Origin of the sequence: Paracerasibacillus soli (assembly GCF_042432965.1) — a bacterium.
Lineage (GTDB): Bacteria > Bacillota > Bacilli > Bacillales > Amphibacillaceae > Paracerasibacillus > Paracerasibacillus soli.
In genome coordinates this window covers 1-45,037 of record NZ_JBHLWL010000012.1, presented here as the reverse complement: position 1 = coordinate 45,037, position 45,037 = coordinate 1, and the positions used below count along the sequence as shown (strand labels likewise).

Sequence of the window (45,037 nt, the reverse complement as noted above, 5' to 3'; positions counted from 1 at the left end):
GTAAGTGGGGGATCAACAGCCAGTAAAAGCCCGATTCTGTTTAACTAACATTCAGTGGGGGAGATAGGGAAACCCCCACTGAATGAAGTTTCACTTTATATGTTCAACTTAAATTTAAGTTTATTATTGGCGGCACTTTAAGTGCCTGTTCATCCTCTTCGTTTGATTTGTTTATATCAGTTATAAAAGTTAGCCATGGGAAACATTTACTTATACTCTATTCAAATATAACCCAATGGTTCTTCTTTTTATTTGATTTATGTATAGATACATTACATAGACATCGCCTATATGTAAACAGTTGCATTGACTCAAGTTTTATTGTACCCAACAAACTATTCGATGTCAACAACTATTTTTACCTAATGCAACTTTTGGTTTGGGTAATGCTATTTTTCACATATTTTACACGATTCTAGTTACTGATATTCCCTAATAACCACACAAAAAAACACCAGGCAACAAAAAGTTCACCTCGTGTTTTTGCGATATCTTTATTTTCTCTTTTTAGTCTTTTTTGGTTTGTTTACACGTACTAATTCAAAATCTACAACCCGTTCATCCGTATTCACACTTATAACCCGAACTTTTACTTCGTCTCCAATTCGATGAATTTGACCAGTTCTTTCACCAATCAATGCATAGTTTCGTTCATCAAAGTGATAATAATCATCTGTCAAATAGCTAACATGAACGAGTCCTTCTACTGTATTTTCTAATTCGACAAACATTCCAAAGCTTGTGACAGAGCTAATAACACCGACATATTCTTCGCCAATCTTATCTGCCATGTATTCTGCTTTTTTCAAATCATCTGTTTCACGCTCCGCATCAACTGCTCGCCTTTCCATTTCTGACGCGTGCTTTGTGAGATTAGGAAGAACATGTTCCCAGCTTGATAGAACTTTTTTGTTCATTTGCTTTTTAATCAAATACGTACGTATTAAACGATGAACAATTAAATCTGGATACCGACGAATTGGTGATGTAAAATGCGTATAAAATTTTGTCGCTAAACCAAAATGTCCAATGCTTTCTGGATCGTATTTTGCCTGTTTCATAGAACGTAACATAAGTTTTGAAACAATCATTTCTTCAGGTTTTTCTCTTACATCTTCTATAATCTTTTGTAAGGCTTGAGGATGGACTTCATTTGCTGTCCCTTTTACGACATGTCCAAGTCCTGCTAAAAATTCAAAGAAATGATGTAATTTAGCCTCGTCAGGATCCTCATGAATTCGATAAACAAATGGTACATTTAACCAATGAAAATGCTCGGCCACGGTTTCATTAGCAGCCAACATAAATTCCTCTATAAGCTTTTCTGCTACTGAACGTTCTCGAATCACGACATCCGTTGCTTTTCCTTCTTCATCAACTAAAACTTGGGCCTCTTTAAAATCAAAATCAATTGCACCACGACTCATTCGCTTTCTACGTAAAATTGCAGCGAGTTCCTCCATCTTTTCGAACATTGGAACGAGTGCATCATATTTTTGACGTAACGTTTCGTCTTTATCGACTAATATTTTATTTACATCAGAATATGTCATTCTTTCTGTCGTTCGAATTACACTTTGAAAAATATCATGGTTCACAACTTTACCATTTCGGTCAATTTCCATTTCACAACTCAATGTTAATCTGTCAACTTGTGGGTTTAATGAGCAAATACCATTTGACAATCGATGTGGGATCATCGGGATAACCCGATCTACAAGATAAACGCTTGTCCCACGTTCTAATGCCTCTTTATCGATTGGAGAACCCTCTGTAACGTAATAACTTACATCTGCAATATGTACACCTAACTTATAATTATCGTTTTCTAACTTTTCTACTGTCACCGCGTCATCTAAGTCTTTTGCGTCCGCACCATCAATTGTAACAATGACTTCTTCACGCAAATCTTTTCTATCCTGTAAGTCTTCCTCACTAATTTGTTCGGGTACATTTGTAGCATGTTCGATTACTTCATCTGGGAAATCAATCGTAATACCATGTTTATATATAATAGACAAGATATCTATTCCAGGGTCATTTTTATGCCCTAAAATTTTAGTGATTTCACCTTCTGCACTTTTACGGTCTTCAGGGTATTTTGTAATTTTTGCAATTACTTTATGGCCTGTAACAGCCCCATTCATTTTACTTTTTGGAATAAAAATATCGTTAGGAATTCGTTTGTCATCAACAATTACAAAACCAAATGCTCTATTATCTTCAAAAGTTCCGACTACCTCATCAACTGCACGTTCTAATATTCGGATGACTGTTCCTTCCGGTCGATTTCCTGCTTCATCCATTTTTTCAATTCGAACGAGTACTTTATCCTTATTCATTGCGGACGCTAGATCTGAGTGATGAATATATACATCAGACTGTTCCTCGTCATCAGGAATTAAAAATGCAAAACCTTTTGCATGCATTTGAATTGTTCCTCGGATTAGGTTCATTCTTTCAGGTAGACCAAAGCGATTTTTTCGTGTTCGAACAAGTTCACCAGCATGCTCTAATTCATTTAATGCAATAACTAATTCTTTAAAATCAGTTGCATCTTCAATTTTCAATAATTCCTCAAGTTCTTTTACGGCAAAAGGCTTTTTATTATTTTCCTTAAAAAAAGCTCGTACACGTTCTTTTAAATTCTCATCCATTTCGAACACCTTCTTTCTCTTGCCATCTTCTATTATATTATTTCCCCTAATTTTGTAATATTAATCACTTTTCCCAGTCTAGAGATTCTAAAAACTGATAAATATCTTCATGAAGTTGATCTTTTTGTTTATCGAGCGTAATGACATGACCTGATTGTTCATACCAACGAATTTCCTTTACATCTGATTCTATTTGATTATAAATGTAAGTTGCGCTATCGGTATTAATCATTTCATCATTCCGTGCTTGAACGACCATCACTGGCGTATAAATCGTATCAACGTTTTCCTTTACATCGTTAATAAGATTACCAATTTGCGTAAATAAAGGTTTTGATTCCCCCATTAACTTATCCAGTTCTTTTTCAATTATTTGGTCATCTTTTCTTTCTAATTGTTTATATCCCTTAGAAAAATGTTTAAATCCTGCTGTTAATTGCTGTTCATTATCAAAAAACATTGGTGCACACATTGGGATCATTGCTTTCAAGTTTTCAGAATAACTCAATTTTAAACCGAGTACGCCACCTAGAGATAAGCCTGCAACAGCAATTTCTTGATAACCTAGATTTTTTAAATGTGTAAAGGCTTGTTGGACGTCTTCCCACCATTCAGATGGATTAGATTCAATTAACTTTTCAGGTGGTAATCCATGTCCTCGAAATATTGGCGCATGACTCGTATATCCTTTCTTTTCAAGGAATCGACCAAGCATGCGGACATCTGCAGAATGACCTGTAAAACCATGAAGTAATAATACCGCACGTGGTCCTGCTTCAAATGTAAACGGTTCTGGTTGTTTTATTTTCATCATTAATGATCCTTTCATTATGTTTATTATACCTTATGATGGTAGTTTCATGTGTTTATACATGGAATAATAACGTCCTATATGCTAATTTTAGCAATAAAAAATCCTTACCATATTACATGATAAGGAAGAAATTACTATTATACAATATAAACACTTACAAATGCTAAGACAAAAAATAAAACACCCGTGATGACCGTACCCCGATGTAAAACGAGATCAATTCCGCGAGCTTTTTGCTTACCGAATAATTGTTCTGCTCCGCCCGAAATTGCACCTGATAATCCTTCACTTTTACCACTTTGCAATAAAACAAAAACAATCATGATAATTGAATCAATGACAAGTAATACATTCACTACAGTTTCCATTACTGAGACCCCCTGCATTTCACGTCCTGTATTTATTTCGTAATATTTATTTACACGATTTTAAACATACTAATACTTTAGCATACCTGCGATTCAGATAGCAAGTCATTTTTAATAGGTAAAGTCATGATCTTATCACGATATAGACAAATTACAAATGGAACGGTTGGGAATATCAGAAAAAAGTGAGTCAGTCTCACGTTGTTGAATCTTGCTTGTGAATCTGGGCGCAAATATGAACACATATTTGTTTCCTTATAATAGGAAATAAGACGCGTCAAAAATGAAGTAATTTGCTTTCTCGTGGTAGTATGAATAAGAGGTGATCATATGACAGAAACATTCTGGTTACAATCTACAACTGACAATATAGACATTTATGTATCGGCTTGGAATCATGCAGCAAAACCTAAAGCTATTATCCAATTAGCACACGGTATGGTTGAGCATATTGCACGCTATGAAGAATTTGCAAATTTTCTTACCGAAAATAACTTTGCTGTTTTTGGACATGATCATCGTGGTCATGGTCAAACAGGTTTAAAACAGGGACAATTAGGATATTTATCCTCTACAGATGGTTTTGATAAAATGGTAGACGATCTATATACTGTTACAACATATATTAAAAGCTTGTACGCTGATATTCCTATCATTCTTTTTGGTCATAGTATGGGGTCCTTTGTAGTCCGAAGATACATACAAACATATTCCGATGATATCGATGGCGTAATACTATCTGGAACTGGATATTTTCCAGCAACGGTATCTAGGATTGGTAAGCATTTTGCAAATCTATTTGCACCACAAAAAGAAGCGAAACTATTTAATTTACTTGCTTTTGGTTCGTATAATAAACGTATCAAAAAGTCAAATACGGCATTTGATTGGCTAACACGTGATGACATTGCAGTTGAAAAGTATATGGATGATCCATTATGTGGCTTTACACCTTCAGGTAGATTCTTTTATGATTTAATGTCAGGTTTATACACCATTCATCAGGAGAGCGCAAACCAAGCGATTAATCCTACTTTTCCAATACTATTTATTAGTGGCGATCATGACCCTGTCGGAAGTTATGGCAAAGGAGTATGGAAAGTAGCCAAACTTTATTGTGATATTGGTTTTAATAAAGTAACTGTTCAATTATTCCCAGATGCAAGGCATGAAGTACTGCACGAACTTAATAAACATGATGTGTATGAGCAAATATATCGTTGGATAGAGAACGAAGTAACATTCAGTCGATTGTGATTATTTCACATATTAATAAATGAAGTTAGTTTACTTGAATGTAAAGCTAAAAAAAGCCTAAAATAGATACTGTATAGTAGAAAGGTGGTATATTATGTCGAAAGTAACGGGAATTGCTGCATCTACAGGGATTGCAATTGCAAAAGCGTATCAACTTAAAGCTCCCGATTTATCCTATGAAGCAAAAGAAGTTGATAATCCTACCCAAGAGATTGAACGATTAGAAGCGGCACTCAATATATCCAAACAGGAATTAGAAAAAATTAGAAACCATACGAAAAAAACACTTGGAGATGAACATGCTGAAATCTTTTCTGCTCACCTTCTTGTGTTAAATGATCCTGAATTAATTAACCCAATGAAAGATAAAATTAAGAATGAAAATAAGATGGCAGAATCAGCATTAGATGAAACGGCAAATATGTTTATTGACATGTTTAAAAATATGGATAATGAATATATGCGCGAACGTGCTGCAGATATAAAAGATGTGACAGAACGTGTCATGGCTCACTTACTTGGAGTCGATATTCCTGATCCTGCGTTAATTGATGAAGAAGTTATCGTCATTGCAAATGACTTAACACCATCAGATACGGCACAACTTGATCGAAACTTTGTAAAAGGATTTACAACCGATATTGGAGGTCGTACATCACATTCCGCAATTATGGCTCGATCATTAGAGATTCCCGCAGTCGTTGGAACAAAAGATATTACTTCCTTAGTTTCTCAAAACGATACTGTCATAGTTGACGGCTTAGAAGGTAAAGTAATTATTAATCCATCCGAAGATGAATTACTTGCATACAAAGAAAAACAAGCTAATTTTGAAAAACAAAAAGAAGAGTGGGCTAAATTAAAAGATGAACCTACTGTTACAAAAGACGGACACCATATTGAGTTAGTTGGAAATATTGGAAATCCAGAAGATGCAGATAGTGTATTACAACATGGTGGAGAAGGTGTTGGTCTGTATCGTACTGAGTTTTTATACATGGGTAAAAGTGAGATGCCTTCTGAAGATGAACAATTTGAGGCTTATAAATCTGTTCTTGAAAAAATGAATGGAAAACCTGTCGTTGTTCGCACATTAGATGTTGGCGGAGATAAACATATTCCATATTTGGACATGCCTGAAGAAATGAATCCATTCCTTGGATTTAGAGCAATTCGCTACTGTTTGGACCATGAAGAAGTCTTCCGTCCACAATTACGTGCACTACTTCGAGCAAGTGCTTATGGTAACTTGAAGATTATGTTCCCTATGATTGCACAAGTAGAGGAATTCCGTGCAGCTAAGGCACTTTTGTTGGAGGAAAAAGAAAACTTACGCAAGGAAGGTCATGAAGTTTCCGATGATATTGAAGTTGGTATCATGGTAGAAATTCCTGCAACTGCTGTCTTAGCAAAACAATTTGCAAAAGAAGTTGATTTCTTCAGCGTCGGAACAAATGACTTAATTCAATATACAATGGCAGCTGACCGGATGAATGAACGTGTATCCTACTTGTATCAACCATATCATCCAGCAATACTAAATCTTTTAAATAATGTTATTGAAGCTGCACATAGTGAAGGTAAGTGGGCTGGTATGTGTGGTGAGATGGCTGGAGATCCACTCGCAATTCCAATCTTGCTTGGACTTGGATTAGACGAATTTAGTATGAGTGCAACATCTATCTTGCCTGCTAGAACACAAATGCGTAATTTATCAAAAGCAGATCTTGCATCTTATAAAGATGAATTACTAGCAATGAGCACAGCGGAAGAAGTACTAGCCTTTATTAAAGAAAAAACAGAGTAATTCTAATTTAAAATGAGACACTTAAGCGAAAACCTCTACATGAGAGGTTTTCTTTTTTTCGTGGTATAGGACATATAGAAACGTCCCGAATCTGGAAGGCAGTAGTCACCGAAGAAGTATTTGCGACACCTTAATTTAAAAAAACTTATAGTATTGCCTTTAAAGCACATAGACTGATTAAGCTACGCAGCTATATAACAGATCCTTAAAATAATTAGTCTTTACCTATTTGTACGCTAACAATTATTAATCAGATATAATTTCTAGTTTTTTATCTATTGGCATACGACCTTTATTTGGAGGAATACTTTCGGGATACCCGATTTGCATGACAGCAGCAATTTTATGTTTGGTTGGCTCTAAATCAATTGCTTTAATAAAATCTTTATCATGCATATAAGGTGTAATTGTCCATAACATCCCTACTCCATATTTCCAAGCAACTAACTGAGCATTTTGGATAAACGCACATATTGATGCATATTCTTCCTCAAAGCGAATGGGATCATCTAGCTTTTCGAAATAAATAAGTGCATGATGTGGTATTTTCATTAAGAACTCTGTCATTGATAGAATCATTTTTTTAGATTTTTCATCTAATGGACTAGCTACCAATCCAATCCGTTGATAACTTAACATGATTTCATCTATAAATGATTCTTTTCCCTTATCTTGATAAAGTTTTATCTGCCAAGACTCTGTCATATAGTGACTTGGTGCATAAGAGGCATAAGTAAAGATTTCCTTTAATATATCTTCTGCGACATTGATACGTTTAAAATTTCGGATAGAACGGCGATTTTCGATTGCGTCTACGATATCCATGACATCTAGCTCTCCCTTAAAACACTTTTCTTATAACTTCAGTAAAAACTCCAATCAGTAGGAGCGATCACACCTCCTACTGATTATGAATGGAACAAATTTTATTTTAGGTGCGGCTATTGGCTATTCCTAGTTTCTTAACTTCGAAACAATATTTCCACTGGACAACTCTCGCTTTAACAAGCTAATAATCATATAACGTACAAAAACTTTGTTTAACATGACCAAGACAATGAGAGTTCCTATGATAATTAACATCCATTTCACCAACGTTGGAAAAATAACTTTAAAAGAAAGTAATCCTCCAATAATGAAGACAAATATAAAGGATAAAAAATAAATAATTCGATTGGACTTTTCAATCGTTGTATAGAACTGACTAATGATTTGCTTACTAGACATACCATTTAAATACAATGAAATCAAATCGCGATTTAGCACTTTGATAAAAGATGCCAAACTCCCACGATAAATGATTAAAATGACAATGAATAATATAATCTCAAATATAATAAGTAACAGTAATGAAGTTTTAGAATCAGATATTAATTCCTCAAGTCCTTCTGCTTGATAGTATACATAAACATCTTCTTCATCAAACATATCATGGAATGTCGTCACGAAATCAAAGATATGTTCCATCTTTTCTAGGTGGACAATGAGGTTTTTTACACCCGAAAAATTTTCCTCCATATCTATTTTATCTGTTAAATTTGAGTGTATATCTGGTGTCACATAACAATAGTCTTTAAGGAAAAAATGTCCATTCCCCTCATAATAGTATTCATTCACTTTTAACACTGTATGATCCATATCATAAAAGGTTATTGTTTTTCCTTTAAAGTTTTCTGGCAAAATAATTGCAGGTTCTTCAACCTTTTCGTAAAAGTTAATCGCTTCCTGTGTAGTTGGGTTTAACGATAAGCAGCTTATGAAATCGGATTTCCCGTCTACTTCCAGTAATACCGTTGTATCATATTCATAAACTACATCCTTTACATTAGGCATACGTTCAATTCGTTCTATATTATAGTTATACTCGCCATCTTCCGAATATCCATTAATCAACACCATCGATAATTTCTCGTTGTTTAATATATTACTATTAATATTGCCAACAGATAGCATCACAGTAAATGCAGAACTAATTAGAAGTGCTAATAGCAAAAAATTCAATACAATTAGTTTTCGAAGGTTTTTCTTATATTTTTTCTTAATGTAGTCAAATACAAGTCTTCTATTTTTCATTTTTTCCTATTCCTTTATTGAGTTCAGAAAGTAGATATACTTGATTAGCATTCTTTGCGATTAAATCAGAATGCGTGACAACCAATACCATTCTGTCCTTTTTTATTTCATTTAATAATTCTATTATCGTAGAAATATTATCACGGTCTAAATTATTCGTTGGTTCATCCAATAATATCAATGGATAATCAAACACAAGAACTTTTAATAAGGATGCTCTCTGTCTTTCTCCACCAGATAAGTGATTAACAGGGATGTCCAACTTTTCATAGATTCTAATCGACTTACTGTATATTGTTACATATTCTTCAGATAACGGTTGACCATTTATTAAAGAAATAACATCTAAATTTTCTCTAATTGTTAATGACTCAATTAAATTTAGATCTTGAAAAAAATAAGCAATCTTGTTTCGTAATTGTTGAATTTGAGTTTCATTCTTAAAGTCTACTCTTTCATTAAATATCGTAATTTCACCAGCTAACGGTTTTTGAATTAAAGATAAAATATTTATTAACGTTGTTTTTCCACTACCACTTTCTCCAAACAACGTATAAAGGCCGGGCCCGTCTATACTTAAAGATACATCCTTTAAAATCGGTAAATTATTGTAATTAAAGCTTATGTTATTTACTTCTAGATGTAACTTAACGGAATCCCTCTGCATTCTTATCCCCCTTTAACAAGTTTAAAATGTTATTAAAATATAAACTCATTTCAAAATCATAGTTCCCTATTTCTGTGCAGTAGCCAATTTCACATTCGAAGGAAGATATTTTATCAATAAAGTCATTTTCGTTAAATTCTATATCATAGGAAATTAGTAAGTTCAGATAGGTGTTTAAGATTACATAAAAATTTTCCTCAGTGGAGGACAATACTTCATTATATAATCCGAGAATTTCTTGTTTATTTGCATCATTTCTTTCTAGCATATCATACAAGGTCACTTTTTCGAGTAGATCATCATGATTTATTTTAATTTGATTTCCTGAATGCAAATTAAAAAGTTTTAGACAGTAATATTCTTCAATTAACGGAGATACATTGTCACACGCACCATCTCCAACAATCAAATAATCCTCAATCCCCTTATAGCCTACATTTAAACTAGCTTGTTGTAAAAAGTAAGATTGTTGATAGGATTGCTTAATTTCATTACCATTTTCCTCCAAAATTGAGCCTAGTCGGTGTTGTATTAAACCAATATAAACTTCATAGTCTTTTAGGTCTTGACTCGGCAAAATATTTGACAATAAGTATAAATTTCGCAAACTATCTAATGAATAATAGTACGTTTGATACACTGGTTGATTACTTATAATCTCCATTACCAACTTCTCATCAAGCTGTTTGTTCATTTCACTTACGACTTCCAAATGGACATAGAATGTGATTTCATCTCGTAGTAAAACCGAAGTCTGGTTTATGTGATCACTATATATTTCTTTCACTAAACTTAGGTCCACGTTCAATTCATACAATCTACTAAGAACTAACGCGGCATGCAATATAATAGGCTCATCATAGTCAATAATGTAACTACTACGATAATCTTCTATTATCGAAATTACTTCATCTTCCACATCATCATGTATTTTGTCGTTTATAATAAAATCCATAATTACATAATAGTAGTATTCTATTGTATTATTCTTTGTCGGTACAGGATTTTCCTGAACAGAGTCTAATAATGTACTCAAATCTTCCATTGCTCCATTTTCTTCAAGTGCAACATACATAAAATAGGTATCAAAATACGAAGAAGATTGTAATTCATCCCTTTCAAAAACAGATTGATTTAATAACCTTGTCAAGAGAACTTTACAATAAAGCAAATTAGATTCTTGTTGTTTACAACTTGACTCGCCATAATTTAAGGAGTCAACTTCCGGAACATGTAACTTAACTGCGTTGACCATTATATTCGATTGCTCTTCAAATTGGCTATTGATTTCAATTACGCTACTGTCACTATCGCTAAATAGATAAGATTCAATTGTATTTATAAAATTTTCATTATGGACTGCACGATTAATAAATTCTGGACTATTATTACACGCTGTGATAATTATAGTTATAAAACAAAATATGAGCATTCTCTTCATCATTAGTATCCCTGCCACTCCGTTTATATGTACTGTAAATGGTGGATTGGTTATTTCTCTAAAACATTAAGATATGAGATTATATCTTAGCAGTTGCTGTATAAGTTCTATTTGAATAGTCCACCTCTGTAGTCGTAAACATACCTAGGTATAACCAAAGCCCACTACCGCAAACGTTCCCAGAGCTATAATATGATTTACCTGTTGTTGACTTTGTATATCCTGGACTGGAACCGCTACCGCTTACACCAGCTCCTTTAAAGGAAACACTGCCCCCAATTGTGTAAAAACTTACATTGTGGTAGAGCTTTTTGAATCCAGTTCTAGTAGTAGAACTATGGGCTTTGTAATTACCACATCCACCACTTGCTGTTCTTGGTAAATCTGCCTTTGATGTAACTTTGTTAACCGTCTTCACTGCCCGATAAGCATCTGTAGGCGTTGCAAATACCAACATTATTGAAAGTGTCATGACCATCGCAAAACCTAAGCATGAAATTTTTTTAATCAATTTTTCCCCTCCCAAATTTCCCCATAATTTTCAAATATAATCCACCATTTACATAATTCTAAGTATATAACAAGATTATTCAAAAGCAAGCATAATTTGCAAATAAACATAAAATAATCAAAAAATAATGATAAATCATTGTCTTATAATAGTATAAATAGACTATTCATTAATATAACTACTTCTTTGGGAGTAGGAAAGATGAGCAAGTGAATATGAATACGCTTAATAAATTCATATAAATACCGAATTCTACTAAAACAAGACATCCCAAATTTGAAAATGAGCCTTGGAAGTGGTTTGAAAAGTAGACACTGGAAATCCAAGGCTGAACAAGGAATAAGTATGAAGGAACAGAAAAAGTCGGTAATGTTCAAAGAGACGCTCTCAAAAGGTCATAAGAAAGTTGGAATAATGTAAAATGAATTTTTAAAACCAAGCTGTGCTGATAATGGGGCGTAAATAGATGCAATTTGGAATTAACCTTCAAATACACAATACTAGCGTTGCACAACATCCTAAAACTCTTCAGAAGCACGTACTATATAAAGCAGAAACTGAAAATCAAGATGAAGAATTATCTGTATTAAATATCAAGATTTTTAAAGATAAATATAATAGGAAAATTATATTATCGTCTATATCGTAGGCCGTGAAAGAGTCGTGGGTACGTTCGACACACCTTATCAACTGGATATACAACAAATTATCTCACACAGCGCTGGGATGGGGTTGAAAATTAACTGATAGACCAAGCATTAAAAAGTTTAGTAAAGATACATTTCTAAGTACTAAGGAACTCCTTATGACAAACTCCTACTACTGAGACAACACTTTTCTTATAACTTCAGTAAAAACTCCAATCAGTAGGAACGATCACACCTCCTACTGATTATGAATGGAACAAATCAGGACTTTATCTATCTTGTTATTGATTAATGGTTTTATCTTTACATATGACTCTTATTTGTAGGAATTTGAGATAATGGCCTCGTCATTGTTGTCATAAAATGTGTGTAAAAACTTTCATAATCTAATTGAAAGGCAATCCGAAATTTCCTGTCTTCATCCGTATCTTTCGTAACATACGAGCGAATATCGGCAATTGTTTGACCTCTCGTACTGCCAGTTAATGACTGTGGGATATAAACTGGCAAATAATAATATGTAAACATATCATCGTATAAGACTGCCATTAATGTCAAAACGTCATGCATTGGGCTACCCTGAATTCGAGGATCACGCGCTTTATAATAATTGAAATAAAAATCGACCATTGGCTTAATGATATCTATTTGGCCAACTTTATCTATATAATTAATCATTTCAGGTGTGGCTACTGCCTGTTGCGTTACATTTAGAGGAATGATGGTTAAGTCTTCTGCATATTTCAATACGACATTTGCGGCAAATGGATCACCATAAATATTCGCTTCCGATACGGATGTTACATTACCAGGAACCCAAAAAGCTCCGCCCATAATATAATATTTAGATACTTTACCCATTAGTTCACGATATAAAATAAACATTGTTGCCAATGATGTGAGTCTTCCAATATTTACTATAATGAGTTCATTCTCATATTTATTTATTATGGAAACAATATCAAAAAAGTTTTCACTTACACCTTCACCATTTATTTGTGGTGGGGTAATGGGACCTAACCCAAACTCGCCATGTATTTCCGGAAAATATGTCGGTTCTTCACCTGTCATCGGAGTTTCTGCCCCTACAATGATTGGAAACTCAGTTGTAATATTTAAGAGTTGTCGGATATAATTTACACTAGCCAATGCATTTTTCCGTGATATATTTCCATAGTCTGCAACAACCCCAATAATATCGATATCTTGATTTAATGCCCCATATAATAAAGCCATTATATCATCAATCCCAATATCCCCAAAAATTAACACCTTTTTTCCCACCCAATATCCCTCCGCCAGATTTTATAATAGACATATTTTACTATATTATATCAATGGCTTATTTTAGAACCGGGAAAATATTACTATTATTTTCATAAAAAAAAAAGAAGTTGTCCACTTTACTAAGGACAACTTCTTATAAAACAACATTATTTAAACAACATTATTTATTCAAATTATAAAATGAATCTAAGCCACCATATACGCCCATACCTTGTAGTTCATCTTCAATACGTAATAACTGATTATATTTTGCTACGCGGTCTGTACGAGATGGTGCACCAGTTTTAATTTGACCTGCATTTGTTGCAACAGCAATGTCAGCAATTGTTGCGTCTTCTGTTTCACCAGAACGGTGAGAGATGACTGCTGTGTATCCAGCACGTTTTGCCATTTCGATTGCTTCAAATGTTTCCGTTAGTGTACCGATTTGGTTTACTTTAATAAGGATAGAGTTTCCAACACCTTGTTCAATACCTTGAGCAAGTTTTTTCGTATTTGTAACGAATAAGTCATCGCCTACAAGTTGGATACGATTACCTAGTTTTTCTGTAAGTAGTTTATGACCAGCCCAGTCATCTTCATCTAAACCATCTTCAATTGAAATGATTGGGTATTTATTAACCATCTCTTCATACCATGCAACCATTTCTTCAGATGTTCTCACAACACCTTCACCTTTAAGGTTATATTTACCACCTTTGTACATTTCAGAAGCAGCAACGTCCATTGCTAATTTAACTTCCTCACCAGGTTTATATCCTGCCGCTTTAATAGCTTCTACAATTGTTTGTAGTGCTTCTTCATTTGAGCTTAGGTTGGGTGCAAATCCACCTTCATCACCTACAGCGGTATTGTATCCTTTTTCTTTTAAAACACTCTTTAAAGCATGGAAAATTTCCGCTCCTGTACGTAATGCTTCACTAAAACTAGGGGCACCTACTGGCATAACCATGAATTCCTGAATATCAACATTATTGTCTGCATGCTCTCCACCATTTAAAATATTCATCATCGGTGTTGGAAGCACTTTTGCGTTGAAACCACCTAAATAGTTATATAAAGGAATTTCTAAGTAATGTGCTGCTGCATGAGCTACTGCCATAGATACACCTAAAATAGCATTTGCTCCAAGTTTACCTTTGTTTTCAGTACCATCAAGTTCAATCATAATATTATCAATAATATTTTGGCGTGTTACATCAATACCTAGTAATTCTGGTGCGATGATTTCATTAACATTTTTAACTGCTTTTAATACGCCTTTTCCACCGTAACGTTTTTTATCTCCGTCACGTAATTCAACTGCTTCATATTCTCCAGTTGAAGCACCACTTGGCACAAGGGAAGAACCAAAAGCACCTGATTCAGTAAATACCTCTACTTCTACTGTTGGGTTACCACGGGAATCTAATACTTCACGAGCATAAATATCTGTAATATATGGCATAGTTAATCTCTCCTTTTATTGTTCATACTCTACTATCATATACGGTTAAATTATTTATTCAATTGTTTCCTTTTATTAGGGATGACCCAGTCATTTCTTCGGGCTTTTCAACACCTAATAAATCAAGTAATGTGGGGGATAAATCAGCTAATTTCCCACCATCACGAACTTCAATTCCTTCTTTTGTAATAATAACAGGAACTGGGTTCGTTGTATGAGTTGTCATTGGTTTCCCATCAAGTGTAACAACTTCATCTGAGTTACCATGATCAGCTGTAATAATACAATGTCCACCAAGGGATATAATTTTATCTACAACTTTTCCTAGACACTCATCTACTGCCTCTATCGCCTTAATAGTCGGCTCTAACATACCAGAATGTCCAACCATATCAGGATTAGCAAAGTTTAAAATAACAGCATTTAAATAACCTTTATCTAATTCCTTTATGAGCCCTTCTGTTACCTCATAAGCACTCATTTCTGGTTTTAAATCATATGTTGCCACTTTTGGAGAATTAATTAAAAGTCTCGTTTCTCCAGGAAATTCCTCATGTCGACCACCACTCATGAAATATGTCACATGTGGATATTTTTCCGTTTCGGCGATCCGTAATTGTTTCAATTGATGTTTTGATAAAACTTCTCCAATTGTATTATCAAGGCCAACTGGTTCATATGCAACATATCCATCAATAGATTCATCGAATTTCGTTAACATAACAAAATCTAAATCTGTCGGTACATTATCACCGCGGTCAAAGTCATTGAATTGCTTATCTGCAAATGTACGAGAAATTTGAATTGCTCGGTCTGGACGGAAATTGTAGAAAATAATAGAATCACCAGTTTGAACGGTACCTACCGGTTTTCCGTTTTCAGTTATAACTGAAGGAATAACGAATTCATCATAAATGCCGTGCTCGTATGAATCCTCAACAACTGCAATTGGATCTTCATAACTAGGTCCTTTTCCATAGACCATGGCATCGTATGCCTTCTGAACACGTTCCCACCGTTTATCGCGATCCATTGAATAATAACGTCCAGAAACGGTCGCAATTTTCCCTACACCGTATTCTTTCATCATGTCTTCAGTTTCTTTTATATACTTTTTAGCTGTTTGTTGTCCAACATCTCGTCCATCTAAAAAGGCGTGAATATACACTTCATCTAATTTTTCTTCGCTCGCAAGTTTTAATAAGGCGAACATATGATGAATATCACTATGGACACCACCATCAGATAGTAGTCCGAAGATATGTAATGCCTTATTATTTTCTTTTGCTCGACGCATCGCTTGTAAAAATACCTCTTTTTGGAAGAACTCGCCATTTTCAATGGACAAATTAACTCTAGATAAGCTTTGATATACGACACGACCAGCGCCTATATTCAAGTGACCAACTTCAGAGTTACCCATCTGACCTTCTGGAAGGCCAACTGCTAAACCACTTGCTTCAAGTTGGTTATGTGGGAATGTATTCCAATAGCGATCAAAGTTAGGTTTCTTTGCTTGTTTTACTGCATTACCTACGACCTCATTACGAATTCCGAAGCCGTCCAGAATGATTAACGCAGCTAAATTTTTATTTTCGGTCATTTTGCACCAGCCTCCACTAGCTGTAAGAAGGAATCTGCTTCTAAACTTGCACCACCTACAAGCGCGCCATCAATATCAGATTGCGCTAATAATTCATCAACATTTGCAGGTTTTACACTACCACCGTACTGAATCACAACTTCTTGTGCTGTTTTTTCAGATGTCACTTCATTGATGACTTGTCTGATATGTGCACAAACTTCGTTTGCATCTGCACTTGAAGCTGTTTTTCCTGTTCCAATCGCCCAAATTGGTTCATATGCAATAATTGTTTCTGCTACTTGTGCTTCCGTTAAACCTAAGATTGCCTGTTTCACTTGTTTTTCAACATGTGCTTTTGTTTCATTTGCTTCACGTTGTTCTAATGTTTCACCAACACAAACAATCGGTGTTAAGCCATGATTAAAAGCTGCGTGAACTTTTTTATTAACCGTTTCATCCGTTTCTGCAAAGTACTCTCTACGTTCAGAATGACCTAAAACAACATGTGTCACACCAATATCTTTTAACATAATTGGGCTTACTTCACCAGTAAAAGCACCCTCATTCTCAAAATGCATATTTTGAGCACTTACCTTTAAAGCAGTTCCTTCTGTTTGCTCCACTAATTTTGCTAAATAAGGAAATGGCGCACAAACGATTGCTTCTACATTCTCGCTAGTAGGTATTTTACTCACAATTTCATCAACAAATTGTGTTACTTCTTGAGAAACTTTATTCATTTTCCAGTTTCCTGCAATCACATTTTTTCGCATAAAATCACCCCTAAAAAGTTACATATTTCATTACTTATCATTAAGTGCTGCTACTCCTGGTAGAACTTTTCCTTCCATAAATTCAAGGGAAGCTCCTCCACCTGTAGAAACATGATCCATTTTATCAGCTAAGCCAAACTTTTCAACTGCTGCTGCTGAATCACCACCACCAATAATCGTATATCCATCAGTTTCAGCTAATGCTTGGGCAACAGCTTTTGTACCATTCGCATACGCATCCATTTCGAACACACCCATTGGTCCATTCCAAACAACTAACTTAGACTTTTTAATAATATCTCGATATTTTTCACTCGTTTTAGGACCAATATCTAGTGCTTCCCAATCTGCCGGGATTTGGTCAATGGCAACTTCTTTTTTATTTGCGTCTTCAGAGAAGTCGTCAGCTACTATCGCGTCAATTGGTAAAACAAATTGTACACCTTTTTCTTCAGCCTTCTTCATAAATTGTTTCGCTAAATCTATTTTATCTTCTTCTAATAAAGATTTTCCAATTTCATGACCTTGTGCTTTAACAAATGTGTAGGCGAGGCCACCACCAATAATCAAGTTGTCGACTTTATCAAGTAAATGATCAATAACACCAATTTTATCTTTTACTTTTGCTCCACCAATAATCGCAGTAAATGGTCTATCTGGGTTTTCTAACGCTTTACCAAGGACTGCTAATTCTTTTTCCATTAAGTATCCTGCTACAGCCGGTAATTTTTCAGCAACACCAGTAGTAGAAGCATGTGCGCGGTGAGCAGCACCAAAGGCATCGTTCACATATAGATCAGCCATATTTGCAAATGCCTGTGCAAGTTCAGGGTCATTTTTTGTTTCACCTAATTCAAAACGAACATTTTCAATGAGAAGAATGTCCCCTTCGGATAGGTTTGCAATTGCATTGTCTACTTCTTCCCCGTATACAGCATCAGTTTTAGTTACTTCTTTTCCGGTAAGTTCACTTAACCGTTTTGCAACTGGATCCAAACGTAACTCCTCGACAACTTGTCCTTTTGGTCTACCTAAATGACTTGCTAAAATTACCTTAGCTCCATGCTCAGACAAATATTGAATTGTTTTTAATGCTGCCTTAATTCGTGTATCATCCGTTACCTTGCCATCCTGCATTGGTACATTAAAGTCAACTCTACAAAAAACGCGTTTCCCTTGAACTTGAACATCTTCTAATGTTTTCTTATTCATGGTGAACCCTCCTACAATAAATATGTAATGATTTTTCGATTCACAAGTTTATTTCATTTTACTTGAAAAGGAGGAGGGGGTAGCCTCCTCCTAAATTTTTATAAAAGGATTGATTATAGTCCTTTTTCAATCATATATACAGCTAGATCCGCACAACGAGCAGAGTAACCAGCTTCATTGTCATACCATGAAACTACTTTTACAAGGTTATCTTCTAATACCATTGTAGACAAACCATCTAAAATAGATGAGTGTGTGTTACCAATGATATCTGTAGAAACTAATGGCTCTTCACTATATTCGAATACATGTGACATTTCGCCTTCAGCAGCTTTTTTGAATGCAGCATTCACTTCTTCAGCTGTTACATTTTTATCTAATTCTGCTACTAAGTCTACAACAGAACCGTCTGGTGTTGGAACACGAACAGCCATACCGTTTAATTTACCATTTAATTCTGGTAATACTTTTCCAACTGCTTTAGCAGCACCTGTAGTTGTCGGAATAATGTTTTCCGCAGCTGCACGAGCACGACGGTAGTCTTTATGTGGTAAATCTAAAATTTGTTGGTCGTTTGTATATGAATGAATTGTTGTCATGAGACCACGTTTAATACCGAAGTTATCATGTAGTACTTTTGCAAATGGTGCTAAACAGTTCGTTGTACAAGAAGCATTTGATACAACATGATGGTTAGCCGCATCATATTTATCTTCATTTACACCCATTACAATTGTAAGGTCTTCGTTTTTACCAGGTGCAGAGATAATAACTTTTTTTGCACCTGCATCAATATGTTTTTGAGCTGAGTCACGATCAACAAAACGTCCTGTTGACTCGACTACGATTTCAACACCTAATTCGCCCCAAGGAAGATTAGCAGGCTCTCTTTCAGCAATAACTTTAATTTCTTTTCCGCCTACAACGATGTTGTCTCCATTTACAGAAACTTCTTGATCTAATTTTCCATGGACAGAATCATATTTTAATAAGTGCGCTAACATGTGAGCATCTGTTAAGTCGTTAATTGCTACAACTTCTACTTCTTTTTTATTAAGCATTTCTCGAAATACAAGACGACCAATACGACCGAAACCATTAATTCCAACTTTTACTGACATATAAATTCCTCCTATTTAAATCATTTTTATTTATATATTAAAGGGATACATCCCTTAATATCTGTTCCGCAGCAGCTTCATCCGTAATCAGAACATCGCTTTTCCCATTTTTAAAATAGGAAATAATAGCTTGTCCTTTTGATTTGCCTCCAGCTACCGTAACAACGTGCTTTTTCGAGGTCAAATCTTCCAATTGAAGACCTACTGTTTTGACTTTATGAATTACGGTTCCCTTTTCATCAAAATAATAACCAAATGCTTCGCCTACTGCCCCATCTTCTATTAGCTTTGTAACAGAAGCCTCTGGAGTTCTTCGACGATGTGCCATTGTTAGTGCATCACCTACACCATGCAAAACAACATCCGCACTTTTAATTTGATCCAATACTTCTGATATTGCAGGTTCCGTAATCATCGTTTCGTATGTTTTCTCGCTTATTAAGTCTGGTACGAATAACATACGATAGGAAGCATGTGCTCTTTTGGCCATTTCAGCAGCTATTGTGTTAGCTTGACTTTCCACCTTTTCCCCTATTCCACCACGAGCAGGTACGAATAGATAACGATGATTATCATCAAATGGAGTCATTGCTTCAGCAACTGCAGCCATTGTAGTACCACCTGTAACGGCAAGTGTAAAGCCAGGTTGTACAATCTTCTTCAGATATGCAACACAAGCTTTTCCCATCTCATACTTTACCCAATCATCTTGATCACTATTTCCTGAAATGATCATAACATGATCTATATGTAGCATTTCCCGAATCCGCTTTTCCAAAACACTTTTCCCAGTAATATCTTGCAACACATTTGCCAACTGTTCTAAAAGTAATGTACCCTCTTTTGAAAGTTGCATTCCTTTGGAAGTAACAAATAATAAGCCTTGATCTTGCAAAAATTCTACTTCTCTTCTTGCAACTCTTTCTGTTAACCCGGTTGCTTCGGCTAGCGTCCTTCTTCCAATCGGTTGATAAAGCCCAATACAATGTAAAACCTTGTATCGTTGCTGCATGTCTTCAAGAATATTGGGGTATATTTTTTTTAGCATTTCAAAAAAAGAATTCATGAGATGAAGCTCCTTTGCATAACAAGCAGGTCAGATTGAGTCCCAGCTCGACAGAAATTGTCCCACAACAAGTAAAAAAATAATGAAGTAGCAATTTCTTCACTATTATTATAACACACCTCATAAATATAACAATTCATGTGACTTCAGAATATGTTATGTTTTTGTGGCAAATTTGAATCATTATTAATATATCCATGTTTCTGCGTTTTATTATACTTTATCAATATGTTTTGCAAGTGCGTGTTCCAATGATTCCATATTTAATTGTTCACAGTTTAACGTTGTTTCATTAATTTGAACAAAAGGGATTAATAGTTGATACTTTTCTAACCAAGCGTCATTTGTATAAATATCTCTCTCTTCTAATTCAAAAGGGTATTTCTGTTGGAACATGATAAGCAATGCTTTTGCTTCTTCACATAATGAGCAAATTTCTTTTGTATAATAAATGACCTTTTGCATCGTATACCTCCGTTATTTCCTTTTCATTGATGATGGAATATGCAGTTGTTCACGATATTTCATGACCGTTCGTCTCGCAATTGTTATGCCATAATCTTCATTTAATATCTTACATATTTTTGCATCTGACAATGGCTTTGCTTTATTTTCCTGATGAATAATTTCCTTTATATAATGTTTAATGGCGTAAGATGACGTTTGTTTTCCACCTTGTTTTAATCCTGATTGAAAAAAGAACTTAATCGGTACGACTCCGTGTGGTGTTTGGATGTATTTACTATTAATGGCACGACTTACAGTTGATATATGGATTTGTAAAGCATCCGCAATTTCCTTTAATGTTAGAGATTGTAACATCGTTGGCCCAAATTCAAAAAAACCTACTTGCTTCTCTAACACTTTTTTTATAATTTGTTCTAATGTGTGACCACGATATGAAATCGCCTCGTTCACTCGCTCCATTTGCGTACGCTTTTCTTTTAAATACGTCGCAGCCTCCTTGTCTTTCTCTATCAAATCAAGATATGCGGGATTGATGGTTAACCTTGGAGAATACCATTTATAGAAGGAAACTTTCCACTTATCATTCTCTTTGATTATTGCTGCTTCTGGAACGATGTATGCTATTTGATCTGTAGCTAGTAAACTGCCTGGCTTCGGATGGCATGCTTTTATCTGATTCAAGACATTCCTTACAATATCTTCGCTTACACCATAATGGGCTGCAATATAATCAATTTCCTCTTGTGCGACCCAATCGAGATGATGTTGTAGTAAATCTACAACAAAATCTTGCTTTGATTCTCTTAATTGTAAAATGATACATTCAGTCAAACTACGCGCACCAATTCCAGGTGGGTCCATTTGCTGCAAATAGGATAATGCTTCTTCTGCATTCTCTACAGAAACATCACATTGTTTCGCCCATTCTTCCAATGTAATGTCCAAATAACCATCTTTATTTAGTGAATCAATACCAAACTCAACAACGTGAAGTAAGGCTTTTGGAATTTTCACAGTATATAATTGATTCCTTAGTTGCTCATACATTGTGAGGGATTGGGCATTCATTTCACCAATTTGTGCGTGGTCGGGATGTTCCACTCGATAATGATTTATTTCATAATCATAATTAATTTCCTCTATTAGTGGATTTTCTTTTACTAATTCCTTTATATAATCAATTAATTCTACACTTGATAATTGCAATATTTTGATTGCTTGAAGGAGGGATTGATTCATTTTTAATTGTAAAGTTTGTTCTTGAACGAGACGTTGTTTCAAAATCTACTCCCCCTCCTTTTTACTAATCTTCATATTCTCGTATTAATACACTTTGGCAACAATCTTTTAGTTTCAATAATCAGTCCTAGCCAAAAGCGCAGCATACAGCGTACCAGTCATGCCGTCGTTACCACTAGATGTCCCTCATTGCTTGAGTCAATACTGTGATAATTTACAGCTGTGCATCCATCACTTTATTTTCAATCTTACCAATCTTATCAATCTCGATTGTGACGATATCACCATTGCTCAAAAATTGTGGTGGATTCATGCCAAAACCAACGCCATCCGGTGTGCCCGTCATAATTAAATCCCCAGGTTGTAATGTGATAAGACTTGTGATAAATTCAATTAAGGTTGGAACGTCAAATATAAAATCACGTGTGTTACCCTCTTGTCTTAATTCACCATTCACATATGAACGTACAGCAAGGTTTATTGGATCTTTTATTTCTTCTGTCGTTACAATCCACGGTCCAATTGGTGTCGTTCGATCAATTGATTTTCCTTGTAACCATTGTGGTGTTCGCTTCTGTAAATCACGGGCAGATGTATCATTTCCTATTGCATAACCCGAGATATAATGATGGGCGTCTTCTCGTTTCACGTGCTTTGCCTCTTTCCCAATAACAACAACAAGTTCTCCTTCATAATCCAGTTTTTCTGTAAAACTTGTCTTTTCTATCGGATCATTAGGCCCAATTAGTGCATTGGCAAATTTAGCGAAAAGTACTGGGTATGTAGGAATATCACTGTCCATTTCTTTTGCATGTGCTGCATAGTTTCTTCCCACACATATAATCTTTTGCGGATTTCGGATAGGTGGCCCAAAGATGATGTTTCTTTGCTCCATGCGTAGCAATGTGAGCTCTTCTTGATTTTTCTTCACAAAATCATATGCTGCTATTGCCCTTTCTATTGCAGGTGTACCAATCTTAAAGAAAAGGTCTGGTTCTGCTGGAATAATTTCTAATTGTTCATTTTTATTTACCGCTTGTAACATGGACTTATATGCATCTTGCACATCTACAACATATTCATCTAATATAAAACCAATACGTTCCATCTGATTGCTATTTTTATTTCGATAATTTACAAGTTTCAATTTGTAGTCACCCTGCTTCCCCATTATTATCCGATCATTACTTTCTTTTATTCTAAACGTTTTCATCCTTTTAATCTACCAATCTATTTCATTAATTCCTCATTGCTGCAATGATTTTATCAATGTTCCATTCTCCTCACAAAAAAACCAGGGGTGCATTTTAACGCGCTTCCCTGGTTTATGCCTACAATGTAAACTTCAAGCAACGGTATATTTCAACCCGTTCATGCAGCTTGAAGAACGTTCCTTTAACTCTTACGTTTTACAATCAAACATGAGTATTTTACTATCTTGCATGGTTGTAAAATTATGCCGGATTTAAAATACGTTGCAAAAATTGCTGCGTTCGTTCTTCTCTTGGTGAAGTAAGAACTTCTTCCGGCGAGCCTTGTTCAATGATGTAACCACCATCCATAAATATTACTTCATCTGAGACTTGTCTAGCAAATTGAATTTCGTGGGTAACGATTACCATTGTCCATCCTTCGTTTGCTAGTTCTTTAATAACGGATAGGACCTCTCCAACTAACTCTGGATCTAAAGCAGATGTTGGTTCATCAAATAACATCAAATCTGGCTTTAGTGCTAGTGCCCTTGCAATCCCAACCCGTTGTTGTTGACCACCTGATAATTGATAAGGATAAAGATCCTGCTTGTCCTTCAATCCTACCTTTTCTAAAAGTTGCTCCGCTGTCCCGCGCACTTCATTTTTATCACGCTTTTGCACAATGATGGGGCCTTCTGTAACATTTTCCAAAACGGTTTTATGTGGAAATAGATTATATGATTGAAAAACCATTCCTGATTTCCTTCTTAATTTTAACCACGTATTCTTACTCATTTTATTTTCAAAATCCATGATTAAGCCATCATCAAAAGTAAATATACCTTTATTTGGATGTTCCAAAGCATTTAAGCAGCGTAATAGTGTCGTTTTTCCTGAACCAGAAGGTCCAATAATCGTTAACACTTTTCCCTTTTCAATTTCTAAATTAATGTCCCTTAACACTTCTAGCTTATCGAATGATTTGGCTAGACCTTTAATTGATAAAAACATGTGTAACTCTCCTATCTATTTAGCAGTATACCGCGCCAGACGTCTTTCCAGGATTCCTTGGACAAATGAAAGTATCAGACAAATAATCCAATAAAGTAATGCAGCCTCTACATATAGCAGCATGAAATCATAAGTCCTTGCAGCAATTTCCTGTGCCTTTCTAAATAGCTCAGCCACTAAAATTAATGAAGCAAGTGAAGTATCCTTGACTAAACTAATAAATGTATTTGATAAAGGAGGTACCGAAACTCTTGCGGCTTGCGGAAGAATAATTCGTCTTAATACCGTATTTTTCGTCATACCAATTGTATAGCCAGCTTCCCACTGTCCTTTATGAATGGATTCAATTGATGCTCGGATAATTTCCGAAGCGTATGCACCTACATTCAATGTAAATGCAATAATTGCACTTGGAAAAGGAGATATCGTCATGTTTAATGTTGGTAAGCCATAAAATATAATGAATAACTGAACAAGTAATGGCGTCCCCCTAATTGCAGATACATATACAGCTGCTGGAACACGCAAAATGCGAATACTAGACAGGCGCATTACTGCTGTTACAAGTGCCAATAATAAACCTAAAATAAATGCAATAAGTGTGAGGGGGATCGTATATTTTATTCCACCAATGACCATCGGTAAAAGCGAGTTTTTGAATAACTCCCATCCCCCCATATCTGAAGTTATCGTATTAGAAATATTACTTAGAAGATACATCTTCACCAAACCATTCTTTTGAAATTTTTGCCAATGTGCCATCTTCGCGCATTGCTTTTAATTGTTCGTTCACAACCTCTATTAACTTTTCGTTTCCCTTATTAAAACAATATCCTGTTTTTGAAACATCCTCTCCTTCTGCTACAATCTTTATATTTTTATCACCTTGCTGCTTCATATAATTAAGTACTGCTAATTTATCATTTACTGTTACATCAACACGGCCTTGTTTGATTAACTCAATCGCCTGGGCAAGTCCATCCACCGCTACAAGCTCAGCTCCATTTTCTTCCGCGATTGCACCATAGTTGCTCGTTAAAGATTGTGCTGACTTTTTACCTTCTAATTTCTTAAACGAATTTATATTGTTATTATCCTTTGCGACAACCACAACTGCTGAAGAGTATGTGTATGGATCAGAGAAATCATAATTCTCTAATCTTTCTTTGTTTATACCAACTTGATTGGCAATGACGTCGAAACGTTTCGCATTCAAACCAGCGAACATCGAATCCCACTGCGTTTCTCCAAATTCTACCTTTACTCCCATTCGTTTCGCAATCTCTTTAAAAACCTCTACATCATAACCCGTTAATTCTCCAGCTTCATTATGAAACGTAAACGGGGCATATGTACCTTCAGTTCCAACTGTGATAACCCCTTTCTCCATAATTTCATCATAAAGATTACTGGTCATTCCTGACTCCTCTTCATTATTCGAACCACAAGCAGTTATCATAAGCATGACACAAAGTATCATTACTGAATATGCTATTTTTTTCATCATCAAACCCTCCAATGACTATTCCTAAATGAAATAACAACCATTTTATCATAAATGAACTGGCTACATATTTTCACTGATTGAAGCTTCACTTTCTCTATTTATCATTCCCAGTTCATGCAGCAATTACCACGATTCACTCACAAAAAAATTGTAATAAAAAACAAAAAAGCAGGTAGAATTATTTCATACCCGCTTTGTTTATATATTAAAGTAATTAAAGTAATCTTTTTATCATATTTTCTCTGGATTCTGGTGACAAAAAGGAAAGTGGGATATCGAAAGCTGTTTTTGCACCAGTTTCTCCAAATTGATTTAATTTAAATGCCGCTCTTGCATATGCGACGAGAACACTTGCCGTAAATTCTGGGTTACTATCAAGTGCAAGTGAAAATTCATATGCCTGCTTATTTTCAGATGAAGTGTTTCCCGACCGAATGACAAAACCACCGTGTTTCATTTTTTGATGGTCCTTTAAAAACTGCGCTTCACTAATAAAGTGTACCGTTGTCTCATACGGGGCAAAATAATCAGGCATTGTTTTAATTTCTTGTTCAATTCTTTCATAATCTTTTTCATCTGCTACGACATAACATACGCGCTTATGACGATCAGCAGCACTTAAATCTGCTCCAATTCCTTCTCTAGCTTTTTCAAGCACATCTTCAATAGGAACCGTATATTGTACAGCGTGTTTAACACCTGTAACCCTTCTAACCGCCTCTGAATGTCCTTGACTTAATCCTTCACCCCAGAATGTATGTGTTCCACCATCTGGTATGACAATTTCACCTAATACACGATTCATAGAAAAAAGACCTGGGTCCCAACCGACAGAAATGACACCAACTTTACCACTCTTTGTAGCAGCCTCTTGTACATGGTGTAAGTGGTCAACTATTTTGGCATGATTATCAAAACTATCCACAATGTTATACATCGTAACTAATTCAGGACTCATTTGCGGAAGATCACTAGCAGAACCACCACATAAAATAAGTACATCTATTTTATCTTGGTATTGTGATAGCTCTTCATAAGCATATACATGTGTATTTGTAAATACAGGTTGCACATCGCTTGGTGCTCTACGTGTAAAGATACCTACTAATGTCATATCTGATTGTTTTTCAATCGCTAGCTCAGCACCTCGCCCAAGATTTCCATAGCCAACGATACCAATTCGAATTATTTTATTTTCCATTAAGACACCTTCTTTAACAATTATCTTCCATGAGTATAAACGTTTCAAATAAGTGGAGCAACTATTTAGTTATGGTTCACGCTTTACTTGCATATTGATTTATAATGGGTAGAAAAATTAGTTAAGGAGGAAAACGATGCTAGAAAATAAGCGAATCGCTGTTATTGGTGGGGATACAAGATACATAGAAGTTATGAATCGATTAATAGAAGCAGGGTTAATCGTTCAAGTTGCTGGTTTTAAAAACTATCGCTTCACTTCGGATAAAGTACAAAGTAAGAAATTAAAACAAATTGATTTTTCAATTCAAGATGCCATATTACTCCCTGTATCCGGTGCAAATGAAAAAGGTAAAGTAGAACTTGCACCATATGCCGATGAAGAATTATATGTATCGAGAGAACTTTTTGCTCAGACAAAAGAGGATTGTCTCATTTACACAGGTATTGCAGGAAATTATTTACAAGAGGCAGCAAAAGATCACAAACTTATACGTTTATTTCACCGAGACGATATGGCCATTTTAAATGCTATCCCAACTGCAGAAGGCACACTTGAACTTGCAATGCATCATACAAATTATACCATTCACCGTTCACATGTTTTAGTACTTGGTTTTGGGAGAGTCGGCTTTACAGTTGCTCGCTTGTTTGCGGCAGTAGGCGCGTATGTAACAGTCTGTGTGCGCTCGTCTACTGACGCCGCCCGAATTACGGAAATGGGAATGAAACCAATTTATTATAAGGAATTAGAGCATTATCTTACGAAACAACAAATCATCATTAATACCGTTCCAGCACGTATATTAAATAAAAAAGCGTTAGAACAAATGGATTCCACAAGTCTTATGATAGATTTAGCATCTAGCCCGGGGGGAGTAGATTTCAAGGAAGCTAGCAAATTAGGGATTCATTCCATACACGCATTAGGCCTACCAGGAAAAGTTGCTCCTAAAACCGCGGGTAATATTATTGCGGATGTCCTTCTTCCGCTTTTAGAACAAGATCTTTGAAATATAATAATTCTCATTCTTGCCGAAAAACAAATAAGATGTGTTTAGAAGCGGGGTTAGAAGTTTGAAAGAAAAAAGAAAAATAGCAAGGACGCATCACTAGCGTAACCCTTGCTACTATTGAGGTTGTTACTAACGCGCTCGAGAGGACTCGAACCCCTGGCACATGGCACCGGAAACCATTGCTCTATCCACCTGAGCTACGAGCGCATAATATATTTTAAACACATAGGCTATTATATCGTGGAAATGTTTTTGTTTCAAGTGTTTTTCATTTAATCGTTTATTTTGTCCTTATAGAGGGTATGATGGATAGAGAGTTTTTCATATATATACAATGAAACATGATGAAGGTAAAGTTTATCGTTTGACCTTCATTGACCTTTAGTTTATGATAGAAATATATTTAATTTATGGTAAATAGGAGGAATTTTTTATGCAACTAATACCTACAGTAATTGAACAAACAAACCGCGGAGAACGTGCTTATGACATTTATTCACGCTTATTGAAAGACAGAATTATTATGCTCGGTAGTGCCATTGATGATAATGTTGCAAATGCGATTGTAGCACAATTACTATTTCTTGAAGCAGAAGATCCAGGAAAGGATATTTCACTGTACATTAATTCACCAGGTGGCTCCATTACAGCTGGAATGGCAATCTATGATACGATGCAATTTATAAAATCAGATGTATCAACAATTTGTATCGGAATGGCCGCTTCAATGGGGGCATTTTTACTTGCTGCAGGTGAAAAAGGGAAACGTTTTGCACTACCAAATAGTGAAATCATGATTCACCAGCCACTTGGAGGAACACAAGGACAAGCAGCAGATATTGAAATCCACGCAAAACGTATTTTGCAAATGCGCGACAAGATGAATCAAATTTTATCTGATCGTACAGGTCAACCGATTGATGTTATCCAACGTGATACAGACCGTGATAATTTCATGACAGCAGATCGTGCAGTTGACTATGGATTGATTGATAAAATCTTGGAAAGAAAACCCGAATAAAATATTCTCAGAAATAGAAGGGTCAGACCCCCTCATAAAGTAATGGGAGGTCTGACCTTTTTGTTTTGTCGTAGCCTTTTATCTTTAAACTTTTTCGCTGTTTTCTGTAACAAACTCGATTAAGCTATTTAAAGCAACGGTTTCATCTGGTCCATCTGCAGTTAGGATAATCGTTTCTCCCTCCGTAATGGCTAAACTCATTAGTCCCATAATGCTTTTTGCATTTACTCGTTTACCTTCCTTTTCCAAAAACAAGTTTGCAGAATATCGATTGGCTTCTTGTACAAACTGTGCAGCAGGCCTAGCTTGTAACCCTGTCTCCAACTCAACCCTTACTGTCCTTTCTACCAACATCATCATCCTCCCCAGGAATAAGTATCCTCTTCACGTTCTCTTTTTGTGTAAATTATCGATATTATACCATGAAAGCGAACGAATAACCAAGCTTTATTTACATTATTTTCCCTTGGCGGATACTTTCGGCAAATTCATCGATTTTCTTCATTCGATGATTCACTCCAGACTTTGAAATTTTACCACTTGGAATGAGCTCCCCTAACTCCTTTAATGTCACATTATCATGTTCTAACCTAACAGTGGCAATTTCTTGTAACTTTTCTGGTAAAGCTTCTAAACCTACCGTCTGTTTAATAAAACGGATATTTTCTATTTGTCGGAAGGCAGCACCAATTGTTTTATTTAAGTTAGCTGTTTCACAATTTACTAGCCGGTTGACTGAATTTCGCATATCACGCACAATCCGTACATCTTCAAATTTAAATAATGCATTATGTGCACCGATTATGTTAAGAAACTCCGTTATTTTTTCTGCTTCCTTTATATATACAATAAAGCCATTTCTACGTTGCAATTCTCTTGCACGCAAATCAAATGTATTTAATAAAGCACACAAAGCATGATTATGCTCCTCATACATATTAAAGATTTCCAAATGGTACGAAGATGTTTCTGGATTATTGACTGAACCCCCTGCTAAAAAGGCGCCTCGTAAATATGCCCTTCTACAACATACCTCTTTTGTAAATCTTTTAGAAATAGAGCGAAGAAATACATATGGGTCTTCTAATATTTCTAATTCTTGTAATATCTGTTTTACGCCGTTTTTCATACGGACAATGTATACATTATTTTTCTTTAGCTTCATTTTCCTTCGAACAAGTAATTCTACCGGTTCATTATATTTCGATTTAATTAATACATAAATTCTTCGTGCAATGGCTGCATTTTCTGTTTGCACGTCTAATGTATAGTTTTGCTGTGATAAGGATATAACACCATTCATACGTATTAATGCAGCAAGTTCTGCCTCAATGCAACATGGGTCAGATTCAATTGTTGTTAATTCCTTTTTTATTTCTGAAGCAAACGACAACTTTACTCACCCTTTTTACTTGTCTTGGTCACAAGCGAATAAAGCAATGTTGCAATTTTATTCGTATCATGACGCAATGTATATTGTTGATGGTCAATAATATCTCCCTCAATGACCTCCAAACCCATCTCCATTAAGCGCTCAATATCAAACTGTACAGGTTTTGCATTTTCTTCAGCATACACCGATTGAATCTTTTTGCTTATTGGTTCATTATGGACAACCACTGCATCTAAACTATTCTTTCCGACATGGTCAATAATCGCCTGGGCGTGATCAGATGCTGTATAATCCGTTGTTTCACCTTCTTGTGTCATCACATTACATACGTATACTACTTTTGCTTTTGCATTTAATATTGCTTCATCTATTTGTGGAAAAATCAAATTCGGTAAAATACTTGTATATAAACTACCAGGAGATATAACAATTAAGTCCGCTTTTTCAATTGCTTCAATAGCATTAGTTAAAGGTTCGGCTGGTTGCGGACTTAAAAATACACGCTTAATACGTTTTTTTGCTAAGGGAATTTTTGATTCGCCCGAAACGATTGTCCCATCTTCCATTTCTGCATGCAATAGCAAATTTTCATTAGAGATTGGGTATATTTCCCCTTTTACATTTAGTACACGTGAAATTTCCTTTATGCCCGTAAAAAAATCTCCGGTAATAGAAGTCATTGCTGCCAATAGTAAGTTACCTAAAGAATGGCCAGAAAGTCCATTCCCCATGGAAAACCGATGCTGAAATAATTCGATTAACATTGGTTCCACGTCAGACATTGCTGCAATCACATTACGAATATCACCTGGAGCCGGGATATCCATTTCACTACGTAATCTCCCAGTACTTCCACCATCATCAGCTACCGTTACCAAAGCTGTTAACGTGATTGGCAAACTTTTTAATCCGCGTAATAAAACAGGCATACCTGTTCCTCCGCCAATGACAACTACTCGTGGTTCTTCCTGCGTTCCCATTTTAATGATCCTTCCTTTTATCAATATCACGATGACTTACGTGTGTAATATACTGACCTGATAATTGTTTTGCAAAATACTCTGCTAATGCAACAGAACGGTGTTGCCCACCTGTACAACCGATAGCGACAACGAGTTGAGATTTTCCTTCTTTTTTATAAAGCGGCAACATGTACTGCAAAAGATCCATTACCTTTTCTTGGAACTTTTGCGTATCTGTCCATTTAAATACATAGGTAGCCACGTCTTGATTTAGACCTGTTAATGGCTGCAAATTTGGTACATAGTGTGGATTTGGTAAAAACCTTACATCAAAAACTAAATCAGCGTCTATTGGCAAACCATATTTAAAACCAAACGACAACATATTCACAGAAAAAATATCTTGTTTTTCTTCACTGAAAGCTTGTAAGATTTTTTCTCGTAATTCACGTGGTTTTAAATTTGTTGTATCAATTATACGTTGTGCCCTACCTTTTAATTCGTCTAAAATAACCCGTTCTTGTTTAATTCCTTTTAATGGTAAATCCCCAACAGCTAAAGGGTGAGAACGTCGTGTTTCTTTGTATCGACTCACGAGTTTTTCATCTTTAGCATCTAGAAAAAGGATTTGTTCATCAAGCCAGTTTTCGTCACTAACACTATCTAATGACTCAATTAACGTATCAAAAAATTCACGACCACGTAAATCCATTACAAGCGCTACTTTTCGAATACTGTTTGTAGTGTCTTTCATTAGTTCTAGAAACTTTGGTAATAATGTAGGCGGTAAATTATCCACACAATAATAACCTAAGTCTTCAAAACTCTGTATTGCGACAGTTTTACCAGCACCAGACATTCCCGTTATAATAACCAGTTTTGTTTCATTTAATTGATTTGTCATCTATTTAACTCCTTCCCATGGATCAAGGCGGAAATCTAATAATTTATACGCAGTAGTATATTGAAACGCCCCAAACAGCACATCTTTATTTCCTGATAATACATACTCGAAAATTTTCCTATCTCCTTCTGCCATTGGTAAAGTTAAAACTTCTTCACGTCTTACCCAGGTGAGTTCTCCCTCTTTACAATGATCATTTAATGTACCAGAATAATTTCGATTCACAAATGTAAACATCATCCATTCGTTTTCAAGTTGCTGTTCATCATAAATGTTAAAAGTAAATACACCAGCTAGTGTTGGCTTTTCTAATGTTAGTCCCGTTTCTTCCCAATACTCACGAACTACTGACTCTTTAATTGTTTCCCCTTGCTCCATTTTTCCACCCGGCATTGCGTACCAGCCTCGGCTTGGCTTTTTTATTAACAGTACATAATCTTGATTGATTAAAATACAATTCGTCACACGTTGCATACATATCACCTTTATATCTATATTTCATGCATTCACTTCATCTTTATCTTCTTACTTCTATTATACATTGAATGATAGGAACATACCACCATGCATAAACCAACAGCATGATGAAAATGGTAAGCGCCACTTCGTAACATACAGACTTCCATACAACAAAAAAAAGACACAGATACGATATATATCTGTGCCCAACAATATATTTATAAAAAAGGGGGTCAATTAGTTAACTACATTGTATCGTATAAATGTTTCGTCCGTGTTACAACAACATTAAAACCAGTTTAAAATGATGAAATCGACAAGTATACCTCTTTATCTTGTCGATTTCATGTTTCTTATAAAGTTGATGTTTTCTTTTTATCTTTTAGCTCTTCAATATAAGCCTGTGCAGACTCTGCTGCAATACTACCATCACCTGTAGCAGTTACTATTTGTCTAAGCTTTTTCTCACGAATATCGCCTGCTGCATACACACCAGGTATTTTTGTTTCCATGTTTTCATTTGTTAAGATATAGCCTTCATCATCTGTAATTCCAAGGTTTTTAAACGGTTCACTTAAAGGAAGCATACCAATATAAATAAATACACCATCTGCTTTAAATTCAGATGTTTCTCCAGTTTTAAGATTATTCAATGTTAAACTAGATACTTTATTTTCCCCATTAATGGATACTGCTTGTGTGTCCCAAATAAAGTCAATCTTCTCGTTGTTAAAAGCACGTTCTTGGATAATTTTTTGGGCTCGTAAAGCATCACGACGGTGAATAATGGTAACCTTTTTCGCAAATTTCGTTAAATAGATTCCTTCTTCAACCGCGGAATCTCCACCACCAATTACCACTAATTCTTTATCTTTAAAAAAAGCTCCGTCACAGACTGCACAATAAGAAACACCGCGACCAGCAAGTTCCTCTTCGCCTGGAATACCGATTTTCTTATGCTCTGCACCCGTTGTAATAATGAACGTCTTCGTTTTATATTCATTTTTACCAGCTTTAATTAGTTTATAATCGCCATGATCCGTTACTTCACTAATATCCCCATAGGCATATTCCGCGCCAAACTTTTTGGCATGTTCAAACATTTTATTGGATAAATCAGGTCCTAATATATGATCAAAACCAGGGTAGTTTTCCACTTCTTCCGTATTCGCCATTTGGCCACCCGGTATCCCTCGTTCAATCATTAATGTATGGAGATTTGCACGTGATGCATAAACAGCAGCAGTCATCCCAGCTGGTCCAGCACCAGCAATCACTACATCATACACTTTTTCCTCGGACATCACCATCGCCTCTCTTTTTCTGTAATATACTATGATAACTAAATTAAGCGTATAAGATTATCTCATTTTCGTCTATTATTCTGCTCAATTCCTCCATGGCTGCCCTTCGTTTTCTAATTGCGGGTATTTCTTACAACCTATTTCCCATATCGATTGAGCTTTTGAGATGTTTCCCATTTCATACAAGGTTAAACTATACCAGCGAAAATAAGATAAAGGTGATACAGTCTTCTGTTTAATCATGCGAAACCGTTTATTCGCCTCTGCATATTGGGCAGTCCTTGCCAATGTTGTTGCTATGATTAGCTTTTGTTGTTCATGGATTGGATATACATTGCGTATTTTACTTATATAATGATTGTATTCTGTTTTCTTTCCGAGTTCATAATAAAACAATGCCAAGTTTGTATGACTATATAATCCACTTGGTTCAGATTCTAAATGCGTTAATTCCATCGCAATAGCCTCTTCATGTTGCCCCTCGAAAAACAATGCTTGTGCATATTCATGTCGAATAACTTTATGATCTGGAAACAAGATCAGCATTTCGTTTAAAACCGCCAATGCTTTATTCCAATCTAAGTTCTCCATAAAGTGGAAAGCTGTTTCTTGATAGATTAATAACTCATCTTCATCCTCTAATTCCCAATCGTCTTCCTCTTCTTCTTCAAATTCAATCAGTTGTAATAGTTCCTCTGCTTCTTCCGTAAAATCTCCATCATTTTCTTTGTTTAAATAGGCAAGTGCATATTTTTTTGCCTCAGTCAGTAAACCCAAATGGGCATAATTATTCGCTAATAAATAATAGCAATCAACGTATTCTTCAGTTGATTGCAATACAATTGTTAATTCTTGATTCGCTTTATAATAGAGTCCTAATTCTGTATAAACGACAGAAAGTTGACAACGATATAATGGTTCATTTGGATTTGCTTCAATCGCTTTTTTTAACCATTTTGTCGCATTATCAAATTTACGTTTTTGAAATGCCTCTACTCCACGGACATAATAAAAATCGCCATCCGGTATAAATGGTATAATTTTTTTATTCGTTTGTTGCATACACAATCTCCTAGTTTACTTCTTTTCAGTACAAAGTATAACATAATCACGAATGAAAATATATACTTCGACTAAATTGCTATAACAATAAAGTAGGGATATGCATGTATGGATAGAAAATAGGCGCACTAAAAAGGGCCTGAGGGGTCAGACCCTTTTTTATTATGAATCTGTTGGATGTGTTGCTTCACGTAAAGCACGATCCAATTCGGCTTGATACAATTCTTTTGCCTTTGTTGACCATGCAAATACATTTGCCAAATAATTTACTACTGCTGTTTCATGTTCTTTTACCCAATTGATATCAAAATAAAGCGCTCCTGTCCTTCGAATAAAGAAATCGGCTGGCTTATAGACGAGCTCGTAATCAAGTCCATACAATAGCTCAGCAAAAACAACTGGATCTATATTATTTTTAATTGCTTCTTCTTTATTTTCCTTAAATAATGTAAATATTACCGATACATTTGCACCATATTTTTGAATGAGCCTTTGTACCATTTCATCTTTTATTCCTAAGCTCAAACCTTCATTCTTCATATTTCCTTTATACTTTTCAAATCCTTTTGACCCACCAACTTCTCCACCTGAAATTGGAATATGCTCTGTTTCCGATTTTGAATAAAGGATTCCATATTCCGTTTTCATCTGTTTGACAATTGTATCCACTACTTCTTCCGCCATTTTGCGGTAACCAGTCAATTTTCCACCCGCAATCGAAATTAGACCAGAATTTGAAATGAAAATTTCATCCTTACGAGAAATCTCTCCCGGTTTCCTCCCATCTTCTTCAATTAACGGACGTAACCCCGCCCAACTTGATTCAACATCGTCATTTGTTATTTGTAATGAAGGAAACATAAAATGAATTGCTTCTAATAAGTAATCCCGATCTTCTCTTTTTACCGTCGGATGCGCGATATCTCCTTCGTAAAACGTATCCGTAGTTCCAACGTATGTTTTATTTTCCCGTGGAATTGCAAAAACCATTCTTCCATCCGGTGTATCAAAATAAATTGCTTGTTTTAAAGGGAAAACCTCTTGTGGAAATACGAGATGTACCCCCTTTGTTAGATGCAAATGTTTTCCTTCTTTGGAACCATCAATTTCACGTAATGCATCCACCCAAGGGCCGCATGCATTAATAACTTTTTTTGCATAACATTCAAATGTATCTCCAGTAAGTTGGTCTTCCAATAATGTTCCTATTACTCGATTATTGTTATCATAAATAAAATCAACTGCTTTTACGTAATTAATCGCAGTTGCTCCTTTTTCCACGGCTTTTTTCATCACTTCAATCGTAAGTCGTGCATCATCCGTTTTGTATTCTACATAGTAGCCAGCACCTTTTAAACCCTCTCTTTTAATAAGTGGCTCTTTTTCTAATGCTTCTTCTGGACTTAACATTTTCTTTCGTTCCGTCTTTTTTACACCAGCTAAGAAGTCATATGTCCGTAAACCAACATTTGTCGTGACAGGGCCAAACGTTCCACCTTTATGAAAAGGTAACATCATCCATTCCGGAGTCGTGACGTGCGGGCCATTTTCATAAACAATAGCTCGCTCTTTCCCAACATCTGCAACTAGTTTTACTTCAAATTGTTTTAAATAACGAAGACCACCATGAACTAACTTTGTAGACCGACTCGATGTACCCGCCGCAAAATCTTGCATTTCAAAAACAACTGGTTTTAATCCGCGGGATGCAGCATCTAAAGCAATGCCTGCACCTGTAATTCCACCACCAATAACAAGCACATCGTATTGACTCTTTTCAATCATTCTTAATGTTTCAGATCGATTGAAACTGCTGAATTTCACCATATGATTAGCCTCCCACTTATTGCTTCTACATTAAATATAACCTTATCTTTCACATCTCATGCACAGATAAATGAAAAAGCCACATTCAACCCCATTATTCTTTTTAGGTTGACTGCGACTCTCTATTTTTCCGTCTCATTCATTCACTTTATATTTAAAACAGCGAATTTATTTGCATTACACATGCTTTTACTTGTAACTAACGCAACATCGTACTATCTAGAGAAAGTAATTTAGATATACTTTACAATATTTCTTTATTTTCTCTCTGTTCCATTTCCTCTTTTGTATAAATGATTCGCATTGGATTTCCCCCGACAAATGCACCAGCGGGAACATCTTTATGAACAAGGGATCCCGCAGAAATTATTGCACCCTCTCCAATTATGATGCCAGGTAATATCGTTGAATTTGCTCCAATCATCACATTATCCCCAATGATTACCTCGCCAAGACGATACTCATTGATTAAATATTCATGAGCTAAAATAGTCGTATTGTACCCAATAATACTATTGTTACCTACCGAAATTTTTTCTGGAAACATGACATCTGGCACAACCATTAAAGCAAATGCTGTTTGCCTTCCTACTTTCATTTTCAGAAAGACGCGGTATAACCAATTTTTCACACTTAAAAATGGTGTAAACCGGGCAATTTGAATAATGATAAAGTTTTTGGCCACTTTCCAAAAAGAGACCGTCTTATATATTTGCCATAATGAATTTGCACCTTGAACAGGAAACCGGGATGTTCTTCGCATGTTTACACTCCTACGATTTGTAGTAAATCGCTCATTTTCTCTAGCATATATGTTGGTTCATATGCGTTTAAAAACTCCTCACCTTTATGTGACCATGCCACAGCAGCAGTTGCCACACCAGCACGTTGTCCCGCCTCAATATCATGAGAATTATCACCGACCATTAATGTTGTTTCTTTTTTTCCATGCAATGCTTCCATTCCCATTAACACAGGCTCGGGATGTGGTTTAGCATGGGTTACTTCATCTAAAGTGATAATTGTGGAAAAGTATGAAGACAATCCCGTCCATGATAACCCTTTTTCGACACCTTTTCGCATTTTTGTAGACACGATGCCTAATTGTATATTTGCCTTTTGTAATGACTCCAATGTCTCCTTTACTCCTGGAAAAAGTTTGACATATTCGTCATGATGTAAAAAATTATGTTCACGATATGTTTGTACCATGTCGTCCACAAGGTTCGGTGCAATTTTATTGAACGTATCGCGCAGTGGTGGGCCGTTAAAAGATAATAGCTGTTCTTCCGTAAATTCATAACCATATTGTTTAAATGTATATTTAAAAGATTCTTTTATGAGTTCATTTGTATCAATTAATGTTCCATCAAGATCAAAAAGTATTGTCTGAATCCCCATATATGTAAATGCACCCCTTTTTCTAATCAAATTTCAATCAGTAGAGGTTTTCGACTTCCCCTGCCGATTGTTAGTTGTATAAGCAGGCTTTTACTAACTGTTAACCTCCACTTGTCATTCTTATTCCCCTCAAATGGAGATCTTATCATGCATAGAACTTGCTAGTCGTGCTCACAATTTATCGCACCTTTGATTATTTCCTAGCAAGTTCACACTACAATAAACATCTTATTTTTTCTTTTTGCCTATCTTTCTTCCATCGTAATAAACATCAATAGTTTGCTTCGTCCGGCGATATATAATAAGTGCAATCGATCCAACAATTAAGATAATCGAAATGACTTGTGCTGCCCGTAAGTCTCCACCATATAAACTGTCTGTTCGCATCCCTTCAATAAAGAAGCGACCGACGGAGTAAGACATGATGTAAGTCAAGAATAGTTCTCCACGGAACAGATTTTTTCTTCTTAACCAAATTAATAAAATGAAAACCAATACATTCCATATGGATTCATATAAAAATGTGGGATAGTAATATACACCATCAATACACATCTGGTTCATTATAAAATCTGGTAAGTATTGATGGAAATTTTGGTATGCTGCTTCTGAAATTGCACCACCATGGGCTTCTTGGTTCATGAAGTTTCCCCAACGACCTATTGCTTGTCCTAAAATTAAACTTGGTGCTGCAATATCTGCGAGTTGCCAAAATGAGACTTTACGAATTTTAGCAAATACGATAGCGGTTAATACTGAGCCAATCAATGCACCGTGGATAGCAATACCACCTTCCCATATGGCGATGACATGCCACCAAGGTCTACCAGCATAACTTTCCCATTCAAAAATCACATAGTAAATTCGAGCAAAAATAATCGCAATTGGAATCGCAAATACAACTAAATCGACCATTGTATCTTTCTTCAAACCTAAACGATTTGCTTCTCTTGTTGCCAAATATAATCCAATAAACGCTCCTGCCGCAATAATAACACCATACCAATAGATGGAAAATGAACCTATTTGTATAAATACACGATCTAACGATGGTACATCACACGTCATCTAATCACCCCTACTTTTTTAAAACTCCCTATCATCCTGTTTTTTAATCACTTTAGTTAAACGTTCCGAAAATTCCTCCGCTGCATTCACTCCCATTCGTTTTAAACGAAAGTTCATGGCGGCTACTTCAATAATAACTGCTAAGTTTCGACCTGGTCTAACTGGTATGGTCGCCATTGGTAAATGGACATCCATAATTTTCATCGTTTGTTCATCTAATCCAAGCCGATCATACTGCTTTTTGGCATCCCAGTTTTCTAAATTAATGATATAAGAGATTTTCTTGAAGTTACGTACAGCACCCGCTCCAAACAATGTCATGACATTAATAATCCCAAGACCTCGTATCTCGAGTAAATGTTCAATTAATGGAGGTGAATTTCCAATTAGCGTATCGTAATCTTCCTGTCTAATTTCGACGCTATCATCTGCGACAAGTCGGTGACCTCGTTTTACTAATTCTAATGCTGTTTCACTTTTACCAACTCCACTTTGACCGGTAATTAAGACTCCAACACCGTAAATGTCTACTAAAACACCATGGATAGCAGTGAATGGTGCAAATTTTGCTTCTAGGTAGTTAGTCAAACGGCTTATAACACGTGTTGTTTTTCTTGGTGAAAGCAGTATTGGTGTGCCCGAGTTATTTGCTGCCTGAATAATTTCCACTGGAACTTCCATACCACGAGAAATGACGATACCGGGTGTTACATCCGTACAGAGTCGATATGCACGGTCTTTCTTTGCATCTTCACTTAGCTCAAGGAAATATGTCATTTCTGTTTTTCCAATAAGCTGTAGACGTTCTTTTGGATAATAACGAAAATAGCCAGTCATTTCAATTCCTGGTCGGGAAATATCACTTTCTTTAATTTCTCTATGTATTCCATCTTTACCTGCAACTAGCTCTAAATTAAAGTTTTTTAATAAGTCTTCCGTTCGAACGACTGACATATGTATCCCTCCAACAACAGGTTGAATTCGGTTGAATTAACTGATTAACATTGTAGCATATTTTTCTGGTCATGCAGTAATAAGAAGAGTTTTAGAAATCATTTTCAATGGATATCATCCATACAAAATGACATGTCCACTTCGAATGAAACGTATAGAACTAATATCTTCCCAGAAGTGAAAACTACAAGTATGAGTACTTTCGTCAATCTGTGAAAGGAACATTTGAAAAGGCTCGCTTCTCATCTCAGAAACAAGCCTTTTTCTACTAGTATTTTATACTTGGTTTACAATGACATCTTATACTTTAATCCAACGAATTAGTCTAGCTCTACAGCCAATACTTCTCCTGTTGTCGCATCCAGCTTCACTTCATATTTTACACCTTGTGGATTAATGATTTCGACCTCATAAATCATTCGTTGGCCCCTATGTTCTAATTCTGCCTTCACGACTTGACCTTGTACTTGCTGTCGCGCAACTTGAATCGCATCTTCAATTGAAATTTGCCTGTACCAATTTGGTTGCTGAAACTGTGGGTGCATATGTTGCGGTGATGCGTGTTGTGGATGCATATGCTGTGTCGGTACATGCTGAGGATGTGGATGGTGCGCTAATGGGCGCATATGATTTGGTTGCATAAAACATTCTCCTTTACACTCCATTTTGTTCCCTTACTATTCTATTCATTTGCCTAAAAGGAGTGACACATTATTCAACACAAGTATTTTCCTTCATTCAGCAGCTTCTCCACCATAACTTAGTAACTTTTACACAATTAATCCTATCAATACTTTCGCGATATAAATCTCATAGACAATGATTTAAACTTCCTTTCTATGTTTAAAGCAATTTTACGTCCAGTAATAATTTAGGGTGTTGTCCAATATAGTACATGTATAGTCTTTCTATTAGAAAGGTGCTGTTCTATGCTTGAAATAAAACCAAGAATAAAGCGACTCGGGTCATATAATTTGGAGCATTTACCAAGTGATTTAACTGCCGGGATTATTGTGACATTTCTACTTCTACCACAAAGTATGGCCTATGCAAGTTTGGCTGGTGTTCCAATTACGATGGGACTATTTGCAGGTACATTTCCATTAATCGTATATGCCATTTTTGGTAGTTCTAAATATTTATCAGTCGGGCCTGTATCTGTTGTATCACTATTAACTTTTACAGGTATTGCTAGTATTACGAATCCGGATTCAAATAACTTTTTAGAATTGGTTGTTTTCCTTGCCCTTCTAGTTGGAATCCTGCAATTGATAATGGGTTTATTAAAAATTGGTTTATTATTAGAATACGTTACACCAGCTGTAATTGGTGGATTCACATCCGCTTTAGCATTCATTATTATCTTCCACCAACTCCACACTATTACAGGTGTTACAGCACCAACAACACAAAATTTTATTCTGTATGCCTTTGAAGTTATTCGTACTTTACCAACAGCTAATCCTGTTTCCATGGTAATTGGGCTTAGTAGCTTTTTAGTTTTACTTATCATGAAAAGTATTGCTCGCGCTTCGCCAGGTCCTATTATCGTTATTCTTGCGTCTATTTTATGTGTAGACTATTTTAATTTACATCTGTACGGTGTCACGATTGTTGGTGAAATTCCCCAACAATTTCAACATATCTCTTTTCAATTACCAGGATGGGAAACGATTATTTCTTTACTGCCAATCGCACTTATTATTAGCTTTATCGCCTTTTTCGAATCCTTTTCCGTCGCAAAGACGCTCGCAAACAAGGAAAAGGAAAGTTTAAATGCTAATCAAGAATTAATGAGTTTGGGATTTACAAATATAACAAGTTCTTTAATTGGAACTTTCCCTGTCGCAGGTGCAATCTCACGAACCGCTGTTAACTATGAAGCAGGTGCAAAAACAAGACTCTCCACCCTCATCACCGCACTTCTTATGTTATTGGCTATTTTTTATGTGACACCATTATTTTATTTTCTTCCAAAGGCTGCCTTAGGTGCGATTATTATTTACGCAGTTCGTAATTTAATCCATATTAAACAATGGAACTATTATCGAAAACATAATCGTCCCCAAGCATTTGTTTTTCTTGTCACCTTTATCGCTACATTATGTATAGACGTTTTTCTTGGACTTATGTTTGGCGTAATTTTGTCCATCTTCATTCATTTATGGAATCAAAAGCTGCCCGTTACGTCTTTGTATTACAATAAATCCTGATAGTAAGGAAGACATCGATTCAATCGGTGTCTTCCTTGTTTTAAGGAAAAGAAATATCTAAAACTTCACTAAGACAGATCCACATGTCATTGTCTTTAGAACTTATCCTTATTTTATCTCGTTCAGGTGATATTTTCTCTATTTTCCCAACTATATATCTATCCTCATATGGATGAAAATATTGGATTTTAACATCCTTATTTTGTTTTATTGCCTCAACAATAACGTGTGAGAATAACTCATTCTGCTGTTCATCAAAAAGGGGGATAATCCTTTTGTCTAGCTCTTTTTGATGACGTTGCAGTACCTCTTTATGTTCAGGTAACATCATCCTGCTTGATTCCCATAATAAATTCAATCCGGGGGTAAGTTTGTTAGGCTTCACTTTTAGCATCCTCCTATATTGCATCTATTTATAATGTCCACCTATTTTCTCTGCACGATCAAATACTTGCCCTGATTTAGTCAGTGAAGAAGCGCGCACAATGGCTGTTTGACCATATTTAGAGCGGATTACATCCATCGCTTGATTTAACTCTTCTTTTCTCATAGAAAAATCAAAGAGATTTAACTGATAAGAGTCTGCTGGCTGAAGTTGGGATAAAGTAATTCCTGCACTCCTTATCGGCAATCTATCCCAATGTGCACAAAATAATTTAAAAGCAGCTTTAAAAATATCCATTCCAAAATTAGTAGGTGAGGTCAATTTTACTTGACGGTGAAAGCCAGTAGGATTTTCAAAATCAGCGCCTCTTACCCCCACCGATACAGTATTACCTCTATAATTTTTTGCTCGTACACGTTGGGCAACTTCCTCACTTAGTTCTAATAGAATCACCTTAATTTCTTCTATCGTTCGATAATCCCTAGGTAAAGTTATTTGATGACCAATTGCCTTTTGGTTTTCATGGGTATGCGGCGTCACAGGAGAATAGTTAATGCCGTTTGCAGTTTGCCATAAAACCTCTCCATTAATGCCCCATCGTTTCTTCAGAATATGGACAGGAAATTGTGCTAAATGGCCAATCTTTTGGATTCCTAGTCGTTCTAAATGATGTACCATTCGACTTCCAACACCAAACATCTTGCCAATTGGTAATGGCCACATTTGTTCTTTCATGTTTGAATGGTCTAGTTGGAAAATCCCATCTCGATTTTTCTTTGCAAACGCATCACAGGCAATCTTTGCAAGTACCTTATTTGGTCCTATCCCGATTCGACTATATACACCTGTGCCTTCCATCACTGCCGTTTGGATTTTCTTAGCAATCGTTAATGGTTCCCCGAATAATCGTTGACTCCCTGTAACGTCTAGAAATTGCTCGTCTATGGAGAAAACTTCTACAAGGTCCGTGAATTGCTCTACTATCTGTGTAATTTGATAGGATACTTCGATATATCGTTTCATACGCGGTCTGACGATAACTGCCTCTGGGCATTTTCTTTTGGCTTCCCATAATGGCTCTGCCGTTTTGACTCCAAATTTCTTAGCCAACGGGCATGCGGCTAAAATAATGCCACTTCTTCTTTCTGGATCACCAGCTACAATTACAGGTTTATTTTGAATTCTTGCATTATCTGCTTTTTCCACAGAGGCATAAAATGACTGCATATCTACTAAAAAAATAACCTTTTTCATAAAAAAACCTCCAAATAAAGTAAAGCTTCAATCAGTGGAGGTATTCGCATTTCCGCTACTGATTGTTAGTTGAACGAATCGGGCTTTTACTAGCTCTTGCTCCCCCTTTATCATTCTCAAGTTCCCTTGAGCTTTTAAAGTGGAGATCTTACAGCCAGATAAACTACACAAAGGAAACTAATGTTCCCATTATCATTATATGCGAATATCCGTTCTGTATTCAATAAATAATCATTAAAATTTAGATGGTTTTTTTGGGTAATATTGTTATGAAAGTTAACGTTTTTAATAGAGGTTTATCATGTAGTGGAAATTAAAAATACTTGAGAATAGCGGGATAAAGCAAAAAAAGGGGTCAAAAAAAAGGGGTCAGACCCCTTTAAAATGTACCCTTTGTAAAGGACATTTTTAAAAAAGGCTTTTAAACAACTTGAAGAAGATGATGACTGTATTTTGCAGGCGT

The 45,037-nt window shown here is 35.6% G+C and carries 42 protein-coding genes and 1 tRNA gene; 5 read left to right on the top strand and 38 right to left on the bottom strand.

The features are described from left to right. Positions 1 to 494: 494 nt before the first annotated feature. From rnr to secG, 3 genes are all read right to left on the bottom strand, one after another. Positions 495 to 2,657: a ribonuclease R gene (gene rnr / locus ACFFIS_RS03745; protein WP_320379549.1), complete on the bottom strand. Its 2,163-nt coding sequence runs from the start codon at positions 2,655 to 2,657 to the stop codon at positions 495 to 497. Positions 2,658 to 2,721: 64 nt separating this feature from the next. Continuing rightward, positions 2,722 to 3,468 carry an alpha/beta hydrolase gene (locus ACFFIS_RS03740; RefSeq protein ID WP_320379550.1) on the bottom strand — a complete coding sequence of 249 codons (747 nt, stop codon included), beginning with the start codon at positions 3,466 to 3,468 and terminating at the stop codon, positions 2,722 to 2,724. Between the two features lie 140 nt (positions 3,469 to 3,608). Beyond that, positions 3,609 to 3,839 carry a preprotein translocase subunit SecG gene (gene secG, locus ACFFIS_RS03735; RefSeq protein ID WP_320379551.1) on the bottom strand — a complete coding sequence of 77 codons (231 nt, stop codon included), beginning with the start codon at positions 3,837 to 3,839 and terminating at the stop codon, positions 3,609 to 3,611. Between the two features lie 330 nt (positions 3,840 to 4,169). Here secG and ACFFIS_RS03730 point away from each other — a divergent pair, with 330 nt between their 5' ends. Beyond that, positions 4,170 to 5,096 (top strand): alpha/beta hydrolase, encoded by a 927-nt coding sequence (locus tag ACFFIS_RS03730; protein WP_320379552.1) that lies wholly within the window; start codon positions 4,170 to 4,172, stop codon positions 5,094 to 5,096. A gap of 94 nt (positions 5,097 to 5,190) precedes the next feature. Continuing rightward, entirely contained in the window at positions 5,191 to 6,903 is a 1,713-nt protein-coding gene (ptsP, locus tag ACFFIS_RS03725; RefSeq protein WP_320379553.1) for a phosphoenolpyruvate--protein phosphotransferase, read from the top strand. Between the two features lie 246 nt (positions 6,904 to 7,149). On the opposite strand, the gene ACFFIS_RS03720 is transcribed toward ptsP, so the two are convergent. The 19 genes from ACFFIS_RS03720 to ACFFIS_RS03630 all read right to left on the bottom strand — a co-directional run bounded on the left by ACFFIS_RS03720 (position 7,150) and on the right by ACFFIS_RS03630 (position 27,352). After that, positions 7,150 to 7,728 carry a nitroreductase family protein gene (locus ACFFIS_RS03720; RefSeq protein WP_320379554.1) on the bottom strand — a complete coding sequence of 193 codons (579 nt, stop codon included), beginning with the start codon at positions 7,726 to 7,728 and terminating at the stop codon, positions 7,150 to 7,152. Between the two features lie 129 nt (positions 7,729 to 7,857). Further along, the gene (locus ACFFIS_RS03715) at positions 7,858 to 8,976 is read right to left on the bottom strand and encodes a hypothetical protein (RefSeq protein WP_320379555.1); all 1,119 of its coding nucleotides are present in this window, start codon (positions 8,974 to 8,976) and stop codon (positions 7,858 to 7,860) included. Continuing rightward, a complete protein-coding gene (locus tag ACFFIS_RS03710) occupies positions 8,966 to 9,643 on the bottom strand; it encodes an ATP-binding cassette domain-containing protein (RefSeq protein ID WP_390186210.1) in 678 nt (225 codons plus the stop codon). Before ACFFIS_RS03710 ends, ACFFIS_RS03715 begins: the two co-directional genes overlap by 11 nt. Further along, the gene (locus ACFFIS_RS03705) at positions 9,624 to 11,087 is read right to left on the bottom strand and encodes a hypothetical protein (RefSeq protein WP_390186208.1); all 1,464 of its coding nucleotides are present in this window, start codon (positions 11,085 to 11,087) and stop codon (positions 9,624 to 9,626) included. Before ACFFIS_RS03705 ends, ACFFIS_RS03710 begins: the two co-directional genes overlap by 20 nt. A gap of 76 nt (positions 11,088 to 11,163) precedes the next feature. After that, on the bottom strand, positions 11,164 to 11,556 hold the full coding sequence (locus tag ACFFIS_RS03700) for a hypothetical protein (RefSeq protein ID WP_390186206.1): 393 nt from the start codon (positions 11,554 to 11,556) through the stop codon (positions 11,164 to 11,166). 989 nt (positions 11,557 to 12,545) lie between these two features. Next, the gene (locus tag ACFFIS_RS03695) at positions 12,546 to 13,526 is read right to left on the bottom strand and encodes a nucleoside hydrolase (protein WP_320379559.1); all 981 of its coding nucleotides are present in this window, start codon (positions 13,524 to 13,526) and stop codon (positions 12,546 to 12,548) included. A gap of 163 nt (positions 13,527 to 13,689) precedes the next feature. After that, positions 13,690 to 14,976, bottom strand: a complete 1,287-nt coding sequence (gene eno / locus ACFFIS_RS03690; RefSeq protein WP_390186205.1) for a phosphopyruvate hydratase — start codon at positions 14,974 to 14,976, stop codon at positions 13,690 to 13,692. Positions 14,977 to 15,034: 58 nt separating this feature from the next. After that, positions 15,035 to 16,579, bottom strand: a complete 1,545-nt coding sequence (gene gpmI / locus ACFFIS_RS03685; RefSeq protein WP_320379560.1) for a 2,3-bisphosphoglycerate-independent phosphoglycerate mutase — start codon at positions 16,577 to 16,579, stop codon at positions 15,035 to 15,037. Further along, the gene (gene tpiA, locus ACFFIS_RS03680) at positions 16,576 to 17,334 is read right to left on the bottom strand and encodes a triose-phosphate isomerase (RefSeq protein WP_320379561.1); all 759 of its coding nucleotides are present in this window, start codon (positions 17,332 to 17,334) and stop codon (positions 16,576 to 16,578) included. The genes gpmI and tpiA overlap by 4 nt, the downstream gene beginning before the upstream one ends. Before the next feature lie 30 nt (positions 17,335 to 17,364). After that, positions 17,365 to 18,546: a phosphoglycerate kinase gene (locus tag ACFFIS_RS03675; protein ID WP_320379562.1), complete on the bottom strand. Its 1,182-nt coding sequence runs from the start codon at positions 18,544 to 18,546 to the stop codon at positions 17,365 to 17,367. Positions 18,547 to 18,659: 113 nt separating this feature from the next. After that, positions 18,660 to 19,667 carry a type I glyceraldehyde-3-phosphate dehydrogenase gene (gene gap, locus ACFFIS_RS03670; protein ID WP_390186203.1) on the bottom strand — a complete coding sequence of 336 codons (1,008 nt, stop codon included), beginning with the start codon at positions 19,665 to 19,667 and terminating at the stop codon, positions 18,660 to 18,662. Between the two features lie 37 nt (positions 19,668 to 19,704). Further along, complete coding sequence (locus tag ACFFIS_RS03665; protein WP_390186201.1) at positions 19,705 to 20,733, bottom strand: sugar-binding transcriptional regulator; 1,029 nt, start codon at positions 20,731 to 20,733, stop codon at positions 19,705 to 19,707. 213 nt (positions 20,734 to 20,946) lie between these two features. Further along, positions 20,947 to 21,198: a glutaredoxin family protein gene (locus ACFFIS_RS03660; RefSeq protein ID WP_320379566.1), complete on the bottom strand. Its 252-nt coding sequence runs from the start codon at positions 21,196 to 21,198 to the stop codon at positions 20,947 to 20,949. A 12-nt stretch (positions 21,199 to 21,210) separates the two neighbouring features. Then, positions 21,211 to 22,482, bottom strand: a complete 1,272-nt coding sequence (rpoN, locus tag ACFFIS_RS03655) for an RNA polymerase factor sigma-54 (protein WP_320379567.1) — start codon at positions 22,480 to 22,482, stop codon at positions 21,211 to 21,213. A gap of 172 nt (positions 22,483 to 22,654) precedes the next feature. After that, positions 22,655 to 23,587 (bottom strand): fumarylacetoacetate hydrolase family protein, encoded by a 933-nt coding sequence (locus ACFFIS_RS03650; RefSeq protein WP_390186199.1) that lies wholly within the window; start codon positions 23,585 to 23,587, stop codon positions 22,655 to 22,657. A 307-nt stretch (positions 23,588 to 23,894) separates the two neighbouring features. Beyond that, positions 23,895 to 24,644, bottom strand: a complete 750-nt coding sequence (locus tag ACFFIS_RS03645) for an amino acid ABC transporter ATP-binding protein (protein WP_390186197.1) — start codon at positions 24,642 to 24,644, stop codon at positions 23,895 to 23,897. A gap of 15 nt (positions 24,645 to 24,659) precedes the next feature. After that, the gene (locus ACFFIS_RS03640; protein ID WP_390186214.1) at positions 24,660 to 25,364 is read right to left on the bottom strand and encodes an amino acid ABC transporter permease; all 705 of its coding nucleotides are present in this window, start codon (positions 25,362 to 25,364) and stop codon (positions 24,660 to 24,662) included. Then, positions 25,348 to 26,148, bottom strand: coding sequence for an amino acid ABC transporter substrate-binding protein (locus tag ACFFIS_RS03635; protein WP_320379570.1), 801 nt, complete (start codon positions 26,146 to 26,148; stop codon positions 25,348 to 25,350). The genes ACFFIS_RS03640 and ACFFIS_RS03635 overlap by 17 nt, the downstream gene beginning before the upstream one ends. A 217-nt stretch (positions 26,149 to 26,365) precedes the next feature. Next, positions 26,366 to 27,352 carry a diaminopimelate dehydrogenase gene (locus tag ACFFIS_RS03630; protein WP_390186194.1) on the bottom strand — a complete coding sequence of 329 codons (987 nt, stop codon included), beginning with the start codon at positions 27,350 to 27,352 and terminating at the stop codon, positions 26,366 to 26,368. A gap of 136 nt (positions 27,353 to 27,488) precedes the next feature. On the opposite strand from ACFFIS_RS03630, the gene dpsA reads away from it, so the two are divergent. Further along, positions 27,489 to 28,364 carry a dipicolinate synthase subunit DpsA gene (gene dpsA / locus ACFFIS_RS03625; RefSeq protein ID WP_320379572.1) on the top strand — a complete coding sequence of 292 codons (876 nt, stop codon included), beginning with the start codon at positions 27,489 to 27,491 and terminating at the stop codon, positions 28,362 to 28,364. Positions 28,365 to 28,500: 136 nt separating this feature from the next. On the opposite strand, the gene ACFFIS_RS03620 is transcribed toward dpsA, so the two are convergent. Next, positions 28,501 to 28,574 (bottom strand) — tRNA-Arg (locus ACFFIS_RS03620). Positions 28,575 to 28,800: 226 nt separating this feature from the next. On the opposite strand from ACFFIS_RS03620, the gene clpP reads away from it, so the two are divergent. Next, positions 28,801 to 29,388 carry an ATP-dependent Clp endopeptidase proteolytic subunit ClpP gene (gene clpP / locus ACFFIS_RS03615; RefSeq protein WP_390186193.1) on the top strand — a complete coding sequence of 196 codons (588 nt, stop codon included), beginning with the start codon at positions 28,801 to 28,803 and terminating at the stop codon, positions 29,386 to 29,388. Between the two features lie 84 nt (positions 29,389 to 29,472). On the opposite strand, the gene ACFFIS_RS03610 is transcribed toward clpP, so the two are convergent. From ACFFIS_RS03610 to ACFFIS_RS03550, 13 genes are all read right to left on the bottom strand, one after another. After that, the gene (locus ACFFIS_RS03610; RefSeq protein ID WP_320379573.1) at positions 29,473 to 29,739 is read right to left on the bottom strand and encodes an HPr family phosphocarrier protein; all 267 of its coding nucleotides are present in this window, start codon (positions 29,737 to 29,739) and stop codon (positions 29,473 to 29,475) included. A 100-nt stretch (positions 29,740 to 29,839) separates the two neighbouring features. Further along, positions 29,840 to 30,781, bottom strand: coding sequence for a DNA-binding protein WhiA (gene whiA, locus ACFFIS_RS03605; protein WP_320379574.1), 942 nt, complete (start codon positions 30,779 to 30,781; stop codon positions 29,840 to 29,842). A 2-nt stretch (positions 30,782 to 30,783) separates the two neighbouring features. Continuing rightward, on the bottom strand, positions 30,784 to 31,761 hold the full coding sequence (gene mgfK / locus ACFFIS_RS03600) for a gluconeogenesis morphogenetic factor MgfK (RefSeq protein WP_390186191.1): 978 nt from the start codon (positions 31,759 to 31,761) through the stop codon (positions 30,784 to 30,786). A 1-nt stretch (position 31,762) separates the two neighbouring features. Beyond that, a complete protein-coding gene (gene rapZ, locus ACFFIS_RS03595; RefSeq protein WP_390186189.1) occupies positions 31,763 to 32,647 on the bottom strand; it encodes an RNase adapter RapZ in 885 nt (294 codons plus the stop codon). Next, positions 32,648 to 33,121 (bottom strand): NUDIX hydrolase, encoded by a 474-nt coding sequence (locus ACFFIS_RS03590; protein WP_320379575.1) that lies wholly within the window; start codon positions 33,119 to 33,121, stop codon positions 32,648 to 32,650. A 338-nt stretch (positions 33,122 to 33,459) separates the two neighbouring features. Further along, entirely contained in the window at positions 33,460 to 34,410 is a 951-nt protein-coding gene (trxB, locus tag ACFFIS_RS03585; RefSeq protein ID WP_320379576.1) for a thioredoxin-disulfide reductase, read from the bottom strand. 84 nt (positions 34,411 to 34,494) lie between these two features. Further along, entirely contained in the window at positions 34,495 to 35,472 is a 978-nt protein-coding gene (locus ACFFIS_RS03580) for a tetratricopeptide repeat protein (RefSeq protein ID WP_320379577.1), read from the bottom strand. A 162-nt stretch (positions 35,473 to 35,634) separates the two neighbouring features. Then, on the bottom strand, positions 35,635 to 37,299 hold the full coding sequence (locus ACFFIS_RS03575; protein WP_390186188.1) for a glycerol-3-phosphate dehydrogenase/oxidase: 1,665 nt from the start codon (positions 37,297 to 37,299) through the stop codon (positions 35,635 to 35,637). Positions 37,300 to 37,543: 244 nt separating this feature from the next. Then, the gene (locus ACFFIS_RS03570; RefSeq protein WP_390186187.1) at positions 37,544 to 38,062 is read right to left on the bottom strand and encodes an acyltransferase; all 519 of its coding nucleotides are present in this window, start codon (positions 38,060 to 38,062) and stop codon (positions 37,544 to 37,546) included. Positions 38,063 to 38,064: 2 nt separating this feature from the next. Then, positions 38,065 to 38,700: a pyrophosphatase PpaX gene (gene ppaX / locus ACFFIS_RS03565; protein WP_390186186.1), complete on the bottom strand. Its 636-nt coding sequence runs from the start codon at positions 38,698 to 38,700 to the stop codon at positions 38,065 to 38,067. Between the two features lie 228 nt (positions 38,701 to 38,928). After that, positions 38,929 to 39,768 carry a prolipoprotein diacylglyceryl transferase gene (gene lgt / locus ACFFIS_RS03560; RefSeq protein ID WP_320379578.1) on the bottom strand — a complete coding sequence of 280 codons (840 nt, stop codon included), beginning with the start codon at positions 39,766 to 39,768 and terminating at the stop codon, positions 38,929 to 38,931. 18 nt (positions 39,769 to 39,786) lie between these two features. Beyond that, positions 39,787 to 40,722: an HPr(Ser) kinase/phosphatase gene (gene hprK, locus ACFFIS_RS03555; RefSeq protein WP_320379579.1), complete on the bottom strand. Its 936-nt coding sequence runs from the start codon at positions 40,720 to 40,722 to the stop codon at positions 39,787 to 39,789. 320 nt (positions 40,723 to 41,042) lie between these two features. Then, entirely contained in the window at positions 41,043 to 41,363 is a 321-nt protein-coding gene (locus ACFFIS_RS03550; protein ID WP_320379580.1) for a PepSY domain-containing protein, read from the bottom strand. Positions 41,364 to 41,651: 288 nt separating this feature from the next. Between ACFFIS_RS03550 and ACFFIS_RS03545 the strand changes: the two genes are divergently transcribed. Continuing rightward, positions 41,652 to 42,935, top strand: coding sequence for a SulP family inorganic anion transporter (locus tag ACFFIS_RS03545; protein WP_390186185.1), 1,284 nt, complete (start codon positions 41,652 to 41,654; stop codon positions 42,933 to 42,935). Positions 42,936 to 42,975: 40 nt separating this feature from the next. On the opposite strand, the gene ACFFIS_RS03540 is transcribed toward ACFFIS_RS03545, so the two are convergent. Both ACFFIS_RS03540 and ACFFIS_RS03535 read right to left on the bottom strand, forming a co-directional pair. Further along, on the bottom strand, positions 42,976 to 43,329 hold the full coding sequence (locus ACFFIS_RS03540) for a YolD-like family protein (RefSeq protein ID WP_390186184.1): 354 nt from the start codon (positions 43,327 to 43,329) through the stop codon (positions 42,976 to 42,978). A 15-nt stretch (positions 43,330 to 43,344) separates the two neighbouring features. Next, positions 43,345 to 44,574 carry a DNA polymerase IV gene (locus ACFFIS_RS03535; RefSeq protein ID WP_320379582.1) on the bottom strand — a complete coding sequence of 410 codons (1,230 nt, stop codon included), beginning with the start codon at positions 44,572 to 44,574 and terminating at the stop codon, positions 43,345 to 43,347. Between the last annotated feature and the right edge of the window lie 463 nt (positions 44,575 to 45,037).

Excerpts from the sequence above, each read along its gene's own strand:
- rnr (WP_320379549.1), bottom strand. The coding sequence starts at position 2,657 with ATGGATGAGAATTTAAAAGAACGTGTACGAGCTTTTTTTAAGGAAAAT.
- ACFFIS_RS03740 (WP_320379550.1), bottom strand. The coding sequence starts at position 3,468 with ATGAAAATAAAACAACCAGAACCGTTTACATTTGAAGCAGGACCACGT.
- secG (WP_320379551.1), bottom strand. The coding sequence starts at position 3,839 with ATGGAAACTGTAGTGAATGTATTACTTGTCATTGATTCAATTATCATG.
- ACFFIS_RS03730 (WP_320379552.1), top strand. The coding sequence starts at position 4,170 with ATGACAGAAACATTCTGGTTACAATCTACAACTGACAATATAGACATT.
- ptsP (WP_320379553.1), top strand. The coding sequence starts at position 5,191 with ATGTCGAAAGTAACGGGAATTGCTGCATCTACAGGGATTGCAATTGCA.
- ACFFIS_RS03720 (WP_320379554.1), bottom strand. The coding sequence starts at position 7,728 with ATGGATATCGTAGACGCAATCGAAAATCGCCGTTCTATCCGAAATTTT.
- ACFFIS_RS03715 (WP_320379555.1), bottom strand. The coding sequence starts at position 8,976 with ATGAAAAATAGAAGACTTGTATTTGACTACATTAAGAAAAAATATAAG.
- ACFFIS_RS03710 (WP_390186210.1), bottom strand. The coding sequence starts at position 9,643 with ATGCAGAGGGATTCCGTTAAGTTACATCTAGAAGTAAATAACATAAGC.
- ACFFIS_RS03705 (WP_390186208.1), bottom strand. The coding sequence starts at position 11,087 with ATGATGAAGAGAATGCTCATATTTTGTTTTATAACTATAATTATCACA.
- ACFFIS_RS03700 (WP_390186206.1), bottom strand. The coding sequence starts at position 11,556 with ATGACACTTTCAATAATGTTGGTATTTGCAACGCCTACAGATGCTTAT.
- eno (WP_390186205.1), bottom strand. The coding sequence starts at position 14,976 with ATGCCATATATTACAGATATTTATGCTCGTGAAGTATTAGATTCCCGT.
- gpmI (WP_320379560.1), bottom strand. The coding sequence starts at position 16,579 with ATGACCGAAAATAAAAATTTAGCTGCGTTAATCATTCTGGACGGCTTC.
- tpiA (WP_320379561.1), bottom strand. The coding sequence starts at position 17,334 with ATGCGAAAAAATGTGATTGCAGGAAACTGGAAAATGAATAAAGTTTCT.
- ACFFIS_RS03675 (WP_320379562.1), bottom strand. The coding sequence starts at position 18,546 with ATGAATAAGAAAACATTAGAAGATGTTCAAGTTCAAGGGAAACGCGTT.
- gap (WP_390186203.1), bottom strand. The coding sequence starts at position 19,667 with ATGTCAGTAAAAGTTGGAATTAATGGTTTCGGTCGTATTGGTCGTCTT.
- ACFFIS_RS03665 (WP_390186201.1), bottom strand. The coding sequence starts at position 20,733 with ATGAATTCTTTTTTTGAAATGCTAAAAAAAATATACCCCAATATTCTT.
- ACFFIS_RS03660 (WP_320379566.1), bottom strand. The coding sequence starts at position 21,198 with ATGCAAAAGGTCATTTATTATACAAAAGAAATTTGCTCATTATGTGAA.
- ACFFIS_RS03645 (WP_390186197.1), bottom strand. The coding sequence starts at position 24,644 with ATGTTTTTATCAATTAAAGGTCTAGCCAAATCATTCGATAAGCTAGAA.
- ACFFIS_RS03640 (WP_390186214.1), bottom strand. The coding sequence starts at position 25,364 with ATGTATCTTCTAAGTAATATTTCTAATACGATAACTTCAGATATGGGG.
- ACFFIS_RS03635 (WP_320379570.1), bottom strand. The coding sequence starts at position 26,148 with ATGAAAAAAATAGCATATTCAGTAATGATACTTTGTGTCATGCTTATG.
- ACFFIS_RS03630 (WP_390186194.1), bottom strand. The coding sequence starts at position 27,352 with ATGGAAAATAAAATAATTCGAATTGGTATCGTTGGCTATGGAAATCTT.
- dpsA (WP_320379572.1), top strand. The coding sequence starts at position 27,489 with ATGCTAGAAAATAAGCGAATCGCTGTTATTGGTGGGGATACAAGATAC.
- clpP (WP_390186193.1), top strand. The coding sequence starts at position 28,801 with ATGCAACTAATACCTACAGTAATTGAACAAACAAACCGCGGAGAACGT.
- mgfK (WP_390186191.1), bottom strand. The coding sequence starts at position 31,761 with ATGGGAACGCAGGAAGAACCACGAGTAGTTGTCATTGGCGGAGGAACA.
- rapZ (WP_390186189.1), bottom strand. The coding sequence starts at position 32,647 with ATGACAAATCAATTAAATGAAACAAAACTGGTTATTATAACGGGAATG.
- ACFFIS_RS03590 (WP_320379575.1), bottom strand. The coding sequence starts at position 33,121 with ATGCAACGTGTGACGAATTGTATTTTAATCAATCAAGATTATGTACTG.
- trxB (WP_320379576.1), bottom strand. The coding sequence starts at position 34,410 with ATGTCCGAGGAAAAAGTGTATGATGTAGTGATTGCTGGTGCTGGACCA.
- ACFFIS_RS03580 (WP_320379577.1), bottom strand. The coding sequence starts at position 35,472 with ATGCAACAAACGAATAAAAAAATTATACCATTTATACCGGATGGCGAT.
- ACFFIS_RS03575 (WP_390186188.1), bottom strand. The coding sequence starts at position 37,299 with ATGGTGAAATTCAGCAGTTTCAATCGATCTGAAACATTAAGAATGATT.
- ACFFIS_RS03570 (WP_390186187.1), bottom strand. The coding sequence starts at position 38,062 with ATGCGAAGAACATCCCGGTTTCCTGTTCAAGGTGCAAATTCATTATGG.
- ppaX (WP_390186186.1), bottom strand. The coding sequence starts at position 38,700 with ATGGGGATTCAGACAATACTTTTTGATCTTGATGGAACATTAATTGAT.
- lgt (WP_320379578.1), bottom strand. The coding sequence starts at position 39,768 with ATGACGTGTGATGTACCATCGTTAGATCGTGTATTTATACAAATAGGT.
- hprK (WP_320379579.1), bottom strand. The coding sequence starts at position 40,722 with ATGTCAGTCGTTCGAACGGAAGACTTATTAAAAAACTTTAATTTAGAG.
- ACFFIS_RS03550 (WP_320379580.1), bottom strand. The coding sequence starts at position 41,363 with ATGCAACCAAATCATATGCGCCCATTAGCGCACCATCCACATCCTCAG.
- ACFFIS_RS03545 (WP_390186185.1), top strand. The coding sequence starts at position 41,652 with ATGCTTGAAATAAAACCAAGAATAAAGCGACTCGGGTCATATAATTTG.
- ACFFIS_RS03540 (WP_390186184.1), bottom strand. The coding sequence starts at position 43,329 with ATGCTAAAAGTGAAGCCTAACAAACTTACCCCCGGATTGAATTTATTA.
- ACFFIS_RS03535 (WP_320379582.1), bottom strand. The coding sequence starts at position 44,574 with ATGAAAAAGGTTATTTTTTTAGTAGATATGCAGTCATTTTATGCCTCT.